Origin of the sequence: Palaeococcus ferrophilus DSM 13482 (assembly GCF_000966265.1) — an archaeon.
Classification (GTDB): Archaea; Methanobacteriota_B; Thermococci; order Thermococcales; family Thermococcaceae; genus Palaeococcus; species Palaeococcus ferrophilus.
Genome location: NZ_LANF01000007.1, coordinates 1 through 53,137, shown reverse-complemented (window position 1 = coordinate 53,137; position 53,137 = coordinate 1). Strand labels below are relative to the sequence as shown.

Annotated in this window: 61 protein-coding genes, 3 tRNA genes and 1 pseudogene (1 of these 65 cut by a window edge); 27 read left to right on the top strand and 38 right to left on the bottom strand. The window is 54.8% G+C overall.

The window, feature by feature from the left end:
- The 5 genes from PFER_RS02670 to PFER_RS02650 all read left to right on the top strand — a co-directional run.
- Positions 1-28, top strand: partial view of a lipopolysaccharide biosynthesis protein gene (locus PFER_RS02670; RefSeq protein WP_048148494.1) — the final stretch only. Its footprint begins 1,283 nt before the window's first position; 28 of the gene's 1,311 nt are visible here — the last part of the coding sequence; the start codon falls outside the window, past its left edge; its stop codon occupies positions 26-28.
- A 49-nt stretch (positions 29-77) separates the two neighbouring features.
- Positions 78-521, top strand: coding sequence for a BlaI/MecI/CopY family transcriptional regulator (locus PFER_RS02665; protein ID WP_048148492.1), 444 nt, complete (start codon positions 78-80; stop codon positions 519-521).
- 20 nt (positions 522-541) lie between these two features.
- The gene (locus PFER_RS02660; RefSeq protein ID WP_048148490.1) at positions 542-1,156 is read left to right on the top strand and encodes a hypothetical protein; all 615 of its coding nucleotides are present in this window, start codon (positions 542-544) and stop codon (positions 1,154-1,156) included.
- A complete protein-coding gene (locus tag PFER_RS02655; protein WP_084593889.1) occupies positions 1,156-1,443 on the top strand; it encodes a hypothetical protein in 288 nt (95 codons plus the stop codon). Before PFER_RS02660 ends, PFER_RS02655 begins: the two co-directional genes overlap by 1 nt.
- Before the next feature lie 89 nt (positions 1,444-1,532).
- A complete protein-coding gene (locus tag PFER_RS02650; protein ID WP_048148571.1) occupies positions 1,533-2,123 on the top strand; it encodes an ArsR/SmtB family transcription factor in 591 nt (196 codons plus the stop codon).
- On the opposite strand, the gene PFER_RS02645 is transcribed toward PFER_RS02650, so the two are convergent.
- The 4 genes from PFER_RS02645 to PFER_RS02630 form a co-directional block, all read right to left on the bottom strand.
- On the bottom strand, positions 2,120-2,323 hold the full coding sequence (locus PFER_RS02645) for a 30S ribosomal protein S17e (protein WP_048148569.1): 204 nt from the start codon (positions 2,321-2,323) through the stop codon (positions 2,120-2,122). The genes PFER_RS02650 and PFER_RS02645 overlap by 4 nt on opposite strands.
- Positions 2,324-2,411: 88 nt before the next feature.
- Positions 2,412-2,486 (bottom strand) — tRNA-Cys (locus PFER_RS02640).
- Positions 2,487-2,502: 16 nt separating this feature from the next.
- Positions 2,503-2,588: transfer RNA gene (locus PFER_RS02635), tRNA-Ser, on the bottom strand.
- Between the two features lie 254 nt (positions 2,589-2,842).
- Positions 2,843-3,685 (bottom strand): M55 family metallopeptidase, encoded by an 843-nt coding sequence (locus tag PFER_RS02630; protein ID WP_048148488.1) that lies wholly within the window; start codon positions 3,683-3,685, stop codon positions 2,843-2,845.
- A 149-nt stretch (positions 3,686-3,834) separates the two neighbouring features.
- Here PFER_RS02630 and PFER_RS02625 point away from each other — a divergent pair, with 149 nt between their 5' ends.
- Positions 3,835-4,074, top strand: coding sequence for a hypothetical protein (locus PFER_RS02625; protein WP_048148486.1), 240 nt, complete (start codon positions 3,835-3,837; stop codon positions 4,072-4,074).
- Here PFER_RS02625 and PFER_RS02620 read toward each other — a convergent pair.
- Both PFER_RS02620 and PFER_RS02615 read right to left on the bottom strand, forming a co-directional pair.
- A complete protein-coding gene (locus tag PFER_RS02620; protein ID WP_048148483.1) occupies positions 4,061-4,825 on the bottom strand; it encodes a geranylgeranylglyceryl/heptaprenylglyceryl phosphate synthase in 765 nt (254 codons plus the stop codon). The genes PFER_RS02625 and PFER_RS02620 overlap by 14 nt on opposite strands.
- A gap of 3 nt (positions 4,826-4,828) precedes the next feature.
- Positions 4,829-5,314 carry a GIY-YIG nuclease family protein gene (locus PFER_RS02615; RefSeq protein WP_048148481.1) on the bottom strand — a complete coding sequence of 162 codons (486 nt, stop codon included), beginning with the start codon at positions 5,312-5,314 and terminating at the stop codon, positions 4,829-4,831.
- A gap of 60 nt (positions 5,315-5,374) precedes the next feature.
- Between PFER_RS02615 and PFER_RS02610 the strand changes: the two genes are divergently transcribed.
- Complete coding sequence (locus PFER_RS02610) at positions 5,375-5,746, top strand: DUF2095 family protein (protein ID WP_048148479.1); 372 nt, start codon at positions 5,375-5,377, stop codon at positions 5,744-5,746.
- 316 nt (positions 5,747-6,062) lie between these two features.
- On the top strand, positions 6,063-6,323 hold the full coding sequence (locus PFER_RS02605; RefSeq protein WP_048148475.1) for a hypothetical protein: 261 nt from the start codon (positions 6,063-6,065) through the stop codon (positions 6,321-6,323).
- Positions 6,324-6,720: 397 nt separating this feature from the next.
- Here the strand turns inward: PFER_RS02605 and PFER_RS02595 are convergent, their stop codons facing one another.
- Both PFER_RS02595 and PFER_RS02590 read right to left on the bottom strand, forming a co-directional pair.
- Complete coding sequence (locus PFER_RS02595; protein WP_048148471.1) at positions 6,721-7,911, bottom strand: molybdopterin molybdotransferase MoeA; 1,191 nt, start codon at positions 7,909-7,911, stop codon at positions 6,721-6,723.
- 4 nt (positions 7,912-7,915) lie between these two features.
- Entirely contained in the window at positions 7,916-8,425 is a 510-nt protein-coding gene (locus PFER_RS02590; protein WP_048148468.1) for a MogA/MoaB family molybdenum cofactor biosynthesis protein, read from the bottom strand.
- 108 nt (positions 8,426-8,533) lie between these two features.
- Here PFER_RS02590 and PFER_RS02585 point away from each other — a divergent pair, with 108 nt between their 5' ends.
- Genes PFER_RS02585 through map form a run of 4 tightly spaced genes read left to right on the top strand, consistent with a single transcriptional unit; the run spans position 8,534 to position 13,241 of the window.
- On the top strand, positions 8,534-9,895 hold the full coding sequence (locus PFER_RS02585; protein WP_048148466.1) for an MATE family efflux transporter: 1,362 nt from the start codon (positions 8,534-8,536) through the stop codon (positions 9,893-9,895).
- A gap of 50 nt (positions 9,896-9,945) precedes the next feature.
- Entirely contained in the window at positions 9,946-10,845 is a 900-nt protein-coding gene (locus PFER_RS02580) for a hypothetical protein (protein ID WP_048148464.1), read from the top strand.
- Positions 10,846-10,894: 49 nt separating this feature from the next.
- A complete protein-coding gene (proS, locus tag PFER_RS02575; protein ID WP_048148462.1) occupies positions 10,895-12,340 on the top strand; it encodes a proline--tRNA ligase in 1,446 nt (481 codons plus the stop codon).
- A gap of 10 nt (positions 12,341-12,350) precedes the next feature.
- Positions 12,351-13,241, top strand: coding sequence for a type II methionyl aminopeptidase (map, locus tag PFER_RS02570; RefSeq protein WP_048148460.1), 891 nt, complete (start codon positions 12,351-12,353; stop codon positions 13,239-13,241).
- On the opposite strand, the gene PFER_RS02565 is transcribed toward map, so the two are convergent.
- The 10 genes from PFER_RS02565 to coaBC all read right to left on the bottom strand — a co-directional run bounded on the left by PFER_RS02565 (position 13,234) and on the right by coaBC (position 22,228).
- Positions 13,234-14,304 (bottom strand): mRNA surveillance protein pelota, encoded by a 1,071-nt coding sequence (locus PFER_RS02565; protein WP_048148459.1) that lies wholly within the window; start codon positions 14,302-14,304, stop codon positions 13,234-13,236. The genes map and PFER_RS02565 overlap by 8 nt on opposite strands.
- A 67-nt stretch (positions 14,305-14,371) precedes the next feature.
- Complete coding sequence (locus PFER_RS02560) at positions 14,372-15,499, bottom strand: sodium ion-translocating decarboxylase subunit beta (protein WP_048148457.1); 1,128 nt, start codon at positions 15,497-15,499, stop codon at positions 14,372-14,374.
- A 6-nt stretch (positions 15,500-15,505) separates the two neighbouring features.
- Positions 15,506-15,961 carry an acetyl-CoA carboxylase biotin carboxyl carrier protein subunit gene (locus PFER_RS02555; protein WP_048148455.1) on the bottom strand — a complete coding sequence of 152 codons (456 nt, stop codon included), beginning with the start codon at positions 15,959-15,961 and terminating at the stop codon, positions 15,506-15,508.
- A gap of 5 nt (positions 15,962-15,966) precedes the next feature.
- A complete protein-coding gene (locus tag PFER_RS02550) occupies positions 15,967-16,356 on the bottom strand; it encodes an OadG family protein (protein ID WP_048148453.1) in 390 nt (129 codons plus the stop codon).
- A 10-nt stretch (positions 16,357-16,366) separates the two neighbouring features.
- A complete protein-coding gene (locus tag PFER_RS02545) occupies positions 16,367-17,935 on the bottom strand; it encodes an acyl-CoA carboxylase subunit beta (protein WP_048148450.1) in 1,569 nt (522 codons plus the stop codon).
- Positions 17,936-18,040: 105 nt separating this feature from the next.
- Positions 18,041-19,042: an RNA 3'-terminal phosphate cyclase gene (rtcA, locus tag PFER_RS02540; RefSeq protein WP_048148447.1), complete on the bottom strand. Its 1,002-nt coding sequence runs from the start codon at positions 19,040-19,042 to the stop codon at positions 18,041-18,043.
- Positions 19,042-20,244 carry a hypothetical protein gene (locus tag PFER_RS02535; protein WP_048148445.1) on the bottom strand — a complete coding sequence of 401 codons (1,203 nt, stop codon included), beginning with the start codon at positions 20,242-20,244 and terminating at the stop codon, positions 19,042-19,044. The genes rtcA and PFER_RS02535 overlap by 1 nt, the downstream gene beginning before the upstream one ends.
- Before the next feature lie 54 nt (positions 20,245-20,298).
- Positions 20,299-20,811, bottom strand: a complete 513-nt coding sequence (locus PFER_RS02530) for a metallophosphoesterase (RefSeq protein ID WP_048148443.1) — start codon at positions 20,809-20,811, stop codon at positions 20,299-20,301.
- Positions 20,812-20,885: 74 nt separating this feature from the next.
- Positions 20,886-20,962 (bottom strand) — tRNA-Ala (locus PFER_RS02525).
- A gap of 54 nt (positions 20,963-21,016) precedes the next feature.
- On the bottom strand, positions 21,017-22,228 hold the full coding sequence (gene coaBC / locus PFER_RS02520; RefSeq protein ID WP_048148441.1) for a bifunctional phosphopantothenoylcysteine decarboxylase/phosphopantothenate--cysteine ligase CoaBC: 1,212 nt from the start codon (positions 22,226-22,228) through the stop codon (positions 21,017-21,019).
- Between the two features lie 125 nt (positions 22,229-22,353).
- Between coaBC and fdhF the strand changes: the two genes are divergently transcribed.
- Entirely contained in the window at positions 22,354-24,333 is a 1,980-nt protein-coding gene (fdhF, locus tag PFER_RS02515) for a formate dehydrogenase subunit alpha (protein ID WP_048148440.1), read from the top strand.
- A gap of 87 nt (positions 24,334-24,420) precedes the next feature.
- Here the strand turns inward: fdhF and pyrH are convergent, their stop codons facing one another.
- Positions 24,421-25,098 carry a UMP kinase gene (pyrH, locus tag PFER_RS02510; protein WP_048148438.1) on the bottom strand — a complete coding sequence of 226 codons (678 nt, stop codon included), beginning with the start codon at positions 25,096-25,098 and terminating at the stop codon, positions 24,421-24,423.
- Between the two features lie 48 nt (positions 25,099-25,146).
- On the bottom strand, positions 25,147-25,455 hold the full coding sequence (locus PFER_RS02505; protein WP_048148436.1) for a hypothetical protein: 309 nt from the start codon (positions 25,453-25,455) through the stop codon (positions 25,147-25,149).
- Positions 25,456-25,544: 89 nt separating this feature from the next.
- Between PFER_RS02505 and PFER_RS02500 the strand changes: the two genes are divergently transcribed.
- A complete protein-coding gene (locus PFER_RS02500; protein ID WP_048148434.1) occupies positions 25,545-25,793 on the top strand; it encodes a hypothetical protein in 249 nt (82 codons plus the stop codon).
- On the opposite strand, the gene PFER_RS02495 is transcribed toward PFER_RS02500, so the two are convergent.
- The 3 genes from PFER_RS02495 to PFER_RS02485 all read right to left on the bottom strand — a co-directional run bounded on the left by PFER_RS02495 (position 25,775) and on the right by PFER_RS02485 (position 28,885).
- A complete protein-coding gene (locus PFER_RS02495; RefSeq protein ID WP_048148432.1) occupies positions 25,775-26,821 on the bottom strand; it encodes a M42 family metallopeptidase in 1,047 nt (348 codons plus the stop codon). The two genes, PFER_RS02500 and PFER_RS02495, sit on opposite strands and share 19 nt — an antisense overlap.
- A gap of 50 nt (positions 26,822-26,871) precedes the next feature.
- Positions 26,872-28,227 (bottom strand): ATP-binding protein, encoded by a 1,356-nt coding sequence (locus PFER_RS02490; protein WP_048148431.1) that lies wholly within the window; start codon positions 28,225-28,227, stop codon positions 26,872-26,874.
- Positions 28,228-28,288: 61 nt separating this feature from the next.
- Positions 28,289-28,885: a hypothetical protein gene (locus PFER_RS02485; protein ID WP_048148429.1), complete on the bottom strand. Its 597-nt coding sequence runs from the start codon at positions 28,883-28,885 to the stop codon at positions 28,289-28,291.
- A 59-nt stretch (positions 28,886-28,944) separates the two neighbouring features.
- Between PFER_RS02485 and sfsA the strand changes: the two genes are divergently transcribed.
- Positions 28,945-29,658, top strand: a complete 714-nt coding sequence (gene sfsA, locus PFER_RS02480; protein WP_048148427.1) for a DNA/RNA nuclease SfsA — start codon at positions 28,945-28,947, stop codon at positions 29,656-29,658.
- Between the two features lie 7 nt (positions 29,659-29,665).
- On the opposite strand, the gene PFER_RS02475 is transcribed toward sfsA, so the two are convergent.
- Entirely contained in the window at positions 29,666-29,947 is a 282-nt protein-coding gene (locus PFER_RS02475; RefSeq protein WP_048148425.1) for a hypothetical protein, read from the bottom strand.
- Positions 29,931-31,433: a glycosyltransferase gene (locus tag PFER_RS02470; protein ID WP_084593888.1), complete on the bottom strand. Its 1,503-nt coding sequence runs from the start codon at positions 31,431-31,433 to the stop codon at positions 29,931-29,933. The genes PFER_RS02475 and PFER_RS02470 overlap by 17 nt, the downstream gene beginning before the upstream one ends.
- 74 nt (positions 31,434-31,507) lie before the next feature.
- On the opposite strand from PFER_RS02470, the gene PFER_RS02465 reads away from it, so the two are divergent.
- Positions 31,508-32,368 (top strand): MBL fold metallo-hydrolase, encoded by an 861-nt coding sequence (locus tag PFER_RS02465; protein ID WP_048148423.1) that lies wholly within the window; start codon positions 31,508-31,510, stop codon positions 32,366-32,368.
- Positions 32,369-32,398: 30 nt separating this feature from the next.
- Here PFER_RS02465 and PFER_RS02460 read toward each other — a convergent pair whose 3' ends face one another.
- On the bottom strand, positions 32,399-33,244 hold the full coding sequence (locus tag PFER_RS02460; RefSeq protein WP_048148421.1) for a TatD family hydrolase: 846 nt from the start codon (positions 33,242-33,244) through the stop codon (positions 32,399-32,401).
- A gap of 58 nt (positions 33,245-33,302) precedes the next feature.
- Between PFER_RS02460 and PFER_RS02455 the strand changes: the two genes are divergently transcribed.
- Complete coding sequence (locus tag PFER_RS02455) at positions 33,303-34,913, top strand: carbamoyltransferase family protein (protein ID WP_048148419.1); 1,611 nt, start codon at positions 33,303-33,305, stop codon at positions 34,911-34,913.
- A gap of 156 nt (positions 34,914-35,069) precedes the next feature.
- Entirely contained in the window at positions 35,070-36,266 is a 1,197-nt protein-coding gene (locus PFER_RS02450) for a pyridoxal phosphate-dependent aminotransferase (RefSeq protein ID WP_048148418.1), read from the top strand.
- A 17-nt stretch (positions 36,267-36,283) separates the two neighbouring features.
- On the opposite strand, the gene PFER_RS02445 is transcribed toward PFER_RS02450, so the two are convergent.
- A complete protein-coding gene (locus tag PFER_RS02445; RefSeq protein WP_048148417.1) occupies positions 36,284-37,459 on the bottom strand; it encodes a magnesium transporter in 1,176 nt (391 codons plus the stop codon).
- A gap of 134 nt (positions 37,460-37,593) precedes the next feature.
- Between PFER_RS02445 and PFER_RS02440 the strand changes: the two genes are divergently transcribed.
- Together PFER_RS02440 and PFER_RS02435 are read left to right on the top strand one after the other, a co-directional pair.
- Entirely contained in the window at positions 37,594-38,205 is a 612-nt protein-coding gene (locus tag PFER_RS02440; RefSeq protein ID WP_048148416.1) for a potassium channel family protein, read from the top strand.
- The gene (locus PFER_RS02435) at positions 38,198-38,776 is read left to right on the top strand and encodes a potassium channel family protein (protein ID WP_048148413.1); all 579 of its coding nucleotides are present in this window, start codon (positions 38,198-38,200) and stop codon (positions 38,774-38,776) included. Before PFER_RS02440 ends, PFER_RS02435 begins: the two co-directional genes overlap by 8 nt.
- A 12-nt stretch (positions 38,777-38,788) precedes the next feature.
- Here the strand turns inward: PFER_RS02435 and PFER_RS02430 are convergent, their stop codons facing one another.
- The 3 genes from PFER_RS02430 to PFER_RS02420 are packed head-to-tail and all read right to left on the bottom strand — an operon-like array spanning position 38,789 to position 40,690.
- The gene (locus PFER_RS02430) at positions 38,789-39,568 is read right to left on the bottom strand and encodes a sugar phosphate isomerase/epimerase family protein (protein WP_245612410.1); all 780 of its coding nucleotides are present in this window, start codon (positions 39,566-39,568) and stop codon (positions 38,789-38,791) included.
- Positions 39,565-40,290, bottom strand: a complete 726-nt coding sequence (locus PFER_RS02425; protein WP_048148411.1) for an endonuclease III domain-containing protein — start codon at positions 40,288-40,290, stop codon at positions 39,565-39,567. Before PFER_RS02425 ends, PFER_RS02430 begins: the two co-directional genes overlap by 4 nt.
- Positions 40,259-40,690, bottom strand: a complete 432-nt coding sequence (locus tag PFER_RS02420) for a DUF6849 domain-containing protein (protein WP_048148409.1) — start codon at positions 40,688-40,690, stop codon at positions 40,259-40,261. The genes PFER_RS02425 and PFER_RS02420 overlap by 32 nt, the downstream gene beginning before the upstream one ends.
- 94 nt (positions 40,691-40,784) lie before the next feature.
- Between PFER_RS02420 and PFER_RS02415 the strand changes: the two genes are divergently transcribed.
- The 5 genes from PFER_RS02415 (at position 40,785) to PFER_RS02395 (ending at position 45,375) form a co-directional block, all read left to right on the top strand.
- Positions 40,785-41,255 carry a PadR family transcriptional regulator gene (locus PFER_RS02415; protein ID WP_048148407.1) on the top strand — a complete coding sequence of 157 codons (471 nt, stop codon included), beginning with the start codon at positions 40,785-40,787 and terminating at the stop codon, positions 41,253-41,255.
- Positions 41,252-42,238: an ATP-binding cassette domain-containing protein gene (locus PFER_RS02410; protein ID WP_048148405.1), complete on the top strand. Its 987-nt coding sequence runs from the start codon at positions 41,252-41,254 to the stop codon at positions 42,236-42,238. Before PFER_RS02415 ends, PFER_RS02410 begins: the two co-directional genes overlap by 4 nt.
- Before the next feature lie 4 nt (positions 42,239-42,242).
- Positions 42,243-43,013, top strand: coding sequence for an ABC transporter permease (locus tag PFER_RS02405; protein WP_048148403.1), 771 nt, complete (start codon positions 42,243-42,245; stop codon positions 43,011-43,013).
- A gap of 92 nt (positions 43,014-43,105) precedes the next feature.
- Positions 43,106-44,806, top strand: coding sequence for a DUF4932 domain-containing protein (locus PFER_RS02400; RefSeq protein ID WP_048148395.1), 1,701 nt, complete (start codon positions 43,106-43,108; stop codon positions 44,804-44,806).
- Positions 44,803-45,375, top strand: a complete 573-nt coding sequence (locus PFER_RS02395) for a cyclase family protein (RefSeq protein WP_342666372.1) — start codon at positions 44,803-44,805, stop codon at positions 45,373-45,375. The genes PFER_RS02400 and PFER_RS02395 overlap by 4 nt, the downstream gene beginning before the upstream one ends.
- Here the strand turns inward: PFER_RS02395 and PFER_RS02390 are convergent.
- Positions 45,372-46,076, bottom strand: a complete 705-nt coding sequence (locus tag PFER_RS02390; RefSeq protein ID WP_048148393.1) for a nucleotidyltransferase domain-containing protein — start codon at positions 46,074-46,076, stop codon at positions 45,372-45,374. The genes PFER_RS02395 and PFER_RS02390 overlap by 4 nt on opposite strands.
- A gap of 81 nt (positions 46,077-46,157) precedes the next feature.
- On the opposite strand from PFER_RS02390, the gene PFER_RS02385 reads away from it, so the two are divergent.
- Together PFER_RS02385 and PFER_RS02380 are read left to right on the top strand one after the other, a co-directional pair.
- The gene (locus tag PFER_RS02385) at positions 46,158-46,553 is read left to right on the top strand and encodes a hypothetical protein (RefSeq protein WP_048148390.1); all 396 of its coding nucleotides are present in this window, start codon (positions 46,158-46,160) and stop codon (positions 46,551-46,553) included.
- A gap of 35 nt (positions 46,554-46,588) precedes the next feature.
- Entirely contained in the window at positions 46,589-47,290 is a 702-nt protein-coding gene (locus PFER_RS02380) for a hypothetical protein (protein ID WP_157255021.1), read from the top strand.
- A 121-nt stretch (positions 47,291-47,411) separates the two neighbouring features.
- On the opposite strand, the gene PFER_RS02375 is transcribed toward PFER_RS02380, so the two are convergent.
- The 7 genes and pseudogenes from PFER_RS02375 to PFER_RS12260 form a co-directional block, all read right to left on the bottom strand.
- Positions 47,412-47,753, bottom strand: coding sequence for a hypothetical protein (locus tag PFER_RS02375; protein ID WP_048148384.1), 342 nt, complete (start codon positions 47,751-47,753; stop codon positions 47,412-47,414).
- A gap of 44 nt (positions 47,754-47,797) precedes the next feature.
- Positions 47,798-48,277 (bottom strand): hypothetical protein, encoded by a 480-nt coding sequence (locus PFER_RS02370; protein ID WP_048148382.1) that lies wholly within the window; start codon positions 48,275-48,277, stop codon positions 47,798-47,800.
- A gap of 50 nt (positions 48,278-48,327) precedes the next feature.
- The gene (locus PFER_RS11825) at positions 48,328-49,224 is read right to left on the bottom strand and encodes a hypothetical protein (protein WP_052696168.1); all 897 of its coding nucleotides are present in this window, start codon (positions 49,222-49,224) and stop codon (positions 48,328-48,330) included.
- Between the two features lie 65 nt (positions 49,225-49,289).
- Entirely contained in the window at positions 49,290-50,240 is a 951-nt protein-coding gene (locus tag PFER_RS02360; RefSeq protein ID WP_048148380.1) for a hypothetical protein, read from the bottom strand.
- A 17-nt stretch (positions 50,241-50,257) separates the two neighbouring features.
- Positions 50,258-51,262 carry a hypothetical protein gene (locus PFER_RS02355; protein WP_048148379.1) on the bottom strand — a complete coding sequence of 335 codons (1,005 nt, stop codon included), beginning with the start codon at positions 51,260-51,262 and terminating at the stop codon, positions 50,258-50,260.
- On the bottom strand, positions 51,259-52,224 hold the full coding sequence (locus PFER_RS02350) for a hypothetical protein (RefSeq protein WP_048148376.1): 966 nt from the start codon (positions 52,222-52,224) through the stop codon (positions 51,259-51,261). The genes PFER_RS02355 and PFER_RS02350 overlap by 4 nt, the downstream gene beginning before the upstream one ends.
- Positions 52,221-53,137, bottom strand: a pseudogene (locus tag PFER_RS12260) (hypothetical protein); the annotation flags it as partial. The gene PFER_RS02350 and the pseudogene PFER_RS12260, both read right to left, overlap by 4 nt.

The following is a 53,137-nucleotide window of genomic DNA, read 5'->3' as shown; positions in this document are numbered from 1 at the left end:
GTGGCGTTCCCTACGTGGTCAGTTTTGACCACTACCCCTTTATAGCATAAAAGCTGACTTAGGTATTAGGGGAGGACATGGCGGACGAAAAAGAAATCGAGAGGCTGTCGCAGGAGGTTCAGAGTCTTCGAAAGGCCCTGAATGAGCTCAGGAAAAGCTTTGAGATAGCCTCCCAGCTGGCCAGTAACTACCTTAAGCTCGTCAACGTTTACGCCCAGTACGGAGACCTGAGCATAGACATCATGGTTCCCCAGGTGAAGCGGGACTACATCGCGAGGGAGATCATTAAGATTCTCTTCGACCTCAAGGAGGCTAACATCAGTCAGATAACGCGCGAGCTTAAGGCGCGTAGGGGCAAAGCCTCCCGCAACACAGTTAGAGAAAAGCTAAGGGAGCTCGTGGAGCTTGGTGCGGTTGTGGAGCAGGAGAATTCGAGGGAAAAGACTTACTCCCTGAGCAGGGAACTCGTCGCCAGGTGGTTAGAATTAATCGGAATCCCCATCAACTTTGAGCAACCATAGTTATACCCGAGGTGATTGGTATGGACGAAAGGGAATTTGAGGCTGAGATCAGAAAGAAGGTTATGGAGGCCATGGAGAGTAAGGCAGGGGCAAGGAAGTTCGTGGAGGAGACCATAAGGGAGCTCACAAGGGAACTCAAGGAGGCAAGAAGCGAGGAGGACATAAAGCTGATAGAGCGCAAGATTGACGCCCTCGAGGACATCCTCGATGAACTCCCAAAGGAGAAGGGAGGTAACGACACCGAGGAGCTCAAGGAGGTTCTCGAGACAGTCTCCGAGCACCTGCCGAAGATTATGGACTCAATATTCGGCCCCATCAAGGATCTCCTAAACGAAGTTTACGACCCGGACAAGGCCGAGAAGCTCGGCAGGAACGTGGCCCACTTCTACAAGGAGCTTGTGGAGGCTGGAATGGAGCCCGACAAGGCCTTCGAGCTGACGAGGGAGTACATGGACAGCGTTAACGTCATCAAAACCATAATCTCCGCGATGATGCAGAGCAAGATGGCAGACCTCCAGAAACTCGAAAAGTTAGGGAATGTAGCTGACTTTCAGAAACTCGAGAAGTTTGGAAAGGCCATGGGCGCCAAGAAGAAGCACATTGAGGTCGAGGAGGAGTTTGAGGAGGAGCTGTAATGCTGATTGGCCTTTTGAGGCTTTTTCTTTTGTTCCCCCGAACCCTGTGGGAGCTTGCCGGAATCAAAAGGACCCTCAAGAGGAGCAGGAGAGCATTTAAGAGGGCGATGATAAAGAACGGCCTCCCCAGAGAGCTCGCAGAAGAGCTCGCAAAGGAATACGCCGTCTTGGACGATGTGTTGACCCTGAGGGCGATATTAAAGTACGCTAGGGTGGGTATGAAACCAGAGAAACACGGCGATTTCAATCTTCACCCCCCGTTTTTTGTGCCCCCCGAAGAGGCCTGACCTCCGGAACCCAGCGAAAGATTTAAGTTCCCTTTTTCTTAACTTAAGGTTAGAATAGGAGGTGAGGTGGAGTGCCCTACGGTGGAGAGATGGGGAGACTTCTCGATGTGCTGGGAAATGAGACGAGGCGGAGAATCCTGCTCATGCTCACCAAAAGGCCCTATTTCGTTAGTGAGCTCTCTCAGGAGCTGGGGGTCGGTCAGAAGGCCGTTTTAGAGCACCTCCGCATACTCGAGGAGGCGGGCCTTATAGAGGGCAGGATAGAGAAAATCCCAAGGGGACGGCCCAGGAAGTATTACTCAATAAAGAAGGGCTTCCGTCTGGAGGTTTTACTCACACAGCACGCCTTTGGAACGGAGGTCTACGAGCCCAAGGTGCCCAGGGAGACCAGGGAGTACCGGCACGCCAGAGAGCTCATAAAGGCGCAGGAACCAATAGAGGTCAAGATGGTGGAGCTCTCGGAGTTCCTGGAGGAGATCGAGCGCCGCATAGATGAGTACCTGCGCATGAAGGCGGAGCTTGAGGAAGTTCGCCTGCTGATAGAGAGCTACATGAACAACCTCATGACACGCCTCGCGAAGGAGAGCGATGAAGAGTTCGAGAGGGTGCTTCGAGAACTGGAGAGCAAACTGCCGAAAGAGCTCCTGGAAGAGATAAAAAGGGTTAGAAGAGGACTTTAAAGCATCTTACCCTCTTCCTTCATCCTGACGAGCTTCGTGAGGTAACCTGCAACGCGGTTCCTTATGGTCTTGCTCGTGATGTTGGTGAGCTCCTCGACCTTCTTCTTGTTGTGCTCGAAGTCCCTGGTGAACTCGTTGGGATAGCGGTCAAAGAGCTCCCTCGCGGTTCTCTTAATGAAGCCCTGCCTTATGTTTCCCATCTTCACACCTCCAGCTTGTTTTTCAGCGATTATCATTATCACTAAGCCAATAACCTCGACCATTTTAAAGCTTTTCCCTAGAAGAGGCTGGAGCCGGGAGGGGGAGTTGAACCCCCGTAAAGCGGATCTGCAGTCCGCCGCCTCGCCACTAGGCTATCCCGGCATAAACCCAAGAAGTTTGGCGCCGCGGCGGGGATTTGAACCCCGGAGGGCCACGCCCACCGGCTTAGCAGGCCGGCGCCATACCAGGCTAGGCTACCGCGGCACGTCCAACATTCATGGCTGGTGAAGGGTATTTAAACTTTTCGCATGCGGCATAAAAGGGGGTAATAACCCGCCCAGGTTCATGGACTCCTCCCTCGGAGGTACTCCCCGGGCAGATACCACTCATCCCATAACAATTTAAACCTTTTGGAGAAGTGTACCCCCGGGGAGCGAAGCGGGTTCACGGCTCGCCTTCCGCTTGCCCGCCGCGGTTTCCCGGGGGCACTACCTTCTCTGCGGTTCTGGACTTAAGCTTTACCTCGAGACTATCGCACTCACACCCGCCGCAGCCAGGGTCAAAAGCTCAAAGACCTTGTAAGCCTCTTCGATGCTCTCCACCTGAAACTCAATCGTCTTTCCATCGAGGCGCTTCACAAAGGGCAAAAGTTCAGCGGCATCTGCACTGTGGCTTCCAAGGAAGCGGACTCTGACATGAACCGGCTCCTCCGTCATGAGCGGCTTTGCTTCTCCTTTCTTGAACCTATCCACGGCCTCCAACACACCCTCCCTGAGCATATTCAGTATCTTCCCCATTCCCGGGCTCTTGGCGGCATAGCGCGAGGGAGACTCTTTGAAGGGGACGCGGACGGCCCAGGGAGCGAAGGTTTTAACGTCTGTTTCAAGGAGCTTCCTGTCGCCTCCCACGAGGATCAGGGGGATGCCCCAGCTTCCAAGGAGATACGCGTTTAAAAGGAACTCGCTCACCTCTATCCCGTTTATCTCCAGCATGTCTATGCTCGCTCCGCTGTACGTGTGGTCAAAGGTGGCATGGCTCGTTCCCGCCTTCGCGTGGTAGCCGAGGAAGAGGGCAGCGTCGCTCTCTCTGGCAAAGGCAACCATACTCAGGGGCCGGGGGAACCCGCGAACCAGCTCGACGTACTCGGGCATCTCACGGGGCAGCACGTTGACCATGGGACCGTGACTGTCGGCCACAACTATCTCCTCAAAACCGCGCTCATGGAGCGTCTCGGCCGTGACTTTCACGACTTCAGTCGCTATCCGTCTTGCCTCCTCGTAGAGGGCCCCCTTCACGAAGAGGTGTTCCCTGCTGACGATGTAAGGCAGCCCCTCGAGGTCAAGGGATATGAAGGCACGCATCCGTATCACCAGAACAACATCGAGTCGCTGAAAGATAACCCTTACGGAAAACCCATAACCGCCGGGAATATTCTTCCCAGAAGCATATAATCCCCGCTCATGAAAAAGGTTATATATTGCCTCTTTTTTAGAATGGAGTGGTGATATCTATGGAAATTGTCGAACTCGACATAAAACTCCCCTACGAGCGCAGGGGGGAAATTTTGAGTAAAATCTGCTCGAAGGTAAAGGGGAAAATTAAGGACATCCACTTCCTCCCGCCCACCCAGAGGGGCGTAAGCGAAATAAAGATGGAGCTGAGGGTAGAAGACGCCCAGAGGCTCCTTGCAGAGCTCCGCAAAATAGTTAAGGGTGGCAAGATAAGCTTTAAAGTCTTCACCGAAGCTTAACTCCCCTGTTGAGTTCCTCCAACTTTTTCTTGGCTTCCTCGATGCTTCTTGCCTTGTCTATCGCCGTTCCCGTCACCACGATGTCGGCACCTGCCTCCACAGCCTTTCTCGCCTGCTCTCCCGTCCTTATTCCTCCACCGACTATCAGCGGGACGTCTATGACGCGCTTCACTATAGCTATCATCTCCGGGGGAACCGGCTGGGGCGCTCCACTACCCGCCTCAAGGTAAACGAGCCTCATGCCGAGGTACTGTCCGGCCAGCGCGTAAGCGGCAGCTATCTTGGGCTTGTGCCTCGGGATGGGCTTTGCATCCCCAACCCAACCGACGGTTTCGCCGGGCTCGATTATGAGGTAGGCCATTGGTATGGGCTCTACGCCGTAGCGCTTCACCGTAAAGGCCCCCAATGCCTGGGAGCCCGTGATGAAGAACGGGTTCGTTGAGTTTAGGAGGCTCATGAAGAAGATTGCATCAGCGTACTTGCTCACCGCACCGTGGGAGCCGGGGAAGAGTATGGTTGGTAAACTGGAGGACTCTTTAATGGCCTTGACAACTTCATCCAGAACCTCTCCCTCCGCGCCCGTGGAGCCCCCTATCATTATCGCATCAACACCTATCCTCTCCGCCTCCTCGGATATCTTCCCCGCCATCTCGGGGCTCACATCGTCCGGATCAAGGAGAACGAAATGAAGCTTTTCCTTCTCAAGCTTTTCATGAATGTAAGACTCAACCTTACCGAGTTCGAGTTTCACGGTTCACACCTCCGGCGTTGGGAAACAGTGTGTCTTATTTTCCCGCTCCCATTCCCGTATAACTTCTCTAATTTCCGCCACGTTTTTAACCCTTTTCCACCTCAGGCCAAGCCTATCGAGCATGCGCTCAAGAGTTCTCCAGGGCGCCTCCTCGAAGCTGTAGAGGTTCGTGCTGACACTTACATCCCCTGCCCCAAAATCGGGTACGGGCTCTCCATACTTCCCCACCTCAAGGGAAATCCTCTCTTCGAGCCTCTCCTCGCTCGGGATAAGGTACGCCCCTAGAAGCTCCGCCTCCGCGAGAAGGAAGTCTATGTGCCAGTGAAGCTTTTTGTCCTTCCGGAAGTGCCTCTCGACCCGCTTTTCCAGCGAGTTCATGGCTGAGCCCACATAGACGTAGTACCCTCCACCAAGCTCGAAGGAGCGTCCCTTTGTTTTTATGCTTCCCCCGCGGGGAAGTCTTATGACGAGGATGTACGAGCCCTTCATGTTTGCCCCCTCACCGGAAAGGTATATAAGCTCTATCAGAGACTCCCTCCAGGTGACGTTATGGACAGAAAGAAAAAACGCCCCGTGGACGAGTTCCCCTGGCAGGAATACGACAAGAAGGAGTTTGAAGAGCGTTTTCCCGCCCTATCAAAGGAGCTTGAAGGGGAGGGTGTTGTCATAGACGCTTACTCCACGGATGAGGAGGAAGAAGACCTCATTGACCTCCACGAGTACATCCCCAACGTTTTTGACTACCTCCAGCGCTGTGAGACGGACGAGCAGGCCCTCGAGATTATAAACTGGCTTGAGGATAGGGGCGAGATAACCCACGAGCTCGCTGAGAGACTGCGCCTTCAGCTCGCTGAGAGGGGTGTCAGGAGCTTTGGCCCCAAAAGGGAGTGGGGTTGGTACGAGAAGCATGGGAAGGGCTGACACCACTCCATTTAACGCCCCCTCCCGCCTGTTTTTGTGAGCTGCCATTTCGTTATATTCATGAACCATTTTAATAAAACCGTGTTTTCTTCAAGTATTGGGGGTTCTTTAACTTGTGCTGGTTTTACTACAAAAAATTTTTAAACACTAACGCTAGTTGTAAATTGAGTTTAATTACAACAGTTCCTTAATTTTCGGGATTCAGACATTTTAGTAGAAGGGGCGAGTGTGGTAGTAGCAGGAAAAGTTGGAGCAGTAACAAGCATAATAGTAGAAGCGTATAATTTACTTAAGCAGTATTTAGGGGGATGATTAGATGAGGGCGAGGACTTATGTAATAATCTTCTTTTCGATATTTCTTTTTGAGAGTGTTTTTTGGAAAACCTTGGTTGATGGACTGATTCCAGCATTTTTAAGTGTTCTTGCTATTTATCTATTAGACTCCAAAGGATGGATTAAACATTCTATCAGGATATCCAAAGAACCCTATATCCTTGGTGATTCAAAGGAAATTGAGTATCTTACAGAAGAGGAGCTGGAACAACGTCTTAGGCATGGAAAAACTGGGGAGTCATGAATTGACGATCAGGGGGAAGGCTCATTGGGCGGGAGCGTTAGTGCTGGCTCCACCAAAAGCTTTGTCCTTCAGTGGATGGGAACGGTAGTTGTTGGATATGTTGAAAGGCTATTTGGGAGGGTTTAACAATGAATAAAAAGCCGGTATCATCTCTCCTATTGTTTTTACTTTGGATTATGTCTTTTCCCTTGCTTTGGGATAGCGGTCTTAGCGGGAAGGTAATTTGTGTAGGGTTGCTATTAGGTATAATCCACTACACTATTAAAACGCCGCGGCAATACAAAGAGCCCTACATTATCGGCAGTTCGGATAAAGTCGAATACTTGACCCCCAACGAGCTGGAGAAGAGGTTGAGAAAGCGGAAATAACACAATGGGCAGCACTGAAGGAAAAAAGACTAAAGAAGCGTTATCCAGACCTCCTCGCCCTCGCGGTAGCCCTCGCTGTCCTCCGGAACCTCCAGATATGCGTTGCTCTCCACGATAGCGCTTATTATTCCGCTCCCCTTCTTCCTTATGGGCCACGCCTTCCCGTCCTCGTAGTAGACCTTGACGAACTCGTGCCTCCCGAGGGAGGACGGCACCTTGCCCATGAGCCTCGCCTTCACTTTGACGGGTTTGTAGTCCGCCCCGGCGAGCTTTGCAATGGCGTACTTGACGTAGAGGTGGAACTGCGCAAAGACGGCCGCTGGATAGCCGCTCATGACGAAGACCCTCTCCCCGTAGCCTATGGGCCTCCCCGGCTTGTTGGTGCACCCGTGGAAGAGCAGCCTAACGAAGCGGTGGGCGTAGTCCTTCTCCCCGAAGGCGGAGCCACCCGTGATGAGGACGAGGTCGCACTCCATCTTGGCGCGCTCTATGGCCTTCCCTATCGCCTCCTCGTCGTCAGGGATTACACCGTAGAATACTGGCTCCCCGAAGTGCTCCCTCACGAGGGCGGTCAGCATAACGGAGTTCGTCTCCACTATCTTGCCCGAGGCGAGGGCCTCCATCTCGGGCTCCTCTATGAGTTCATCACCTGTGACTATTATGCCCGCCCTTGGTTTTCGCTTCACCTTGACCCTCTTTATTCCAAACGCCTTGAGCATGGCCAGGTCGGCCGGCCTCAAAACCCTGCCCCTTTTGAGAACTATCTCCCCTTCCTTAACGTCCTCACCCGCGAAGGCCACGTTCTGGCCGGGAGCAACGGGCCGGAGGACGTGGATTTTGTCGCCCTCTCGCTTGACCATCTCCTGCATCACGACCGCGTTGGCCCCCTTTGGGAGCTTGTTGCCCGTCATGAGCTTTACCGCGGTGCCGTTAGTGACCTCGCTCTTACTCTCAATGCCCGCGGTTATCTCATCCACCACCGTGAGCTCCACGGGATTGTACTCCCTCGCCGGGAAGGTGTCCTCCGCCTTGAGCGCGTACCCATCCACGGCCGATCTGTCGAAGGGCGGGACGTTGTAAGTGGCCCTAACGTCCTCCGCGAGAACCCTTCCGAGGGCCTCCTCGAGGGGGACTTCCTCCACACCCGGGAGCTCCTCCAGATCCCTCAGGGCCGTTTCAAGGGCTTCCTTATAGGGCGTGAGCTTTTTGAACTCGCGCATGCTCTCACTCCCTCGCGTGCTTCAGGAGGTGGTAAGCTTCCTTCTTTATTATCCCGATGCCCGTCTTCACCGCGTTGAGGCTTCCCGGCAGGCAGAAGACCACGAGGGCCCTTCCACCGCTCCTTATCACCCCTGCGGTGGCCCTTGTGAGGACGGCGGCGCTCCCGACTTCATCAAAGCTAAGCTTTCTGAAGAGCTCCCCAAACCCGGGAATCTCCTTGTCGAAAAGGGGCGAGAGACTCTCTATGGTTACATCCCTGCTCGTTATTCCCGTCCCGCCAGTGGTTATCACAACATCCGCCCCCTTCTCGAAGGCGTCCAAGATGGCACCTATTATCGCGAGCTTCTCATCGGGGACAACTGAGTAGTGAACGAGCTCGTTCCCGCTGAGGGCCTCGATTATGAACTTCCCGCTGGCGTCTTCCTTCTCTCCCCTGCTGGCGGTGTCGCTGACGGTCACAACCCCAAACTTAAACTTTTTCGGCGCTTTTTTCCTGTGCTCCTCGGCACCCATGCTAACACCCCGGTTTAATTTTTCGTGAAAGTTTAATAACCTTAGCCCAGAAAGTCTTATAAGTTCCACTGGATTTTCACCGTGTAGATAACTATCTAAGTGATCCCCATGGACCCCATGAAAAAACGCATATGGGAGCTCGCGTGGCCGGCAATACTGGCCAACATCACGGGGACGCTCGTCAACCTAGTGGACATGATAATGGTGGGCCAGCTGGGCTCTCTCGCGATAGCGAGCGTTGGTCTGGGCGGCCAGTTCTCCTGGTTCATGATGCCCCTCATGTTTGCCGTTTCGACGGGAACGCTGGCCCTCGTCGCGAGGTTCGTTGGGGCCAGGGAGCTCGACACGGCAGAGAAGACCCTTGAGCAGAGCATATACCTCGCCTTTCTCATGAGCCTTCCCGTTCTCCTCGTGGGAGTGTTCCTTGGGGACGACGCGCTGAGGATCATGGGGGCCGAGGAGGATGTGGTACGGCTGGGCTACTCCTACATAAGGACGTTCTTCCTGTTCTACCCCATCAACTTCATGAGCTTCACGGCCTTCGCCGCCCTCCGCGGTGCCGGTGACACGAAAACCCCCATGAAGCTCAGCGTACTAACAAACGTGCTCAACGTATTCCTCAACTACGCCCTGATCTTCGGGCACTTCGGCTTTCCCCGCCTCGAGGTCGTCGGTGCGGCCCTCGCCTCTGGGATAGCTATAACCATCTCCTTCCTTGTCGGGCTCTTCCTATTCCTTGGCGGCCGCCTTGTGCTCGGCCTCCACCTCACGTTCAGGCCCGACTTCCACACAATAAAGCGCATCCTCCGCATTGGAATCCCCGCCACAATAGAGAGGGTGATATTCAGCTTCTACAACTTCATATACATCAGCATAGTCACGCGCTTTGGGACGATTGCCTTAGCGGCCCACCAGGTGGGCCTGCGCGTCGAAAGCCTCGCCTACATGCCGGCCTTCGGGTTCAACGTGGCGGCTTCGGCCCTCGTGGGGCAGAGCCTGGGGGAGAGGAACCCGGAGAAAGCGGAGAGGGTCGTTTACGAGACCCTCAAGATGGTGACGGCCTTTATGGCGGTGATGGCCGTTGTACTCATAGTCTTCCCCCGCTACCTCGTCATGCCCTTCATCACCCGGAGCGACCCCAACTACCCCGAGATAATGCGTCTGGCGGCGATATACCTCATAATCGTCGGCATAAGTGAGGTTCCCCTCGGGTGGCTCTTCGTGCTAAGCGGTGCCCTCCGCGGGGCAGGCGATACCAAGAGCCCCATGTACGTGACGGCCGTCAGCAAGCTCCTCTTCAGGCTCGTCCCCTCCTACGTCCTTGGCTTTGGGCTGACGCTGGGACCGTTGAGTATTCCCGGGATGGGGGTTATAGCCGCGTGGTTTGCGATGACGCTCGAGACCTTCACGAGTGCGGCCATGTTCTGGTGGCTCTTCAAACGTGGGAAGTGGAAGTACATCAAAGTTTAGGAGCGGTAGGGATTTAAACCACAGATCCCCTAATTCCTCGGGTGGGACGAATGGCGCCTAAAATGGAGAGACTGCTGGACGATGTTGCGTACTACTTCGGCGAGGAGGATAGGGGCAGGGTGGCGGAGATAATAAACGCGTTCCTGAAGCTCAGAGAGCACCCGCTGTCCCCAATAAACCCCGGACGGGGAAGACACGCCGTTCTCATCCTCATAAAGCGCTTTGGCAACGTTGAGCGCAGGGTGGCGGTCTCCCTTGAGGAGCTCAAAACCCTCTCGAGGTACAGCTATCCCCCGTACGCCGTGGAGATACCGTTCCATGTGGGTAGGGACACTGTTTACTCCGGCTCCATCGGGGGGAGCGAGACCGTCTTCATAGGAGAACCGCGGATGCTTGAGAGGGTTGAGCGCTTTACGGGTGAGGTGCTAAGGAACGCGCTGCTCAGACCAAGGGAAATCATCGTTTTCAGGAACCAGGCGTACCTTACGTTCCCCGGTGCGAGGTACGTATCCTTCGACTTCACGGACGGCATAGCCCTAGCCTTCTCGAACGTCTCGGAGATGGACCTGGTGGAGATATTCGACGACGCCATCCTGAGGGTTGATGAGCTCTTCAGCAGGAAGAACAAGGCCATGTACAAGCTGATTTTTCTCACCGCCCTGCAGAGGCTTGGAGCCTTCGAGCGCTTTTTCCACAGGTACGTGAGGCCCCACATGACGCCCGAGCAGGTGGATTTTCTGAACGAGATGCACTCCGAGAGGAACTTCCTAACCCTCCTTCACTCGAACCTCATTAGGGTGGGCTTTCAGACGGTGCCGGATGAGATAGGCATACTCGTGAGGAGGCGTGCCGTTCCCTACCGACCGCTTGAGATAGGCATAATTTTTGGCGAGGGTGGTATTGAGGTCTCGGGCAGGGCCTCCAACGTGCTCGTTGACTTCATGGTGTGAGGGCGAAAACGTTAAATCCCTTCCCCCTTTTTTAAGCTCAGGTGGTAGGATGAAGGTTAAGAGGGAACGCTGGCAGAGGGAGTTTAGTGAGTGGTACAACGAGCTTATAGAGACCGCGGGAATACAGGACAAGCGCTACCCGATAAAGGGGATGAACATATGGCTCCCCTACGGGCTGAGAATAATGCGCAACATCGAGGCGTTCATAAGGAATGAGATGGAGCGTACGAATCACGAGGAGGTTCTATTCCCGGCTCTAATCCCGGAGACGGAGTTCCAGAAGGAGGCGGAGCACATAGCGGGCTTTGAGGGCGAGGTTTACTGGGTCACACACGCCGGCCTCAACCCCCTCGACATTAAACTCCTCCTCAGGCCAACGAGCGAAACCGCTATGTACTCCATGTTCTCCCTGTGGATAAGGAACCACGCTGATCTGCCCTTCAAGATCTATCAAATAGTGAACGTTTACCGCTACGAGACAAAGCACACGAGGCCGCTCATCCGTGTTAGGGAGATAAGCCGCTTTTTTGAGGCCCACACAGCCCACAGGGACTTTGAGGATGCTGAGAGGCAGATAAGGGAAGACATAGAGATATTCGACAGGCTCGCAAAGTTCCTCGCGCTTCCCTACATAATCTCGAAGAGACCCGAGTGGGACAAGTTCCCGGGAGCCTATTACTCTGTTGGCGCTGAAGTTGTCATGCCCGACGGCAGGACGCTCCAGATAGGCACGATGCACAACTACAAACAGAACTTCGCGAGGGCCTACGACATCAAATACGAGACAGAAACCGGGGATCACGAGTACGTCCACCAGACGACCTTTGGAATGAGCGAGCGTCTTTTGGCGGCTCTGATAGCTGTCCACGGCGACGACAGCGGAATGGTTCTCCCGCCGACCATAGCACCTATACAGGTTGTCGTGGTGCCAATCCCCAAGAAGGACTCCCCCTACGATGTGGTGGCCTACGCGAGGGGTATAGTTGAGGAGCTGAGGAACGCGGGAATAAGGGCCCACCTCGACGACAGGGAGGGCATAAGGCCCGGAAGGAAGTTCTACGACTGGGAGCTCAAGGGAGTCCCGTTGAGGGTGGAGGCCGGCCCCAAGGACGTCGAGGCAGGAAAGGCCGTTATAGCGAGGCGCGACAAGTTCGAGAAGGTCACGGTGGAGCGCGAGAAGGTCGTTGATGAGGTCAGGAGGCTGATGGATGAGGTAATGGCCCACCTCTACGAGCGCGCGAGGGAGTTCCTCGAGGGGCACATCAAGCGCGTCGAGACGATAGAGGAGGCCAAAGAGGTGTTCGAGGACAGGCGCGGAATAGTCGAGCTCCCGTGGTGCGGCGAGGAGAGCTGCGGCCTGGAGATGGAAGAAGAGCTCGACGCCAAGATGCTTGGAATCCCCTATCCCGAGGAGACGGCGAGGATCGAGGGCAAGAAGTGCCCGCACTGCGGCAGGGAGGCCAAGTTCATAGCGAGGTTCGCCCGCACATACTGAGGTGAAGGAGATGGAAGAGGCACTGGAGAAGCTCATCAGGGCGGGCGAGATAGCGAAACGCGTAAAGGAAGAAGTCAGGCCCATGATAAAACCGGGGGCAAAGCTCTACGACATAGCGGAGTTCGTGGAGAATAGAATAGTGGAACTTGGGGGGAAGCCTGCTTTCCCCTGCAACCTCTCAATTAACGAGGTGGCGGCCCACTACACCCCCTACCGCGGCGATGAAAGCGTCCTCAGGGAGGGCGACTACCTCAAGCTCGACCTCGGGGTTCACGTTGATGGCTACATAGCCGACACAGCCCTAACGTTCCGCGTCGGCATGGACGAGGACGAGCTCATGTTGGCGGCAAAAGAAGCCCTAGAGGCGGCCATAGCAACGGCCAGGGCTGGAGTAAAGATAAGCGAGCTTGGAAAGGCCATAGAGGAGGCCATACGTAAGAGGGGCTTCAACCCCATCGTCAACCTCAGCGGGCACAAGATAGAGCGCTACAAGCTCCACGCTGGAGTAAGCGTTCCCAACATATACCGCCCCCACGACAGCTACGTCCTCCAGGAGGGCGATGTTTTCGCTATAGAGCCCTTCGCAACAACCGGTGCGGGTCAGGTCATCGAGGCCGAGCCAACGCTCATCTATATGTACCTCAGGGACAGGCCGGTCAGGATGCCCCAGGCGAGGAAGGTTCTCGCCCACATAAAGAAGGAGTACGGAACGCTCCCCTTCGCCTACCGCTGGCTTCAGGGCAAGTTCTCCGACGGCCAGATAAGGCTGGCCCTCGGTCAGCTCGTGCGCGTCGGGGCGGTCTACCCCTATCCAGTGCTCAAGGAGATAAGGGGTGGGCTGGTTGCCCAGTTCGAGCACACGATAATAGTGGAGAAGGACGGCGTTAGGGTGACTACTTGACCCTGAAGCGCAGAAGCGCTGCTATTCCGCCTATCGCCTTTAACTTTTCTCCACCCTCGTGCTCCGAGCTCACCACGACCACCTCCGCCCTCATGGCCCTCGCGTACTCCATGAGCTTCTCGATTTTCTCCTTTATCTCGCCCCTCAGGAGCTCATCCAGGACGAGAAGGGTCTCTATGGCACCGTAGTTGGCTGCCTCCTCGACCTCTTTGAGTCCGTAGGCCACCAAACCGTTTTTGCTTATCTCCGCTATCACCTTCTCCACGAGCTGGACTTCTTTCGCCACGCGGTTCTCGTGGTAAACGCGGTCAACAATGCCTCGCTTTATGACCTCGTAGATTCCAGTCCTTCCCGTGACGCTCGTGTCCTCAACGACGACCTTCTTCGCCAGCTCTGGGTAATTCTGCCCCAAAAACTTGTGGAAGTCTTCCTTAACGAACCCCGGGCCGGCAACTATAACGCGCTCGGCCTTCTCCCTCGCGAGGATTTCCTCCATCGTCTTGGCCACGTCGTGGAAGAACTTCTTCTCGTCCGCTTCCCGGTTAGTGTTGTAGCGCTTCCCCCCAAGGTTGTGTCTTATGCTCGTCACTACCTCCACACCGTACTCCCTCACGACGGCCATATCCGCCTCGCCGTCATCAATGACAACTATGACCACCTTCGCCCTCTTCGAGGCCTCCTCCGCCTCCCTGAGGCGGTCGAGCTGGTAGCCCTTCCATTTGGGCTTTTGGATGGTTATGACCGTTCCTTCCTGAACGGTTATCGTGTGGTACTTGCCGAGGGGAACCTCCTCGCTCGATGAGTGTATGATGGGGCCCGTAATCCTCAGGTTGTTGGCAAAGCGATGGAAGTCAATCTTTTCAGCTTTAACGCCCAGAAAAACGGGTATCACCTCAACCTTCTCGGCTCTCAACGAATCACTCCTCTGGGCCTTCTTTCGGAGGGTCCTGGCGTAGACGTGGTCTCCTTCCTCGACTATGTGATAGAGATGCCAGAGATCGTCCAGCGTCTCGGCCTTGACCTTAATCTCGCCCTTTTTCATGTCCCTATGAAGAATCTTCATTCCACTCCCCCCGCTGGTGTAGGGGGACACCCCTTAAAAATCTGTCCCGAAAGAAAAAGTAAAGGGCTCAGCCGAGAGCGCTGAGCAGCACACCGGCCGCGACGGCCGTTCCTATAACTCCTGCAACGTTGGGCCCCATGGCGTGCATGAGGATGAAGTTTCCGGGGTCTTCCTCGCTCGCCAGCCTCTGGACCACCCTTGCGCTCATTGGAACGGCTGAAACTCCTGCGGCTCCTATCATGGGGTTGATTTTTCCGCCGGAGAGCTTCATCATGAGCTTCCCGAGGAGCACTCCACCGGCTGTGGCTGAGGCGAACGCCACCACACCGAGGGCAAGTATCTCGATGGTCTGGAGCCTTAGGAAGGACTCCGCGTTCATGGTGGAGCCCACACCAAGGCCGAGGAATATCGTCACTATGTTCATGAGCTCCTCCCTGGCGGCCTTGCTGAGTCTCTCAACCACGCCGCTCTCCTTGAACAGGTTGCCTATCATGAGCATGCCAACGAGCGGCCTTGCTGCGGGAACGAGGAGGGTGATGATTATCGCTGCAGCTATTGGGAAGATGACCTTCTCCCTCTTTGAAACGGGTCTGAGCTGCTCCATCCTTATCCTTCTTTCCTCCGGCGTGGTGAGGGCCTTGATGACGGGAGGCTGTATGAGAGGCACGAGGCTCATGTAGGAGTACGCTGCTACCGCCGTCGCTCCAAGTATCTCTGGAGCAAGGCGCGTGGTGAGGTATATCGTCGTCGGCCCGTCGGCGCCGCCTATGATGCCTATGCTTCCCGCCTGCTGGGGCGTGAAGCCGAGCAGTATGGCGGTGAGCATGGCGATGAAAACGCCTATCTGGGCCGCCGCTCCAAGGAGGGCCGTTTTCGGGTCCGCTATCATCGGCCCGAAGTCCGTCATGGCTCCAAGGCCGAAGAATATGAGGAGCGGCACCACTTCGGTCTCTATGAGGTAGTGCTTTATGAGGTAAAAGAGGCCGTGGGGCGCTTCCGTAATCCCCGTGAGGGGGAGGTTGACTATGACGGCGCTGATGCCTATGGGCAGGAGCAGGAGCGGCTCCATCTCGTACCTTATGGCCAGATAGATGAGCGTCAGGCCCACGAGTATCATGACCAAGTTGCCGACGCTCAGGTGGAGGAGCCCCATCCCGTTGAAGAAGTCAATGACTGCCTGTTCCAGTCCCGCCATTTTCCATCACCCGAGTTCTATTAGGAGCTGGCCGGTATCAACCGTCTCCCCTTCCCTAACGTGTATTGCCTTAACGACGCCGTCCATCGGTGAGGGAATCTCGTTCTCCATCTTCATTGCCTCAAGGACGAGCAGACCCTGGCCCGTCTTGACCTCCTCGCCCTCCTTAACGAGGATTCTAAGGATTTTTCCGGGCATCGGGGCCGTTACCGCGTTTCCACCGGCGGCAGGTGCAGCGGGCTTGGGCGTCTCAATCGGCGCGGCAGGCACTGGAGCCGGGGCTGGAGTGGGCGTGGGCACGGAAGCCGGCTGGGCCGGAAGGGCAACTGGTATTCCAAGGTCCTTAGCCTTGACCTCGTAGCTCTCGCCCTCGAAGCTTACCTTAAAGCGTCCTCCACCGAGTTCCTCTATCTCAACCTCGTACTCAACACCATCAACGATGACCTTAACCTTTCCGGGCATGTTTATCACCACTTTCCGAGTTCGTAGTTAAAGTTCTCAACCTCTTCCATCTGGCTCTGAAGGCTGTAAAGGCCCCACTCCCTTGAGGGAAGCTTCTTAAAGGGGAGTGGCCTGAGCTGGGCGTTCTTCTCAGCGGTGTAGGCAAGCAGTGCGGCCGTTATTATCGCGAGTTTCTTGGGCTCTATCTTCGCCTTTGGCGCCTCTTCCGCTGGCTTCTCAACGGCCTTAGCGACTGACGGGGCCTCAACCGCTTGAGTCTCCTTCTCCACGAGTCGCCTCTCCAGCCAGCCTATACCGTACATGGCCAGGGAGAGTATTATGAGGACTCCAAAGACCACGGTAACACCTAAAATGGTAATGTAAAGGCCTTCAATGAAGGCTCCCATTGAGACCATCTCTCACACCTCACAGCGGTATGTTGCCGTGCTTCTTCGGGGGCAGCTTGACGCGCTTGCTGGCGAGGGCTTCGAGGGCCATGATGATCTTGCCCCTCGTTTCGGCCGGATCAATCACATCGTCAATGTAGCCCCTGGATGCGGCAACGTAGGGGTTAGCAAAGCGCTCGCGGTACTCTGCTATCTTCTGATGTCTTACTTCCTCCGGGTTCTCAGCTTGAGCTATCTCCTTCCTGAAGATGATGTTGGCGGCTCCCTCAGGCCCCATAACGGCTATCTCCGCGGTGGGCCATGCAAACACGAAGTCAGCACCGAGGTGCTTGCTTCCCATGGCGAGGTAAGCCCCTCCATAGGCCTTTCTCAGGATTACGGTGACCATCGGAACCGTTGCCTCGGCGTAGGCGTAGAGAACCTTCGCTCCGTGCCTTATGATTCCCCCGTACTCCTGCTGGACGCCGGGGAGGTAGCCCGGAACGTCAACGAGCGTAACTATGGGGATGTTGAATGCGTCGCAGGTTCTAACGAAGCGCGCTATCTTGTCCGAGCTGTCAATGTCGAGGACTCCTGCGAAGTGTATGGGGTTGTTGGCGACGATACCAACCGTCTGGCCGTTCATTCTCGCGAAGCCAACGACGGCGTTGGGCGCGAAGTAGGGCAGAACCTCGAGGAAGTCTGGGTTGCCGTTCTCGTCCCTGTCAACTATCTCGTAGATGACCTCCCTCACGTCGTAACCCTTGTTCGGGTCGTCCGGAACTATCTCGTAGAGCCTGTCGCTCTTCCTGAAGGGAAGGTCCTTAACCTCAACGCGCGGGGGTTTCTCCATGTTGTTGAGCGGGAGGTAGCTCACGAGCTTCCTCACGAGGGCTAAGGCTTCCTCGTCGCTTGAGGCAAGGAGGTGGGCTTGTCCCGCTTTCTGGGCGTGCACCATTCCACCGCCGAGCTGTTCGGAGGAGACCTCCACACCCGTTACCGCCTTAACGACCTGCGGGCCGGTGATGAACATAAAGGTTGAGGGGTTGTTCACCATAACTATGAAGTCGCCTATGGCGGGACTGTAAACGGCCCCACCCGCACACGGCCCCATGATGACGGTTATCTGGGGCACAACACCGCTGGCAAGTGTGTTCATCTTGAATATCTCACCGTAGCCCTTGAGCGAATCAACGCCCTCCTGTATCCTCGCTCCACCGGAATCGTTGAGGCCTATTATCGGCGCCCCCGCCTCCATGGCGAGCTCCATAACGCGCTTTATCTTGGCAGCGTGCATCTCGCCGAGGGAACCGCCCATGACTGTGAAATCCTGGGCGAAGACGAAAACCAAGCGCCCGTCTATTGTTCCGTAGCCGGTGATGACTCCATCGGCCGGGAGCTCCTTCTTGTCGAGGCCGAACTCCGTACCGCGGTGCTTGACGAACATGCCTATCTCGACGAAGCTGCCCGGGTCGAGGAGCTTCTCAATCCTTTCGCGTGCGGTGAGCTTTCCCTTGGCGTGCTGCTTTTCGACGGCTTTTTCGCCACCCATCTGGGTGATTTTCTCCTTCCTCTCATACAGTTCGTTAACCTTCTCTTCCATGCTCATGAAGACCACCTTCGGGGAATCTGTGGAGTTGTAGTTTGTAAAGTTTAAAAGGGTTTTCATGGCCGTAAAATGCTCAAAAGAACACAGGAGAGCATGAAGCGAGGTTCATACCTCCAAAGTCCGGACCATTTTCCCATCCACCTCAAAACGCCTCCCCATGAAGCGCTCCACGACCCACACGTTGGTCCTCAGGTGGTTGGTAACCTTGCTCACGCAAATCCTGCCACCGGAGAAGGCCATAAAGGGAATCACCTGATCCCCAAGGAATCTATCAACGGCACAGCCGCCTTCAAGTTCCTCCTTGAGCTCAAGGGCCGCCTCTCTTCCCACGACCTCCGCGGGTTTGCCTCTCCTCCCGAGGGCATCACCACCGAGCCTGAGCGCATCCGTCTCCGCCCACAGGACTATTCCGCTCCCGGGACCGAGGGATTTCGAGACCTCCAGCTCAATCTCCACATTATAATCCCTAAGAACCTCCTCTGCGGCCCTAGCCTGTCTCTCGGCAACGTGGGAGGGGAGGTTCGTGGCATGGCTTATCCCGCTTATGCGTTTTATCTCTGAGAAGCGTTCGGCCACGAGCGGCTTTCTTCTCTTCCACGGCTCAACGCTTCCACGCACCACTCCCCCGCCCTTTGGATAATGCCCCCTGCGCTCCACCTCGAGGTTAACCATAACCCCAATCCTCTCCAGGGCGAAGAGGGTTACGTGCTTCATGTAGTCTATCGGGGGCGACCACGCGACGTCCGTACCTCCGGAGATGCGGAATTCAACGGGTTCCGGGGAGAAGGCCATTGCCGGAAGAAGGGCCTGGAGAACGAGACTTATGCTACCCGCTGTGCCGACGTTAACCTCTATCCTCCCGCCCCTGAGCTCACCGGGATGGAACTCGAGCGTCTTTGATCCCACCCTCGCGCCCTTGACCCTCCCGTCCGTAAGCTCCTTCAGGGCCAGAACCGCGTGGAGGTGCTGGGGCCTGAGGCCAGGGTTCGGACGGTTGGCGCGTATGTTCACTATGCGAACGGATTTCCCCGTTATGGCGGAGAGTGCTACACTCGTCCTTATTATTTGGCCTCCTCCCTCTCCGTAGCTCCCGTCAATCTCAATCATCACTCCTCCCCAATCATAATGTCTATGACCTCTTTTAAAATCTGCAGCTCGTCTCTGTCTGGATGGCGTTCCTTCAGCTTCTGGTGGAGCTTCTTGATGTTCTTAAACGCCACCATAGTCCTGTATTCCGCGGGGAGTCTGCGCACTTCGGAGAGGGGAAGTTTTTCGTCGAACTCCCCTTGGAGGAGCTTTACCCAAGTATCCTCGTCAAGGCGGGGGAGGTTTATCGTGACCGGGAAGTTGAGGGTGCTGTAGCGCCCCCAGTTGGTTGTCTCAACCACCATTATGAAGTCAACGGGTATCTTGTGCTGTTTGTGTTTGAGGTAAAATTTAACGTATCCTCTCTTCTTGAGGCGCTGGAGTTTTTTAACAAGCTCCACGGGTGGCTCAAGGAGTACCAGAAATCCTCTTGTCGCCTTAAGGAATATCGGGGCGGTGTAAACGAACTCCTCCTGCTTCTTGAATTCGAACTCTTCCATTGTATCGAGGTAATAGTCCCAGAATATTACGGGGGTCTTAACGAGGACGCGGTCAACCTTCGACTGCACCTCCCTGTGGAGTTCGGGGTCAAAAATACGCACTATTATCTCATCCTCGATGCTTATCTGCCTGGGAATGAGAACCTGCCCCTTTATTATAGATGCCAGAACCTTTTCAAGGTCTATACCTGCTTCGTTTATTATGAGTGTGTCCTCCTTGAGGTTGAGCTTGCCCAGTGCAGAAACATACTTCTTGGGAACCTCCCCGGGAGGGATTGCGTTGAGGTCTATGTACGGTTCAATCTCCTTCTCCTCGACCTCCCGTGGCCTCTCCTCCACTTCCTCGCGCTTTTTCCTCTTCAGACTCTCGTAGAGCTCCTTACTTATGGCGGTTATCTGGTATACCTTCTCCAGGTCGCCCACGTAGAAAACACCGTTTGAGAAGAGTTTGAGACCCATGCGGGCCAGATACGCGGAGAGTTCCTCCTCCGTTTTGGTACTTATGATGCCCTTTTCGGAGACGTCCTCAAAGCCATGGTCAACCACGACAAAATCCGTGGGCAGAAGGCCCTGATCGTTAAAAAACTCGCTCAGAAGTTCGGTCGCACTGTCCTTACCTAGGGCGTAAACCTTGACGAACTCAATCTGCTCCTTCTCCCTTACACCTATGAGTATGAGGGAGTCTACCCTCTCCTTGGGGGCCAGAAGTTCGGTGTTCCTCATAGTCGAACCCCGTAACCTAATGGAGGTCAAGATATAAAAGAGTTTCCGGAGGTCTCAAAGACTCATGAGACCCAGTATTTCTTCCGACTCTATGTCCACTATGCGGACTTCCCTCTTCTTCGTGTCGAGGAATGCGACGCTCTTAACGCCACTCACGTAGCCGCTGACTTCGCCCGGGTTCAGGAGGAGGGTTCTCCCGTTTTCTGCTATCTCGTACCTGTGGGTGTGCCCCCTCACAACTACGTCGTATGCCTGGCTCCTTGTAAATGCCCTCACGACCCTCTCGTCCGTACCGTGGAGAACCACCACCTTAAAGCCGTCAACGGTCAGCTCCAGTATCTCGTCCTCAACCCCGAGGGCCTCCCTTAGACCCTCCCTCTCTCCATCGTTGTTGCCAAAAACCCCCTTCAGCGGGGCGTTTAACTTCGAAAGTTCCCTCTTAACGAAGGGGGCCACGTAGTCTCCGCAGTGAATGACGAGGTCAACGTTCTCCCGGTTGAAGAGCTCCACGGCCCTCCGTATGGCCGGGAGGTTGTCGTGAGTGTCACTCATTATCCCAACGAGCATACCCTCACCTCACATCTACTCCAGAAATGTCATTAATAAGCTTATTCCCAAGGGAAGGTTCGAGAAGGAATGTATGGTGGACCGGGCGGGATTTGAACCCGCGGCCTACGGCTTGCGAAGCCGTCGCTCTCCCAAGCTGAGCTACCGGCCCGCGTCCACAAGGTAGAAGAGATGGAAGGTTTTTAAGGCTTTCGGAAAATGGGGGTCAGAGGTGGACAACCACCTCATCCCAGAGCCTCTCCGCCAGCTCGCGCTTGCTCATCCTTGGGAGTTTCTTGACGTGCTCCCTGCCAACGAGCACAACCTCGTTCTCCTCGCTTCCAAAGGCCTTGAGCGTGTTGGCAACGACCAAATCGCTTCCCGCCCTCTGAATCTGCTTCCTGGCTGCCTCAACGAGCTCCTCCTCGCTCAGTCCTGTCTCTGCCTTGAAGCCCACGAGGAAAACCTCCGGCTGGAGCTCCTTCACGAGGTCTATTATCTTGGGGGTCGGCTCGAGCTCGAGCGTTATGCTCTTACCGCTCTTTATCTTCGCTCCTGCCTTCTCCTTAACGCGGAAGTCGCTTACCGCTGCTGCCAGAACGACGGCGTCGTACTTCTTGGCCTTAAGCTCGTTCTCTATCGCCTCAAGCATCTCCTCTACGGTCTCGACCTCGATCTGGTTCTCAACGAGGCTGGGCACGCTCCCCTTCGTTCTCACCAGCGTCACTTCCGCGCCGCGGAGCTCCGCCTCCTCCGCTATCGCCACCCCCATCTTCCCGCTGCTCGCGTTGGTTATGTAGCGTATTGGGTCTATGTACTCCCTCGTGGCTCCGGCTGTAACGAGGACGCGCTTCCCCTCGAGGCTCTTGGGGTGGAGCTTCCTCATGACGTGGTAGACTATTTCCTCGATCGAGGCGACTTTGGCCTTGCCCTCCTCGAACCTCGGCCCTATGAACTCAACTCCAAGTTTCTTTAGCTTCTCGATGTTCTCCTTCACGATGGGGTGGTCGTACATCGTGGAGTGCATCGCAGGGGCTATCATTATTGGGGTGTGGGCGAATGCAGTCGTCACGACGGTTGTAACTGGCGTATCATCAATCCCGCAGGCGATTTTTGAGATGGTGTTTGCGGTGGCGGGACAGACCAGAACGAGGTCGGCCTTGTTCTCGTGCTCTCCAGCGAGTTCAACGTGCTCGATGAAGCCCGTGATTTCCGTCACAACAGGGTTCCCGGTGGCGAACTCCATGGCGTATGGGTGGATTATCTTCTGGGCGTTCTCGCTCATTACGGCGTGGACTTCTGCACCGTGTCTTATAAGCTCCCTCGCGAGCTTGACGCACTCCACAGCGGCTATGCTTCCTGGAATGGCCAGAACGATTTTCTTACCAACGAGCTTCCGGCTCTTGGTGGCGTAAATAAGCCTAACGTGATGGAGCATGTTATCACCTTCACTAACTCTACCGGCCACCTCTAAAGGTTTTGGGGAGATTTTTGGCATTTAGGCGTTGAAATTCACCGAAACCTTTTAAATTTTTGACGTTTTCATATAAACAAGGTGGTAGCGTGAAGCGGGTGGTATGTCCCTACTGCGGTTTCGGATGCTCTCTCATTGTGGAAAACCTCACGGTGCGTCCCGATAAGAACTCCCCCGTGAACAGGGGACTGCTCTGTCCAAAGGGGCTGAGGGCCACGGAGTTTATCTCCCATCCCGAGAGACTTAAGAAGCCCCTGAAACGCGAGAACGGCACCTTCAGGGAGATTTCATGGGCCAAGGCAATGGAGGAAATTTCCTCGAAGCTGCTGGAGATAAGGGAGTTCTACGGGCCGGGGGCGATAGGCTTCATAGCATCCTCGAAGTGCTCCAACGAGGACAACTACCTCTTGGCCAAGCTCGCCCGTATCCTCGGGACGAACAACATAGACAACTGCGCGCGTCTCTGCCACGAGGCGAGCGTCCACGCCCTCAAGAAAGCCCTTGGTATGGGCGTCCAGACGAACCCCTACGAGGATCTGGAGCGCTTTAAGGTTCTCCTGATATGGGGCTACAACCCCGCGGACACACACCCCGTGCTCATGAGCTACCTCCACAGGGCCCGGAAGCGCGGGGCGAAGATAATAGCGGTGGACGTGAGGGAGACGCTGACGACGAGGTGGGCTGACCTGGCGCTTCTCATCCGGCCCGGGACGGACATAACCCTCGCCAACGCGATGGCCCACGTGATAATAAGGGACGAACTCTACGACGAGGCATTCATCGAGAGGAACACGCGGGACTTCATGGAGGTCGCAATGGCCACGAGGAAGTACACCCCTGAGTACGCGGAGAGAATAACGGGCGTGAAGGCCTCGCTTATAGAGCAGGTGGCAAGGGAGTTCGCCCTCGCCGGGAGCGGTGCGCTTATGTGGGGGATGGGACTTACGCAGCACGTCTCCGGTGTCGAGAACGTTCTCGCCATCATAAACCTCGCGCTCCTCACGGGCTACATCGGCGAGAAGGGCGGCCTGTACCCCGTCAGGGGCCAGAACAACGTCCAGGGGGCCGCTTACATGGGTGCGCTTAGCGAGTACCTCCCCGGCTACGTCGAGCTCACCAACGGGGAGTTCAGGGAGAGGGTCATGAGGATATGGGGGGTTGGCAGCATCCCAATGGAGCGCGGCCTTTACCTCACTGAGTTCTTCGACGCGATAGAGAACGGGGAACTGAGGGCCCTCTACATAATGGGTGAGAACCCTGTGGTGAGCGAGCCCAACAGCAACGCGGTGGTGAAGGCCCTCAAAAAGCTCGACCTCCTCGTGGTTCAGGACATCTTCCCCACGAAGACCTCCCGCTATGCTCACTACGTCCTCCCGGCGGCGGCCTTCTGCGAGAGGGAGGGAAGCTACATGAACAGCGAGAGGAGAATACAGTGGAGCCACAAAGTTTGCGAGCCTCCCGGGGAGGCGAAGCCGGACTGGGAGATTATAACAATGCTCGGCAGGGCCCTCGGGCTTCCTGGGTTCGATTACGGGAGGGTAGAGGAAGTGACGGAGGAGTACTTCAAGCTCTTCCCCGAGCTCGAGGAGAGGAGCGTTGAGGAGCTCAAGAACTCCTACGGCTTTTTCCTGCCGAGAAAGAGGCTGTACACTTGGGGGTTCCCGACGCCTGGGGGAAAAGCCTTCTTCAACGCCGTGGAGCAGATACTCCCCTGGGAGACGCCAGACAGGGAATATCCCCTCACGCTGATAACCGTAAGGGCGGGGAGCCATTACAACACGGGCGAGATGACGCTGAGAAGCCCCTCCCTCGTGAAGCTCATGGAGGAACCGGTGGCATACATAAACGGGGCCGACGCGGAGAGAATGGGAATAAAAGACGGGGACGAGGTGATAATCGAGACGCGCAGGGGGGCGGTGAGCGTGAAGGCCGTTATCGGTGGGGTTCAGGAGGGCACGGTGGTCGTTCCCTTCCACTTCGGGGCCAACGTACTTACTAACGATGCCCTCAACAAAGCGGGAACCCCCGAGCTCAAGCTCACCGCCTGCCGGCTCCGGAAATCCACGTGACCCCCCGCTCAAGGGGTTTGGTTTTTATCCTATACTCCCTATATCCTAAAATTAAACAGTATCATGAAGAAGAACAAAGGGAAAACCTCAGGGCTCCACAACCGTTCCACCGTGTTTCCCCTTCACGACATCGAAGAGGTGGTAGGCATCGCTTTTCCCGACGATGTAGGTCTTTATCCCGCCGCGCTGGATGAACTTTGCAGCCAAAGCATCCACGACCCCGCTTCCTCCGGCCTTGCTCTCGGCTTGCATGGCTATCTCGACGAGCTGATCAGTCGTTATTTTGTCGAGCTTCTTTGCATCTGGGTTCTTCCTTGGGTCGGAGTCGTAAACTCCATCAACGTTGGTGACCACAACGAGAAGGTCCGCCTGAAGGTACTCCGCGAGGAGAGCTGCAACAGCGTCCGTCGTGTGGCCCGGATGCGTTCCCCCCATTATCGGGATTTTCTTGACCTGCATGACCTCCCACGCCTTACGGAAGTCCTGAACGACGAATGGATAGGCCTTCTCCCCAAGGGCCGCTATCAGGAGCATCGCGTTTGCACGGGTTATGTGTATGCCGATGTAGTCCTTGAAGGTCTCGTTGGGCGTGAAGGTCTTGGCTGCCCTGATGTACTCCCTTGCAACCCTTCCTCCCCCGACAACGACCGCTACCTCGTGATCCTCGCTTATCTTCACGAGCTCGTAGGCGATGTGCTCAATAAAGTCAATGTCCGGCTTATCCGGGACGAGAACAGACCCTCCAATGTCGAAGACTATCCTCATGTAGCACCCTCCCGGAGTTGGGGAGGGGGGTTTATAATGTTTCCGGGGCTAAAGTTCTCCCGCCTGTTGCTTGAGCCTCACGTACTCTGCCAGGTCAAAGAGTATAGTCTCCACGAACTTCGCCCACGGGTAGTCGTACTCGAGCCACTCTTCTATGAGGTTTCCCCTCCCTCTTACGATGGCCTTAAATTCGGAGTAATAGAGGTCTGGGCTTCCCAGTATATCGTAGAGCTCAAGCTTGTTCCAGAGGTAGTCCGCCATAAACTCCACCCTGTCTTTGACCCACTCAACATCCCTCTTATCGGGCTCGATCGGTATCGGAAGCTCAAAAAATATGGCTGGGTCTATCGGCTCCATAATCCCTCGCCATATGTATTTATGTCCTCCAGGTATTTAAGCCCTGCTCCCAAAAAGTTTATAGTGCCTTCACCCCAGTGGGTGTGGGGATGGAGATGGGAGAGAGGGATCTAAGGCTCATCGAAGAAGGTATAATAACCCTCCTGATAACGTGGCTCTCATACCTGTTCTTCTACCAAAACTACCTGCTCTACAAATGGCACCGTGGCCTGCCGCTCCCATCAAAAACGCCGTTCCTTCTGGCGGGCCTGGCGGTTGGACTTATCTATGCCCTCTACGCATCAAGAAAGCTCGAAAAAGAGTTTAAAGAAGGGGAAGCTCAGAGCTTCAGCTCGTGAATCTCCTCGAGAACCTTGACGGTAAGCTTGACGGCTGCATCAACATCGCGCTCATCAACCACTTCGGTGTTTGAGTGGATGTAGCGTGCGGGGATGCTTATCCCTCCGCTCGGAACGCCGCTCTTGTTGAGGTGAATCGCTCCAGCGTCGGTTCCTCCCCCGAGGAGAATGTCCCACTGGTAGGGTATCTCGTGCTTCTTGGCAACCTCTTCCATCCAGCGGACTATGGTGGGGTGGCATATCACGGAGCGGTCCATTATCTTTATCGCAACGCCCTTTCCAAGCTGGGTGACCTGCTTGTGCTCCGGAGTTCCGGGAACGTCAGCCGCTATGGTGACATCGAGCGCAAAACCGTAGTCCGGGTCTATGCCGAAGGCCGAAACCTTCGCTCCCCTAAGGCCGACCTCCTCCTGAACCGTTGCCACGAAGTAGATATCGGCGTCGGTCTCCGCCAGCTGTCTGGCTGCCTCGACGAGTATGTAAACCGCTATCCTGTCGTCGTGGGCGAGGCTCACAAGGCGGTGCTTTCCGAGCTTCTCGAGCCTTCCGTCCCAGGTGATGACGGTGCCGATCTTAACACCCATTTCCTCTGCCTCTTCCTTGCTCTCCGCTCCAACGTCAATGAAGACCTGGTCCCAGGTCGGGGCCTTGCTCCTCTCCTCGGGCTTCTGGATGTGGGGAGGAACAGATCCACCGACACCGTAGATGTACTCGTTCGGCCCGATCCAGACCTTGAAGCGCTGGGCTATGAGCGTCCTCGGGTCAACGCCTCCAACGGGAGCAACGCGGAGGAAGCCGTTCTTCTCTATATGGGTGACCATGAGTCCTATCTGGTCCATGTGGCCCGCGAGCATGACCTTCGGACCGGTGCCCTTCTTGTGGGCTATAACGTTGCCGAGCTTGTCCACCTTTATTTCATCGACGTGGGGCTTGAACGCTTCAATTACCACATCCCTGACGCCAAGGAACTCGTAGCCGGTAACTCCCGGCGCCTCTATAATCTTCTTAAGCAGCTCGAAGTCAACCATTCCCATCACCTTCCGTTTAGATTTCCATCTGAATGTCTGGTGAAGAATATTTAAGGTTTTAGGTGGGGAAGCAGTTCCTCAACGGTCATGCAGTCATCGCACTTTCTCCCGAAGTCCCTTGCCACGAGTAGGTAGCGCCTCTCGCCCTTCCACGGAACTAGCTGGGACTTGGCGACCAGTTTTCCAATCTCTCTGGGGCCGTCAACGTTCCTGCTCCACTTGGCCTCGATGAAAGTAGCCTCTTTTTTCTCCCTGTTTATGGCAACGAGGTCTATCTCGTAGTTTCTGCCCCACTGGGGCCCTATCTCGTCAAAAGTCAGTAGATTTCCATTGAGCTCGTGGAGGATGTCCTTTAGGGTTCTCTCGAATGCCCTCCCGAGGAAGCTTTCGAGCCTTCCCTCCAGGAACCTCCTAAACGCCTCAATGTCGCCGGCTTCAATGTTCTTCCTCTGCGGCTCGATGAGGGAAAACCAGGCCTTTATGAATGGGTCGCTTATGACGTATCGGGAGCGTCTGCCGCCGAGGATAGGTTTTTCACGCTCGATGAGACCGTAGTAGTCCTGGAGAGCTTCGAGGTACTTGGAGACGCTCCCCGGCTTCATCCCCAGGGCATTTGCTATCTCGACGAGCCTGTTCTTCCCCCCTGCTATTGCCTGGAGGATTGAGAAGTATGTTCTGTAACCCTTTCCGAACTCATCCATCAGGAGTCCTTCTCCCTCGGAAACGATGAACGTGGAGTATTCAACGGCCTTCGTGAGGAGTTCTAAGGGTTCATCCTCACCGAGCAGCTCCAGGAGTTCGTAGTATTTGGGTACACCTCCGAAGAGGGAGTAAAAGGCCACCTTCCTTTCTGCATCTTCAACCCCTATATCCCCCAGCATTCTGAAAACGTGGGAGGGCTTTAGGGGCCTGAGCTCCATAAAGATTGAACTCCTCCCGTAGAGCGGCGCCTTCCGCGAGGCGAAGAGCTTCTTCATCATGCCGAGGTATGAACCCGACAGCACCATGAGGAGCGGCTTCTCCGCGTTTCTGTCTATGAACCTCTGGAGCTCGAACGCCATTGACGGGTTAATCCGGAGGACGTTCTGGAACTCGTCGAAGAAAACTGCCTCCGGGCTTATCCGCTCCAGATACTGAAGGAGATCGCGGAAAGTGGTGAATTCTGGGGAGTAGCCGAGTTTCTCCCGTATCTCCCCTGAAAAGTCCTCCATTAGGAGCCTCTCGCTTTTGACACCAACGAAAAAGTCCAGGAACTTCACCCCGTTTCTCTTAAAGAACTCTCTCACAAGCCTTGTCTTGCCCACCCTCCTCCTGCCGGTTATCACGACCACAACGAGCCTTGAGCGGGACGCTTCCAAGGCCTTCTCAAGGGAGGTCATCTCGCTTTCCCTGTCGTAGAATTTCATTATTATCCACCAATTGGATTATCCATAAACTGGATAAAAAGTTTGTGCTGGAATCCCCCACTCACGGATAAATCCTCACTCCCATCGCCCTCTCGCCGTTGTCGTAGATTTCTTTGATTTTGAAGAGGTACGCGGGCGTTCCCCTCCAGTCCCTCGGCCTCTCCGGCCTGTGGAAGACGTCATGGACGGCGTTGGTGTACTCCCACACCTCGTCACCCTTGTGCACCTCCACCTCGCATCTGACCTCGTAGGATGTGCTCGGCGGCGTGAAGAAGAGCACCGTTGCTTCCCTGCTTCCTCCAGTGACGTTCGCCCAGGTGTGCTTTTTGGCGAGTTCGAGGGACACCAGCTTTGTGAAGTCCATCTTCTTCCTCACGTATATCTCGTTGAGGAGAAAGTCGAGGGCTTCTCTGGGGTTGTAGGGCCTCTTTAGTTCTTCTCGCAGTTTTTGAAGGGTCTCCTCCAGATATTCATCCTTGTGGATGAACCCTATCCCCTTGATCGACCCATTCGGGCCGGCCCTTCCGCAGGTTATTACGGCCGGGTTGTGCCTCGTGAACCCTATCAGCGCCTCCGGCCCGAACTTTCCCTCCGCGAGCTTTCTTATTCCTTCCACCCTCTCCTCGAAGGCGTATTTGATGAACTCCTCCGGTATCATCGAACCACCGTTTAAGTTTGCCCTCAAAGTTAAAAACGTCTTTCGGTGTAGTTTATTTCATGACGAAACCCGTACTGCTGACCCTCAACGTCGTTCCGTGCAGGTTCATCGAAAGGCTCAACCGCTTTGTAGCCCTAGTTGAAGTAAACGGCGAGATTAGGAAAGCTTTGGTGACAAACACCGGCCGATTAGAGGAGTTCATGGTTAAGGGGAGGAGGGCCTTCTGCACACCGAAGAGAGGAGGGAAGACGGACTTTGTTTTAATTGCGTTCGAAGACCTGGAGGGGGAGGGCGCGATAATAGACACCAGAACCCAGGCTAAGGCCTTCGAGAGGGCCGTTGAGCTCAACCTCGTCCCATGGCTTAGAAATTGCCTCATAAAAAGGAAGGAAGTCACCGTCGGAAAGTCCCGCCTCGATTACCTCTTCGAGTGTCCAGGCGGTGAAATCTACGCCGAGATGAAGAGCGCCGTCCTCCGCGGTGGGAAAAGGGGAGAGTACGCGATGTACCCCGACTGCCCGAGCGTGAGGGGCCAGAAACACATAAGGGAGCTGATAGAGCTGTCAAAGGCTGGAAAGAGGGCTATGATATTCTTCATCGGTGCGATGCCCGGCGTTGAGAGGTTCAGGCCCTACAAGAAGGGCGATCCCGAGATAGCAGAGCTTTTGAAAGAAGCCAGGAAAGCAGGGGTGGAAATCCACGCCCTGAGCATCTCGCTCCTGCCCGACGGGAGGATCGTCCTCGAGCGGGGCGAGCTTGGGGTTAAGGTGTGAGATGCCCTCACCGCACTTCCCTGAGTCTTATGGGTTTGGCCGCGTAGTAGAAGCCCACCGCCAGGGAGAGGCCACCGAGGAGGCTCCCAAAGACCGATATAAGCGAGGTCTCCCTGAGGGACATTATGGTGGCGTTGACCAGGAGGGATATCCCGAGCCCCACCATGAGGAAGCCCCTGAACATGTTCCTCTCCTTCTCCTCAAGGGCCCTCTCCAGCATATCGAGGGCCTTCTCCCCATCCTTCGTCATCTGAAAGTATTTCTCAAGAAGTTCACTTTCGCGGCTCAACCTTAACCACCTCCTTTTCAATCGGCACCAGTCCGAGCTTGAGAGCTATCCTCTCCGCCTTTCTGGAGGAGACCACCACAACGTTGGCACCTGAGAGAATGGAGAGCACTATAGCACGGGCGTCCTCCTCGGAGAGACCCTCCTCACGGGCCAGCTTCCTTGAGAGTTCCCCCACTCGCCTGGACGCCCCGAACTTCTCCGCTTCGATAACGGGACGGAGGCCCAGGGGGAGGGTTTCCCTGTTCACACTCCGGCCGAAGAGCGGGTAGTATACGCTCCTTATCACCGCGGTTCTGACGGTCTTGTACCATCTAACCGCTCCTCTGCGGACGTTGTCGAGTCCCTTCAGCGAGACGAGGATCCACGCCTGCGAGTAGGTGTAGTACATGATAGGTGCAAGGAGTACGTAGGAAGGTCTGAGCTCTCCCTCGAGTGCAAGAGCGGCGTAGATGCTAAAGAGGTATATCCCGTAAACAACTGCCCAGAGCATCAGTGCGAACCTGTTAAGTTCTCTTCCAAGGGAGACCCCGTGGAGGAATAGGATATCCGAGGCAAGCACGGCCGCTGAGAAGAGGTAGTACGTAGTGGCCTCCACAATGACATCGGCCCTCACGAATGGGCTCCTGATGCTGTGGAGCCGCCTGAGGTACTTTCGGGCAGTGTAAACGTTTCCCGTTGCCCATCTAACCCTCTGACGGAACCACACGCCCCAGTCTTCAGGCTCGCTCTCCCATGAGGTGGCTTGGGGGTTGTAGAGTATCCGGTATCCCCTCTCCATAATCCTGAAGGAGAGCTCAAGGTCCTCTGCAAGGGCTTTTTCGTCCCACCCTCCAATCTCCTCAAGAATGGAGCGCTTTATGACGAAGTTTGTGCCGGGAATAAGGGCGTTCTTAAACAGCAAGCTCCTACCGCCCTGGCTGACGAGCTGGAAGTACATGAACTCCATTGAGATGAAGCGCGTTAGAACGTTCGTTTTCCAATTTAATGTTTTCACCTTCCCGACAACGACGGGTGTTTCCTCGCTGAGAAGGGCGATGAGCTTCTTTAGGGAGTCCTTCTCGGGCCTGTTGTCCGCATCGTAAACCGCTATGACCTCCCCGCGGGCGAACTTCATCCCGTAGTTCAGAACGTATCCCTTACCCCTTCCCCCGTTCTCCACGTTTATTACCCTGATGAAAGGATATTCCCTCTCGAACCGCCTTGCCACAACCTCCGTCTCGTCCGTGGAGCCATCGTTCAGGAGGAGAACCTCAAGACGGTCCTTGGGGTAGTCGAGTTCCATCATGGCCCTGAGCGTCTCACCAACGGTCAACCCCTCGTTCCGGGCCGGTATCATGATGGTGACCTTCGGGAGCTCATGAGGGGGCTCCCTTTCCTGGAACCCCAGATAGTAGCGTATCCCGTTCAGAGTTAGGACTAGGTAATAGAGTATTAACGGGTATATGAGTGTCGCGGAGACCACTAACACGGCCGTCTCTACCTTCATCTTTCCTCCGCATATTTTTCGGTGCCATATTTATAAACTGTCAGTTCGATGTTTATCATAACCGGGGGCGTAAGATGATATTGCGCAACATAGGCCTCGACAGCTCGACGAGGTTTGCCTTCCAGAGCCACGCCCACACCGACCACTTCGTTAGCGGGGAGGTCATCTTCGCCACGAGGGCCACAAAGTTCCTCAGCCACCTCCGCAAGGGGGGCTTTTACCGCGAGGTTCCCTTTGGGAAAACCTTTTACATAGGTGATATAAAGGCGAAGCTCTATCCCGCGGGCCACATGCTCGGCTCGGCCGGAATAAAGCTGTGGCTCGAGAACGGCACGCTCTTCTACACAGGAGATGTGAAGTGGTACAAGCTCCGGACGGCGGAGAAAAGCCGCTTCCCGCGGGCGGACTTCCTCGTGATCGAAGCCACCTTCGGTGTTCCCCACCACACCTTTCCCTCGCCGAGAGAGGCGGAGAAGAAGCTCGTGGCATTTGTGGAGGAAGCCCTTGACAGGGGGAAGAGGCCGACGCTCTACGTTAACCAGATGGGAAAGGCGCAGGAGGTCATGAAGATACTCGACGTCCACGGCTACACGGTCAGGCCGTCCAGGGAGATGCTCAAGGTGGCGAGGGTCTACTCCAAGTTCGGGGTAACCTTCGGCAACATCCTGGGGGATGGGGAGGTGGTCTTGCGCTCCTTCCGCTCCCCAAGGGTTGAGAACTCCTTCTCTCCGTGGGAGCTTACGGTTTCCGGCTTTGGAACGCTGAAGCTAAGCAACCACGCGGATTTCTGGGAGCTCATGCGGATAGTGGAGAAGGTAAACCCCGAGAAGGTGCTGACGGTCTACGGCCACGCGAGGGAGTTCGCGAGGATTTTAAATGGACTTGGCTACGAGGCGGAGCCCATAGCACCGGATGAAGAGCTCAGGCTTTTCTGAGTCCACGGTCCGAAAAGTGAAAATTTGGGGCTACTCCCCAATCTCCACCCCATAGACCTTTTCCGGGTTTTCAACGTGTATCTTGTAAACGTCCTCCTCGGTGAAGATGCCGTTCTGGAGGAAGGCCTTCGTCCTCTTTGGAACAGTTTTCGGCCCCAGAACCGCTCCCGGCCTTCTCTTATCGTCTATGTAGTCAGTCTCCATCATGAAGCGGTTCCCCTGCTCTATGGCAGCTTTGATGTTCTTCCTGCTCGCTATCACGCTCGGGAAAACGCCGACCTCTTCGGCAACCGTTACTAGCGGCGGCGAGAAGTGCTTGACAACTTTATGGGGTTTCATGCCGACCTCCCTTACGTATTTCCCGAGCTCCCTGAACTTCTCTTCGTTGAAGCTCTCGGTGTGGAGCTGGACGGCGCAGTCGGCCTCTTTTGCTAAACTCATCCCGTACTTCATCAGCTCTATGCTCGCTTTCCAAATCTCCTCTGGAACCTCGTAGTGCGGCCTGCCGATTTCACCTATGCCTATCGCCTTTCCCTCAAGGCAGAGCTTCTGGGCATACTCCAACGCCTTCATTACCTCGTTTTTCGCATATTCGAGCCCTTTCTCTCTCGCAAGGTAGTCGAACTCCGCCGGGTGGACTCCAACGACGGCGTAGGCCTTCACCGGTGTCTCGCTGTTTATCCTCTCGACCAGCTCGATGTGGAAGTCCATCGCCTTCATGAAGTCCTCCGCCTTGAGTCCCGGGAAGCCGTAGTCGTGGGCCGTCTTGTAGACCACCACGAGGTGCGTTCCCCCGGTCCTATGAAACTCCTTCACCGCCTCCAAAAACAGCCCGTGGTAAGGGTCAACGTGGAAGTGGTCGTCCCAGATTATCATAATCTCACCCCTTTAGACTGGGGCGAAGTTTTTAAAGACCTTTGCGGAAGCGGGGAACATGATACTCGGAGTCCACGATGGTCACGATGCGGGGGTAGTTCTGATAGACGGCGAGAGAATCTTCGCGGTTAACGAGGAGAGACTCAACCGCGTTAAAAAATACCGCGGCTTCCCTGAGCTGAGCGTGAGGAAAGTCCTTGAGATGGCCAACGCTTCTCCAGAGGAAGTTGAGGCCATAGCAGTTGCCGGAATATTCCGGAAGCAGAGCCGCTTAATAGCTCTTGAGGAGAACCTGAAGGCAATTTTTGGGAAAGACTTTAAGAGGAAGGTTATCTTCGTCGAGCACCACCTTGCCCACTCTGCCTCGGCCTACTACACCTCCGGCTGGAGAGATGCGATAGCTCTGAGCATAGACGCGGCTGGAGATGGGCTCAGCTCGTCCATCTACGTCGCGAGAGACGGTGAGATGATCAGGATGGCTCAGAGCACCTATCTAGATTCCCTCGGCGACTTCTACGCCTCCGTTACAGAGCTCCTCGGCTTCAAGCCGATGAGGCACGAGGGCAAGGTGATGAGTTTAGCGGCCTACGGGAGGCCGGCCTACGATTTAAGCTCTATAATCGAGTTAAACGGCCTGACCTTCGAGAACCATCTAAAGGTTGTGGGCGTTGAAGCCACTAAGAAGCTCGCGGAGCTGTTCAAGTATCCGCTGAAGCACGCGAAGGAGATAGCGATGCAGATGAAGCGCGGAAAGCTCGAGGGAAAACTTCAGAGGAAGGCGATAGGGATAGCGGCGAGCGCCCAGGCCCACCTTGAGAAGCTCGTTGAGGAGCTGGGCCTCCGGCTCAATGAGCATTCCCTCCCGGTGGCCTACGCCGGCGGTGTAGCTCAAAACGTCAAGGCCAACGCCGTCCTGAGGCACGTTTTTGGAGACGACAACCTCTGGGTGTTCCCTGCTATGGACGACGGCGGCCTCGCCTTTGGCGCTGCCATATTCATCAAAGCTCAGTTCGAGAGGCTAGATGGAAAGTGGAGGCCCTCTAAACTGGAGCACGTCTATCTGGGGCCAGAGTACTCCGAGGAGGAAATAGAGGGTATTCTCAAAGAGGAAGGCGTTGAGTACGGGGAGGTAAGCGACGTTTCGGGATTCGTCGCCGATGCCCTCGTGGAGGGGGAGCTCGTGGGCCTCTTCAACGGTCGGATGGAGTACGGGCCGAGGGCCCTTGGTAACCGCTCGATTCTGGCTGATCCCAGAGACGAGAGCGTTAAGGAGAGGCTCAACGTGGCTTTGAAGAGGGACGTCTTCCAGCCCTTCGCGCCCTCGATGCTCTGGCAGAAGGCGGGAGAATACCTCGAAGATCTGAACGGAGAGCCCAACGAGTTCATGACCATGAGCTACACCGCGAGCGAGGAGTTTAGAGAGGCAGCCCCGGCCGTTGTCCACGTTGACGGAACCACGAGGCCGCAGGCCGTGAGGAAAAAGGTTAACGAATTATACTATTCCACAATTGAAGAATTCAATAAAAAAGCGGGAATTGGGGCAGTGCTCAACACGAGCTTCAACATGCATGGAGAGCCGATAGTGTGCTCCCCTGCCGACGCGCTCGAGAGCGCGAGAAAAGCGGGGCTTGATGTGCTGATCCTTGCCCCGTTCGCGGTGTACGTTTAGGCTCAGTGGGTGTTCACGTCATCATTTCGTGAGCTCTCAGTTTGCTTGCTATTCTTCATCGCCTGTTGCGAATTCCTCCCCGGGACTTTTAAGCTTTGGCCCCACGCATGAATAAGTTTTTATGGTTGAAGTCTTAACAGTCCAGTGGTGATTGAAATGATTCATCCATCTGAAAGGGCCATGGGTGTTGAGTACGCCATAAGGGACGTCGTTCTCCCCGCAAGGGAGCTCGAAAAGAAGGGGATAAAGGTTATCCGCCTCAACATAGGCGATCCCGGGAAGTACGACTTCCAGCCGCCGGAGCACATGAAGGAAGCTTACTGCAGGGCGATAAATGAGGGCCACAACTACTACGGCCCGAGTGAAGGTATTCCGGAGCTCAGGGAGGCCATAGTGGAGCGGGAGAAGAGGAAGAACGGCGTTAATGTAAGTCCCGACGATGTTCGCGTCACAACGGCCGTCACCGAGGCCCTCCAGCTTATATTCGGCGGCATCCTCGATCCAGGGGACAACATTCTCGTTCCAAGCCCGAGCTATCCGCCTTACACAGGCCTCGTCAAGTTCTACGGTGGAATCCCCAACGAGTACACCACCCTTGAGGAGGAGGGCTGGCAGCCGGACATAGACGACATGAGGAAGCGCATAGACGAGAGGACGAAGGCCATCGCGGTCATAAACCCAAACAACCCCACCGGAGCGCTTTACGAGAAGAAGACGGTGAAGGAGATAATTGACCTCGCCGGAGAGTACGATATCCTGATCATAAGCGACGAGATATACGACCTCATGACCTACGAGGGGGAGCACGTTTCTCCAGGCTCACTCACAAAGGACGTTCCGGTTATAGTGATGAACGGCATGTCCAAGGTCTACTTCGCCACCGGATGGCGTTTGGGCTACTTCTACTACGTTGACCCGGAGAACAAGCTGGCAGAAGTGAGGGAAGCCATAGACAAGCTCGCTCGCATAAGGCTCTGCCCGAGCACTCCGGCCCAGTTCGCGGCGATAGCAGGCCTAACCGGCCCGATGGATTATCTCGGGGAGTACATGGCCAAGCTTAAGGAGAGGAGGGACTACATCTACAAGCGCCTCACTGAAATACCTGGGGTGAGCACCCAGAAGCCGCAGGGAGCCTTTTACATCTTCCCGCGGATAGAGGAGCGCTCCAAGTGGAAGAGCGATAAGGAGTTCGTCCTCGACGTCCTCAACGAGGCGCATGTTTTATTCGTCCACGGCTCCGGCTTCGGAAGGGTAGGCGACTGGCACTTCCGCATAGTCTTCCTGCCGCCGGTCCCGGTTCTTGAGGAGGCAATGGACAACTTCGAGGCATTCATGAGGAAGCGCCTCGGTTGATACTTCTCCCACTTTTTTTACATGCCCGTTGCCATCTTCGCGAGCATCACCGTGTATATGGTACCGAGTATGTCGCTGTTGTTCGCTATCAGGGGAATCGCCACGCTGTCGGGATCTATGTTCCTCTGGAAGAGGAAGTAGGAGAGCGTGTAGGCGTAGAACATCACGAAGAGCGCCATGAAGGGGTAGGTCAGTACAAGGGTGCGGAGCGGCACAACGCTCGCCCCCGTGGTGAGCCTCACCACAAGCGCCCCGAGATAACTCAGCGCCACCCCTATAACGGGCGTCGTCATGAACAGGCCGAGTATCTCGAGCATCTGCTCTCCGGAGAGGTAACCTTCAATCTCACCGAGGTGGAGCTTTGTGGAGGTTTTAGCGGCCACGACCGAGCCGTAGTTCCCGAAGCTGCTGAGGAGTGCCGGGTATATGAAACCAAGGAGGAGGGCTCTGCCTATTATTTCGCTGTAGCGGTGGAGGAGTGAGCCCGAGACCACCGAGAGGAGGGCGAGGGCCGTTATGGTTATGAAGAGCTCCTTCAGCTCAAGAACCTCCGCCCTTCTGACCCTGCCAACCCCGATGAGGAAGAGGAAGAGCACGACGAGGGCCGTGTTGGAAGTCCAGAACTGCCCCTTGGAGTGCTCCAGGAGGAGTATGAACATTATAAGGGAGGGTATGGTGAGTAAATCCCCCATAGAGGCCACAAGGGGCGCCGCGACACTGTCGGGGTCACTCCCACGGCGGAAGCTGAAGATGGTCACGAAGGCACTGAAGTACCCGAGGATGAGGGAGACCAGAATCGTGGAGCTTATCACTATTAGGAGGATTTCAAAAGCGTTCTTTCTGATGCCCTGGAGGACGCCTATCGCCCAAAGGAGGGTTATGGGGATCAGGGATAGCATAACCGCGATCACCACGTTTTTGAGCACTTTTCTGTCCCTCAGGCATGGTTCGAGTTCACCGAGGTAGAGCATCGTGGAGAAGCGCGAGGCCAGGGAACCGAAGACGTTTCCGCGGAGCCCCATTATTCCCGGCAGAATCACGAGAAGGCCTGGGTAGGAGGAACGGACCTTGTCAAAGTACTTGCCGAGAAACGTACCGCCGAATAGGCCGATTATCAATGAGAGCACGAGCGAGGGTAGCGTCGTCCTGTAGGCGGATAAAACCCTGTTTTTCAGCTCCTGAAGGGCCCCCATCCCTATCACTCTCCATCGCTGCCACCCCTGCACGTTTTGCCGAAAATAGTCTGCGAGGTACTATATAAGTTTTCCCGTCATGGCCCGAAAACTAAATAAACTTTCGCGGGCAGCCAAGGAATGGTGAGAACCTCGTGGAGGAGCTGGAGGAGTACGAGTACCGTCCGAAGAACGTCAAGGAGATTTTCATTGAGATGAAAAACACCGCCGAGCTTATGGTTGACCTGGCGTACTCATCCGTTCTCTTTAATGAGGAGGACATAGCGGAGGAAGTGCTGGAGCTGGAGGAGTACCTCGACCTTCTCAACTACCACCTGACGGTTCACGCCGTTCTCGCCGCAAGGAATCCCCGAGATGCGGAGAAGATAACCTCAATCCTCCAGATGGCACACGCCATAGACGACGTCTCGAACGCCGCAGCTGACCTTGCCAAGATGGTTCTCGAGGGCGTTGAGCTACATCCCGTCATAAGGGAGGCCATCATGGAGAGCGAGGAGGTCATAGGGCGCTTCATCGTTGCCCCGCACTCCGTCCTCGTGGGGAAGACGCTGGAGGAGCTCGACCTCGCGAGCAACACGGGGGTGTGGCTCATAGCCGTCAGGAGGGGCAAGCGCTGGATTTTTGCCCCCGACGGAGACTTCAAGATACTGGCGAACGACGTTCTCATAGGTAGGGGAACGCAGACGTCGATAGACTACCTCAAGGAGCTCGCAAGGGGCATAATGAAGGTGGTGGGCAATGAGTGAGCTCAAGGAGATTAAAAACTGCCTCGTGGAGATGAAGGACCTTTCATCCCTCATGGTTGACCTCGCCTTCTCCTCCGTCATGTACAACAGCGAGGACATCGCCGAGGAGGTTTACCTGCTGGAGGAGCGCATGGACGACCTCACCCTCAAGGTCAAGAAGCTCGCCCTCAAGGCGGCCAAAAAGGAGGAGAAGCCCACGAAGCTCCTTAGTGTGATAGAGGTCGCCACCATAAACGAGCAGATGAGCGACGCCGCCTACAAGATATCGGAGATAGTGCTCCGCGATGTTGAGCCTCACCCGATAATCAGGAAGATTATGGAGGACACCGAGGAGGAGCTTGGGAGGGTGACAGTGAGGCCGGGCTCGATCCTCCACGGAAAGACCCTGGCCCAGCTCAAGCTCCCCAGCAAGATAGGCACGAGGATTCTGGCGATAAAGCGCGGAACGAGGTACGTCTACAACCCGGGAAAGGACGACACGCTGGAGGAGGGGGACGTTCTCATAGCCGTCGGTTCCGACCTCGACAAGCTCAGAAAGCTGGCCGGAGAGGAAGTGGAAGAGGAGGAGTGAAGCCCTTTCTTTTCATTCCCCAAACCGCTTTATGAGCCCCAGACTTTTCTCCGCGTCTTCGAGGGTCAGAACTTCCAGGGCCCACGTCACGGGTGGAAGCGCTTTTAGAACCCTCTCCCACGGAATCGTCCCGCTACCCAGGGCGCGGTGTTCGTCGCTTTCCCCGGAGTTGTCGTGGAGGTGCACGTGAACGATTCTCTCCCCCAGTCTCGCGATAAAGCGCTCAAAGGCCCCCGTTGTGGTGTTTAAATGCCCCACGTCGAAGGTCACCCCAATGTTCAATCCCGTGAGTATCTCCTCCAGCCTGTCGCACCCTTGACCATCGAGGATTGGAAAGTGGGGCATGTTCTCGACGCCGATTTTGACCCCGTACTCCTCACCGAGGTTTCCGAGCCTCTCCAGGGAGGCCCTGTGTATCTCAAGGTAATCCCTCTGCCTCTCGCGGCTTATTGGCGAGCAGTGGCCCGGGTGGAGCGTAACGACCTCCGCCCCAAGGCGCGAAGCCGCGTCGAGAGACTCCTCTATAATCCTGAGCGAGGTCTCCCGTATGACCGCGTTGAATGAGGCTATGTTGATGTCAATGAAGGGCGCGTGCAGGGTAACGCCGAGGTTCGTGCTCTCAATGGCATCGGCCCACTCCCGCCAGTTCTCGGGCGTTATGTAGTGCGGCCACTCGCTCACGAGCTCAACGAAGTCGAAGCCAAGCCCTTCAACCCTGGCCGTCCATCCAGCAAATTCCCCTGGGCTCTCCCCTCTAAAAGCGGTCATCGAGAGGCCCACCCTTCGCCTCATGCCTTCCTCCCCCTGAGATGCTCCTCCGTGACGAGCCCCTTTGCGTAGGGGCAGAGCTCCCTTAGGGGGCATTCGTCGCACTTCGGGTTTATCGGCCTGCAGATGCTCTTCCCGTGGTCAACCATCGCGTGGTTGACGTATATCCACTTGTCCTTTGGAATCAGCTCCATGAGGTACTCCTCTACCTTTTCAGGAGCCACCCTCGGGGGAGCCAGACCGAGGCGTTTGCTTATCCTGTTTACGTGAGTATCCACTGGGATAGCTTGCCTCCCAAAGCCGTATGCTAAGACAATGTTGGCGCACTTCCTCCCTATACCTGGCAGCTTCGTGAGCTCCTCCATGTTATCGGGCACCCTGCCGCCGTACTTCTCAAGGATTATCCGCGAAGCCTTCACTATCCACTCACCCTTCGTCTTCCAGAGACCGACGCCCCGCTCCCTCAGAAACGCCTTCATCTCCTCAATTGGGGTGTTCGCTATCGTCTCGATGTCGCGGTACTTTTCAAAGAGTTCCCCCCACACTCTGTAGGTAACCTCGTCCCTCATTCGCTGGGAGATTATGCAGTGGATTAGAGTCCTGTAGGGGTCGCCTATAAGGAGCTTCTCCCTCGGGTGGGTTTTCATGAGGATTTCCACTATCTTCTTCGCCCTCTCCCTTTTTTCCTCGGGGGTTTCGCTGAATGTGAACCCCTTACTCCAGTCCAATGACCGTGAGCCCGCCATCGTGCACCACCGCCACAGCCTTTTTGGTTGCCCTAACGTATTTAAGTCCTTCGAAAGTTCTCTCGAAGAGCCTGTGCCCTTTCCCATCCACCGCGATAACCCTGTTCTCAAGCACCACCACAAAGCCTTCCTCGAAGGGCACAACGTCCCTGATATCCCCCTCGAGCTCAAGAGTTACACTCGATATCTCCTCCCTCGTTATCTCAATCACCGTTCCCCTTCCCACCCTAAGGGGCGAGGGTTCGGCGTGGATTACCCTGAAGGGGAGGCGCTTTCCCAGAAGTTCAATCTCAACGGTTTCACCCTCCTCCACCTCCCTCCCGCTGAGCTTTTCCCGCAGAACCTCGATGAACTCCGGGGGAAGGGGCGCGTCAAAGAGGGGCCTCATCACGAGCCGCATATCACCACCATTCTACCTACCCGCCACGGTATTTTATGACTTTCTACCCAAACGTTTTTAAGATGATATATCGTTCGATATATTGGTGACATGTATGGAGAGGCCCAGGTACAAGGGACACCTGAAACTCCTCGTCCTCAAGATGCTCTCCGAGAAGCCGATGCACGGCTACGGCATAATGGCGGAGCTGGAAAGGAGGTACGGCATGCCCCACCCCAGCCCCGGAACCATCTATCCAATCCTCGCTTCCCTCAAGCGAGCCGGCCTGATAGAGACCATTGGTGAGGGCAAACGCGACAAGAGGCTCTACAGGGCCACGGAGAAGGGGAGGGAGTACCTCGAGGAGCACGGGGAGGAGCTGGCGGAGGTAACCCGTATGGCCGCCAGATTCAGAGAGTTCGCGAGACTCGGAGGCCGGGAGCTGGCGGAGGTTATGAGAGACGCCTTCAATTCCCTCGAAGACCTCACGGAGGAGCAGAAGAGGGCTCTCGCGAGGGAGTTCACAGGCTTCACGAAGCGGGTCAGGCTCATCCTCCTCGGTGAGATACCGGAGGGGAGAGAATGAGCGAGGCAATTCTCGTTGAAAACCTCGTCAAGAAGTACGGGGACTTTGCGGCCGTCAAAGGGGTCTCCTTCAGGGTCAGGAGGGGGGAGATATTCGCCTTCCTCGGGCCGAATGGAGCCGGAAAGACGACAACGGTGCACGTCCTCACGACGCTTTTGAGGCCTACTTCCGGAAGGGCGATAGTCGCTGACCACGACGTGGTTAAGGAGCCAATGGAGGTCAGGAAAAGAATAGGAATAGTCTTCCAGGACCCGAGCCTCGACAGGGAACTCACCGCCTGGGAGAACATGTACATCCACGGGAGGATTTACGGGCTGAAGGGGAACGAGTTGAAGGAGAAGATTGAGAGGCTCCTCACGTTCGTTGAGCTCTGGGAGTTTAAGGACAGACCAGTCAAGACCTTCAGCGGCGGGATGCAGCGCAGGCTTGAGATAGCGCGCTCCCTCCTCCATGAGCCTGAGGTTCTCTTCCTTGACGAGCCGACGATAGGCCTCGACCCCCAGACGAGGGCGCACATCTGGGACTACATAAGGGCGATGAAGGAGGAGCACAGCATGACGATTTTCCTCACAACGCACTACATGGATGAGGCGGAGGGATTAGCGGACAGGATAGCCATCATAGACCACGGGAAGATAATAGCGGAGGGCACCGCCGAGGAGCTGAAGAGGCTCGTAGGAAACGACGTGATTTATCTTAAACTCGACGCTCCCGAGGAGCTGAAGTGCCTCGAAAGTGACTTCATCAGGGGCTGTAGGGTTCTCCCCGACGGTAGGGTGGCGCTTGAGGTGGAAAATGCAGCGGAGGCACTCCCGGGGCTCTTCGAGCTCGCGAGTGAGAAAGGGATCAAGATCCTGGAGGTCACTTACCACCGCCCGACGCTCAACGACGTCTTCCTCCACCTGACGGGCAGGGAGATAAGGGACGAGGGGCCGGAGAATCCCATTGTTTCATTCGTGAGAATGAGGATGAGGGGGAGGTGAGGGGATGGAGGCATTGACGACAATGGCCTACAGGCAGCTCAAGAGGTTCAGCAGGGCGAGGTCGAGGGTAATCGGGATGATAATCAACCCGCTCATCTGGCTCGTCTTTTTCGGCCTCGGCTGGAGCAAGGTCTTCAACAATCCGATGGCGAGGGCGATCTTCGGAGGGGTTGACTACCTCACCTTCCTCGCGCCGGGTATCTTCGCCATGACGGTCTTCAACATGAGCTTCATAGCAGGGGTAAGCGTCATCTGGGACAAGCAGTTCGGCTTCCTCAAGGAAATGCTCGTGGCTCCCGCATCGAGGAAGGAGGGTATCCTCGGGAGGATAATCGGCGATTCACTCGTGACGCTGGCTCAGGGTGCGATAATCCTCACCCTCACCTACCCGCTCGCGGAGAGCCTCAAGCTGAGCGGCTTCCTTCCTGCTCTCGGCATCGGCTTCCTGCTCTCGATGGCCTTCTCTGGCTTTGGCGTCAGCCTGGCTTTGAAGATGGAGAGCATGGAGGGCTTCCAGATGGTTATGATGGTCCTCATGCTCCCGCTGACATTCCTGAGCGGCGCGATATACCCGATAGACACGATGCCGGGCTGGATGAAGGCTCTGGCCTACCTCAACCCCCTTACCTACGCCGTTGACGGGGCGAGGCACTTCCTCGTGGGGGCGAGTGTAGCGAAGTTCTCGCTCGGCGTTGATCTGGGCGTTCTAACCGTCCTGGCGGCCCTCTTAGTGGGTCTGGCCATGCTCGAGTTCGAGAGGGCGACGATAGGGTGAGGAGGGTCTCCCCTCACATTTTTGCTTTTTGGGTGGAGCGTTATCAAAACGTTTAAGTATTCATTTTCACAAATCCAACTTGGGTGTGGAAAGTGAGAAAGTATGTCGCGCTTCTGCTTGTCCTTCTTATACTTGCCTCCGGCTGCATCGGCGAGAGGAAAAAGCCCGCGATGATAGAGGTGAGCATTCCCAGGAACTTCGAACTCTTTGGTTCCGCCTACATCGTGGCATTTCATAAGGCGGACAACTTTGTAATAGCCCCCGCCTCCTACTACCAGATGCTCAGGGCCTATTTTGTTGACTACGAGGAGCATGAGGTGTTTGACCTCATACGCGAGCAGTTCAGCCGCGAGCTCCCTCCGCAGGTGAGGGCGGAGAGGTTGGAGAACACCATGAAGGTTCTCGCCAACACCACCTACCTTGAAGATGCCAGCGATGCCGAGATAGAGGAGAGTCTGAACTCCTTCAGCCTGTCCCGGGACGAGAGGGAGCGTATAAAAACACTTCTCTTTGCCCTCCGCGACTTTGGAAGGGCCGTGAAGTTCTCGAAGTTCTATGACGAACACTACAACGACTTCTACCTCACCGTCATAACCAAGTTCAGGCAGGCATTCAGTGAGGAAGACCTCAGGGAGATAGAGCACCGCTTTGGGGTTGTTTATGAGCGCTTCAATGTGGTCATCTCCTACTCCCTCTACGTGCCCCCCTACAGCGTGCCGCGGGGGAACACGCTCTACATGGTGATTCCCTACAAGTCGAAGCTCAACGAGTTCGGGGTTGATGCCGTCTACCTATCCTCCATGTACCGTGACCCCATAATGCGGAGTTCCCTCGAGTACTTCTACAAGATGAGCGACTACTACGACTTCCTCGGGCCCTACCGCTTCAGGCTCCAGGACTTCAGGGCCGAGCTGCTCTACAGGTTCGCCATGGTTTCCCTCCGCCCCCTGATCGGGAAGAACGTGGGGAAGTTTGAGGAGGTTTCCTACTACTACGACTTCGCCTCCTCACGCCTTGCCTACATGAACCTCTCGCTCCCGGAGTACTTCGCAGACCAGATTGCCAAGGCCTATTCGCTCCACGTTCTGGCGCGGGACTTCCCGGAGGACGCGGAGAGAAAGGAGCTCTACCACATGGGCCGCGGCGACTACCTCGTGCCGGCCCTTAGAAGGGAGTTCGAGGCGATGGGAAACGTGAGCCTCGAGGACTACCTCCCAACGCTCGTGGAGCACATGAAGGCCTGGGCCAGCGCCGAAAATGTGAGCGAATTTTTCATCGAGAACACCCTCCCCTCAACGTTTCTCCAGTTTGACTCCGCCCTGAAGGAGAGGAAGCTAACCGCGGTTGGCGCCCCGGAGGAGTTCGTTCGCAAGGTAAAGAACCCCGCCGTGTGGATGGGGGACTACCGGGGAGTCACCCCGCCGGAGGTGGAGGTGGCGGAGGACTTCAAGGGCCTTAAGGGAAACGTCGTGGTTATAGGCACTCCGGAGCTCCTGAGGGAGCTTGACCTGCCCGTAACCTTTGAGGATACTTTTAGGGCGCAAAGCCCAGGGATAATGGCCTACCGCTACGACCACGGCCTCATGGTACCCTCGGAGCCCCTGAAGGACGAGTACGATGTGGTAATCGAAACGGTGCGCAACCCCTGGGATAAAACGCATTACATAACCTTCATCGTCGGCCCCGTGGAGGAGGTCAGGAACGTGATCATTAGCTACTCGCTCCGCTCCGCCGAAAGCTATAAGGCCATATCCTACAGAAAGTTCGAGGTGGGATTCTTCACGGGGGGATGAGCGTGATAGTTGACCTGAGCGTTGCGATAGAGGACGGCATGTCAGTCTATCCCGGCGACCCGGAGGTGAAAATCCGGGAATGGGCCTCGATAGGGAGGGACGGCTACTTCATGAACACCATTTCCATGGGGGAGCACACGGGGACGCACGTGGATGCCCCGGCTCACTTCGTAGAGGGCGGTAAAACGGTTGATGAGCTCCCCCTCGAGCGCTTCACCGGTCCCGGAAAGGTGGTGCGCGTGGAGGGCCCCATAACCGCGGAGCACGTTAGAGAAGCAGGCACCCTTGAGGGGTTCATCGTGCTCTTTCTCACCAATGGAAGGGGATTCCTCACGAAGGAAGCTGCCGTAGAGCTCGTTAGAATGAACGTCAGGGCCGTTGGGATAGATACGCCAAGCATTGACCGCGATGGGAGCGCGCACAGGGTTCTGCTCTCAAACGACATTCCGATATTCGAGAACCTCACCAACCTTGATGCCCTCCTCGGGAGGGAGTTCACCTTTATAGCCTTTCCCCTGAGGATTAAAGGCGGCTCGGGAAGTCCCGTGAGGGCCGTGGCGGTTCTCTAAATCCCCCCCGCTTCCCTCACCTTTCTCCTAACGTTCGGGTCTCTGTCGGCGATGACCTTCAGGGCCTCCTCGAAGGCCATCCAGTCCGGCACTTCCTCGTCTACGTATATCCCCGTCCGCCCTATTCTGTCGCGCCTCGTGAGCACGTGGACGCGCTCCATAACTATATCGACGCTCACTCCAAGGATTCTGGCGACTTCAGGCTCCCTCCCAACGACCTCCCTCTCGATGTGCCCTCTCTCCGTCGGGATTATGAGGATGAGCTTTTTGTTCACCCCCGGGACGCGCTCCCTTCTCTTGAGACCCTCCATGTCGAGCGCACCCCCCCACCGGTAGAACTCGAGCTCCCTGTCCGTTGGGTTCACGAGGGGGAACGTCACCGTGGTTTCCTCATCCACCTCTATGACCCCTTTGATGAGGTGCCAGGGTGTGGCCATAACTATTTTTCTCCTCCTCACGAGGCCCTCGAGGGCGAGCTCCACCAGGTAGGCGGGCACGCGGTAGGGTACGAAAATATCAACGTCGCTGTCCCTCCTCACGTCGCCGCGCGCGACGCTTCCGTAAACGTGGGGATCGAACTCCCCCAGGCGCTCCATTATTACTAGGGCCTTCTCCCTTTTGGCGCGGAGCGTGGCCCACCTCTCCCTCGAATAGACCACCTCGCGCTCGTCCCAAATCCTCACCACCTTCTCCCTCGGCATGTGAGTGTCTCCAACGGTGGGACTAATTAGCCTTCCGGAACCCTTTTTACCTCAAAGGTTGTGCCTTCTCCGGTGTGAACCATGGGTGCGTTAAAGAAGGGCCTCTCAATCCTCGCGATCATCCTCATGATGGCATCAATAATAGGCTACACGGGTCTTTCGTTCCTCTCACCCGGCACGTACTCCTACAGGGGGACTCAGACCCTTGGGGCGAGAAGCGCCCTCTACATCCCCCTTCACTCCTCCTCCCACCTCTCGGGCACTTTAAGCGCCCCTTCCCCCATCAATGTTTACCTGCTCGACGGGGATTCGTTCGATGCAATGAAGCGCGGTGCGCCCTTCAACAGCCTCGGTGAGTGGGAGGGGACGAGCATTGAGGTTGATGTGGACGTTCCGGCGGGGAGGCACTACCTGGTGATACTCAACCCGGGGGGAGAGACGTCCGTTGAGCTCAACCTCATCGAGGAGCTCGACTGAAGAAACGTTTTATATACCAACATCCAAATCGGGACGTGGGGCCCATGGAGGAGTTCGACTTCATAAAGCGCATGGATTTTTCGGAGGTCGAGGTGGAGAGGGACGTCCGGGAGAGCCTTGAGAAGGTTGATGATGCAATCAGAACGCTCGAGTTCTCCCTGAAGCTCACGGAAGGTTATCCTCCAATTTTCACGGGCACCGCGGCCCTTCTTACGGGGTTCCTGCTTAAAAACGGCTCCCTCTGGTGGACGGCTATCGCGCTGGCACTCCCCCTCACGACTCCGGAGTGGGCGCGCCGCTATTCCCTCCGCGCCTCGACGATGTTCCTGTCGTTTGTAATCGCGGCTGACATCATGGCCCTCCTTAACGGGAACGGGGAGGCCCTCTACTTCCTCCTCACCCACACCGCTCTCCTTGGCCTCACGGCGTGGGCCGTAGTGAAGGAACGCGGCTGGCGTATCCTCCCCCTCCTGCCCGCTGCCGGGGCGGTACCATCGCTTCTCTCGACGTTTGTCCCCCGCTATGGAGCAGCACTGCTCCCCTTTGTGCTCCTCTACCCCTCGCTCCTCTCGTGGGAGAGCCGGAGGGCCGTTAGGGAGGAGCTCCTCCGCACGATGGAAGAGATACTGAGGAGCAGGAGGGCGCTCAGGGAGGGCAACCTCGAACGGTACGATCCATCCGTTCCGGAGGTCTTTGAGAGGAAGTTCATGGGCTTCGGGGTGCTCCTTCTCGAATAGCGTGGAAGAGATTCATATCCCCGTTCAGCGGCGGAAAGGGTCTGACCTCCTCTCCCCAAATGACGGGGCGTTCAAAGAAGAAATTAATGGTGTATTGGGCATTTCCCCTTGAATTGCACCCTCATGATGTAATGCATGTTTCCATGTACCTGAGGGTCTCCGTGGCTCCATTGAAGTGTATCGTCGTTTTCTCAACCACTGGGCACTCTAAAGTGGACTCTTCAAGGCGCTTCACTGGAAAGGGGTTTACCGTGATTCCAGAGGCGTTTATGAGAATTTCCTGGGCACTGCAGGGGATCGTGAGGTTCTCAGGGATTTCTGTCACGTTGATTACTGGGCCGCTGGGGGTTTCCACTCTGCCTGAGGCGTTCCATGTTGGGTATAATGCCAGAAGCGTGGTATTCTCCTGATTTCCGAGGGCCAAGAACCATGTGGAGTACGCGCACTTTGAGGTTGAGGGCATACGAGGTAGCCCCCGACGAGCGGGTTGCTGTCTACAGAAGGCTCTCATTCCCTGTCCGCGAAGATGAACCTAACGCCGTTGAATTTTTTGAGAAGATCCGCGAAATCCCAAGTTTGGTCAAAGATTTCCGGGATTTCCTCCCCTTCGAGGGCCCTGACTTTCCCGTTGACATTCAAGATCATTGCCGTTTCGTATCCATTCTGGGTAGGGATATCGTTCACAGTGAAAGAAACTGGACTGTAGTCGAGCCCCGTTTTTACCACCTTTTTCTCAACGGTTATCCTCTTCACAACGGGGCTTCGTTTTAGTGTGGCCTTTATCTCGGAGAGGGTGCCGTTCTCGTAAGTTATGACTCTCCATTCTCCGTATCCGCGATACACTACTACTAATCCCCTCTCCGCCCCTATACGGTGGAGCACGCAGGATGCTGAACTGAAGCAGGTTTCCTCTCGGTAGTCGTGGGCCAAAAGTGAAAGGAGGAGGATTGTCATGAGTGCTAGAACTCCGAGGGATTTTCTGTTCATACATAACCCCCTTATCTCTGTTTTTGATACACTACCCATCCAACATAGCGTTACCCTACCGCTTTTTCATAGCAGACCGGCCCGTCCACTTTACCTGTGTTTATATCCACAAGGACGTGGCAAACTTTATCTCCCCCCAACTTCCACACGGTTTCGAGTACTGGCTTCTCGTCTTTAACATGGACCCATAAGATGACAAGCTTAGCAATGCTTAGCTCTTTGAATTCATTGGGAGCATACGAAAGTGCCTTTTGAAAGGTTGAACCATTGAAAATATTTTTGGGAACCTCGTACACTCCAGTTATGTCTGACTCAAGAGTTATCCCGGGATAGAATACCTGGACGGTTTTTCCCAGGTGAGACTCACATTCGTGAACTGCTATCCAAGTAAGTGCCTTGGTTGTGCCTCTGTTGTTCAAGGTCGGAAGGGTTAGAACCCCTTTGACTCCTGAAAGCCATGAAATAATGCTCGAACCTTCTTCCCCAGCTCCAATATTTAGCCGGCTTGTAGTTGTACCGATAGCGATGAAGTACATATCCTCAGCTTTAAATTTGGGGGATATTGGATAATAAATTTCTCCATCGTACTTCCATCCGAGGGTTTTGAAGAGGAGTGCCCTCTCGTGGGGTTTGTAATCCTTTAAAGCCTCCAAGTTCAGTATTACCTGAGAGTAATTCACAAGGGCTCTCGCGCTTTCAACTCTCCTGCTCCTCAACCAGAGGGGGGATGACTGGCTAACAGTGTAAAGCTTGAGCATACTAGTCTTCTCATTGTAAGTAGCAAACTGCCAGAAGTTACCCTCGTGGTAAACAGCGATCAACTGCTCGTTCTCTGGAATCCTCGCCATTTTGTAAGCCCTAACTGCTGGAGGAAGGGAGTTGAGGTAAGCTAAGTACCCGATGAAGAGGAGGGAAAGAATGAAGACAGCAAAGAGCTTTCTCCTCATCTTAGGTTATCCTCCTTTTGGTTGTTTTGATACCGAGGTCTTCTTAGTCCTCATTTCTTACCCTCTCAGTTGATTGAACAGTGACTTATGTAAACCCTCATGAAGTGTATTCTCCTGAGAGGGAGGGGGTCTTTTCCAATTTTCAAGTAAGCGTAAGTGCGTTCTTCTGGGATTATCCATTCAATCCACGCTGTGTCAGGATCCCATATAAAAACTTTGAACCTCCACGCTTTCTCTGAGTACTCTCCAAACTCTTTGATCCCCCTTATAAGATCCTGAAGCTCAGGGTTTTCAGCCGTCCATAGTGTACTGTTATTGACATCTAGTTGATAAATGGAATGGAGCGTTACATTCTTGGGATAATGTATGGCTACTCTGGGTTTATCGTCCAAATAAATGGTTATCCATGTGGCTTTCTCAACGTCTTTTCCCCAGCCTGGTAGGATAAGTGCTCCGGGGTATCCCTCGAAGCCTATGTCTCGAATAGTATCGCCCGAATACATGCTAACTGCCCCAATGGAAATTTCCTGGCTTTTTATTCCAGTAACCTTCCAGTACTTTAAGTCAGGTCTCAGAAGTTCATTTAATCTCGGCTGAAGATTTTCAATTTCTCCATTCCTGTAAACCTTATCCCTGTAGAGGAGTTCTCTGCAGTTGTTGCAGTTTGTGAACTCTTTTAGTTTTTCTGGGCTTGTTGCGAGAATAGAGTAGTTAAAGGGTGTTTTACATGTTATTTTGGTCTTTCTTGTTGTCGGCCAGATTTTTAGGAGTTTGTAAGTTTTGAAAGTGTAAATGCTGAGTGTTTTGTTTTCTGGATCGTACAAAGCGAACTGGTACTCTCTAAAACCATCAAAACCTGTTTGGGAGTAATAGTAAGCGGCAACAAGTTGCGAGTTTTCCCTAACTTGAGCTGGAATCCGATGATAGAGGTTGCTCATGCTCTCTGAAGGGAGGTAAAAGTAGCCAAAGAAGAAGAGAAAAACCAAAAAAGCAAGGGCAAGCAACTTTCCCTTCATCCCCGGATCGCCTCCAGTTAGGGTAGTTTCTTTAGGCTATCTGTCTCAAGCCATTGGCAGGAATACTCCCAGGATATGCTGAATTCTGTGCGCTTGATTTTTCCTTGGGGGTATATTCTCCAAATCTCCTCGACGCCTTTCGCAGGATTCACCCAGGCTGTCCACGCTTCAATTCTCCCGTCTTCTCTCGTGATCGAGAACTCAAAGCGGATAGAGCCCTTAATATTGCTCACAAGCTCCTCCGACTTTAATTTTTGAACAATATCCTTCAAGGGAACTTCCTCCAACGTCCACGTTTTGTTACCTGGAGCTTTGACTTTCGCCGTTGTTGAGAGCGTAACATTTCCCGGGTAATGAGCAATCACCCTAATCGTGCCGTTCTCTCCAGCTATGAACTCCAGTATTACACTCCTCTCAGGAACGCTCATGGATGAAGGCAAGTGAAGCAAACCCCTGTACCCAAAACGGCCAAGTATAATCCCCATGTCCCCTACTCTTTCTTTTATCCCGCCTGTTGATATTTCGCTGTCCTTGACGAGTACAAGGTTCACGTAAGTAGTGTTTTCCTTGCCCTCGATTACTTCTTTAATTGACGGATAAATGCTCTCAATCTCCTCATTCCTGTAAACCCTACTCTTATACAGAAGTTCCCTGCAATTATCGCAGTTTTTGAAATCCTTCAACTTTTCTTGACTTGTTGCTAGGACTGAATAATTAAAGGGAGTCTTGCAAGTGATTTTGCTTTTCTTCATCCTCGGCCAGATTTTTAGGAGTTTGTAAGTTTTGAAAGTGTAAATGCTGAGTGTTTTGTTTTCCGGATCGTACAAAGCGAACTGGTACTCTCTAAAACCATCAAAACCTGTTTGGGAGTAATAGTAAGCGGCAACAAGTTGCGAGTTTTCCCTAACTTGAGCTGGAATCCGATGATAGAGGTTGCTCATGCTCTCTGAAGGGAGGTAAAAGTAGCTGAAAAGCAGGAGGGAAAGTAAAAGGAGGCTGAGGACTGTTAAAGCTCTCTTCATCCCCAGGTCACCCCTTGAGGAGTGATGCCTCCCCCTGTGACTACCCCTCCACTATTGGAGTCCACAACCAAGACCCACATAAGTTCTGAGTTATTGCATGGTCTGAAAAGGCCAATTCCAGCATGAATGGCATTGAATTTTCTGATGTACTCTATGACTTTTGGCATTTGGTTTGTTAGATTTCCGTCCAATCTAAATTTACATGGATAAGGAGTTCTACCCACTTGCAATTCTTCAATCTTTGTACCGTCGGGATAAAGTAGAGTGAACCTGGAGACATTGCCGCTTTGCTCTTCCAGTCTCCATACTGTAGGGTTATAACTTTTAGGCAAATCTGGCAGTACAAGAAAATCCCCAAGATTTACGTCGGATATGTAGAAGAAATTCGTAGCTTTTCCTTCGTTTGAAAGAAGGGGTACGATAGCCTTTCCGGGGGAGAATTCGCCAAATGATGCATCTGCTGATGCTTTGATTTCAACCTCGCCAATCCAGAGATCGTTTTTTGAGTAGAACGCGTATATTGAATTGTATTCTTGAATTTTGTTGAATTCTGGATTGTTGACAGGGAAATCCTCTAAGGTGTACCACCGCCCATTAAAGAGGAGTGCCGGTATCTTCTTGGGCCACGCTATGATCTGTTGGTAATTTGTTGAAACTCTGGAGTAATTATACGGGGTAGTTACAGTTTTTGAGACAACCCTGATATGAGGGTAAGGGAATTTTAGGGCACTTAGTGTTGTGACTTTGAGTGTGCTGTTTCTCGAGTTGTAACTAGCTATTTCCCAGATGGGGTCTATCGAATTTCCTTTGACATAAACTGCAATAATATCTCCGTTCTCATCATTGATAATTTTGAGAACTTCTTTTGGGTTCGATAATGTTTTGTAGACGTTATACGCTTGAATGCTCCAGAGGAACAACACTAAAAAAACAAAAATGAATGAGAGGAGTTTACGGCTCATCCCCAGATCACCTCCATGAAGTAACCGACGCTGGTATAGGGACCAGTGTTCGGAACGAAATCTAATGTTACTGGGGAAGTTTGAATACCTGCCTTTTGATATAAAATACTCCTTAGAGTTGACCAACAATCCTTGTGCCCTAATTTTCCCCACTGGTACGTCATGTGTTTTTCCCATTTGTCCCCGAATTTTTCTTTAAGTTTTGCTTTGAATCGTTCGTAATCCTTGGGAGTGCTCAGCTCGCTCCAGGACCATTCGTGCTTCATGACCGAGTCAGGAGCAGCGTAGTACACTTCCCTATCATAATGGCACACAAAATCATGGCCGAAAGTATCGCACTCCATATAATCCCAATAGTAAGATTTCCAATGCCAGTCCATGTACTCATCTCCAAGCCAGAAGACGTAGTGGCCGAGCTCATGTCCTAATGCCTTTGCCCATCTTACATCGCCTATTTCGGCAGTCCCCTCAGGAGGAGTAAGTCTCAGGAATTTGGAGGGCATCACGAGTCTTCCCCCCGTCCAGTAGCCCCCAACAGCGGCGTGTGGCCACTTCTTATTATCTCCCAGGAATTTAACTTCCAAAAATGTCTTGTTAACCCAAATATTAGCTTCTTCCCAGTGTCTTTTCCCGTCCCATATTCTCACGCTGGTTATCATTGCGTACCCGTCGGTGTAGTCGTGAACAAAATCACTAGCCTTTCTAATACTGTAAACCAGGTTTTTCCTGTCTTCCTCGCTCAAAGCCCACTCTGTGGAGACAGTGAGGCTAATCCCGAGAATGTCCCTCTTTGCCGGATCCTTGCCAATCATCAGCTCGACGAGGTTTGGAACACCGTCACCGTCGGCATCGTCACTCTCTCCCGTTTTGTCGGGTGTTAATTCTTCGAGTTTTGCTTTCCACGCTGGAGGCA

What these genes read in the sequence shown, in the direction of transcription:
- PFER_RS11825 (WP_052696168.1), bottom strand. Translation starts at nt 49,224, where the DNA reads ATGAGGAGAAAGCTCTTTGCTGTCTTCATTCTTTCCCTCCTCTTCATC.
- PFER_RS02665 (WP_048148492.1), top strand. Translation starts at nt 78, where the DNA reads ATGGCGGACGAAAAAGAAATCGAGAGGCTGTCGCAGGAGGTTCAGAGT.
- PFER_RS02605 (WP_048148475.1), top strand. Translation starts at nt 6,063, where the DNA reads ATGAGGGCGAGGACTTATGTAATAATCTTCTTTTCGATATTTCTTTTT.
- PFER_RS02550 (WP_048148453.1), bottom strand. Translation starts at nt 16,356, where the DNA reads ATGGTCTCAATGGGAGCCTTCATTGAAGGCCTTTACATTACCATTTTA.
- PFER_RS02350 (WP_048148376.1), bottom strand. Translation starts at nt 52,224, where the DNA reads ATGAGCCGTAAACTCCTCTCATTCATTTTTGTTTTTTTAGTGTTGTTC.
- PFER_RS02495 (WP_048148432.1), bottom strand. Translation starts at nt 26,821, where the DNA reads ATGGTTGACTTCGAGCTGCTTAAGAAGATTATAGAGGCGCCGGGAGTT.
- PFER_RS02405 (WP_048148403.1), top strand. Translation starts at nt 42,243, where the DNA reads ATGGAGGCATTGACGACAATGGCCTACAGGCAGCTCAAGAGGTTCAGC.
- PFER_RS02410 (WP_048148405.1), top strand. Translation starts at nt 41,252, where the DNA reads ATGAGCGAGGCAATTCTCGTTGAAAACCTCGTCAAGAAGTACGGGGAC.
- PFER_RS02370 (WP_048148382.1), bottom strand. Translation starts at nt 48,277, where the DNA reads ATGAACAGAAAATCCCTCGGAGTTCTAGCACTCATGACAATCCTCCTC.
- PFER_RS02490 (WP_048148431.1), bottom strand. Translation starts at nt 28,227, where the DNA reads ATGAAATTCTACGACAGGGAAAGCGAGATGACCTCCCTTGAGAAGGCC.
- PFER_RS02595 (WP_048148471.1), bottom strand. Translation starts at nt 7,911, where the DNA reads ATGCGCGAGTTCAAAAAGCTCACGCCCTATAAGGAAGCCCTTGAAACG.
- PFER_RS02395 (WP_342666372.1), top strand. Translation starts at nt 44,803, where the DNA reads ATGAGCGTGATAGTTGACCTGAGCGTTGCGATAGAGGACGGCATGTCA.
- PFER_RS02555 (WP_048148455.1), bottom strand. Translation starts at nt 15,961, where the DNA reads ATGCCCGGAAAGGTTAAGGTCATCGTTGATGGTGTTGAGTACGAGGTT.
- PFER_RS02355 (WP_048148379.1), bottom strand. Translation starts at nt 51,262, where the DNA reads ATGAAGAGAGCTTTAACAGTCCTCAGCCTCCTTTTACTTTCCCTCCTG.
- PFER_RS02385 (WP_048148390.1), top strand. Translation starts at nt 46,158, where the DNA reads ATGGGTGCGTTAAAGAAGGGCCTCTCAATCCTCGCGATCATCCTCATG.
- PFER_RS02645 (WP_048148569.1), bottom strand. Translation starts at nt 2,323, where the DNA reads ATGGGAAACATAAGGCAGGGCTTCATTAAGAGAACCGCGAGGGAGCTC.
- PFER_RS02465 (WP_048148423.1), top strand. Translation starts at nt 31,508, where the DNA reads ATGATATTGCGCAACATAGGCCTCGACAGCTCGACGAGGTTTGCCTTC.
- PFER_RS02455 (WP_048148419.1), top strand. Translation starts at nt 33,303, where the DNA reads ATGATACTCGGAGTCCACGATGGTCACGATGCGGGGGTAGTTCTGATA.
- PFER_RS02530 (WP_048148443.1), bottom strand. Translation starts at nt 20,811, where the DNA reads ATGCTCGTTGGGATAATGAGTGACACTCACGACAACCTCCCGGCCATA.
- pyrH (WP_048148438.1), bottom strand. Translation starts at nt 25,098, where the DNA reads ATGAGGATAGTCTTCGACATTGGAGGGTCTGTTCTCGTCCCGGATAAG.
- PFER_RS02445 (WP_048148417.1), bottom strand. Translation starts at nt 37,459, where the DNA reads ATGGGGGCCCTTCAGGAGCTGAAAAACAGGGTTTTATCCGCCTACAGG.
- PFER_RS02625 (WP_048148486.1), top strand. Translation starts at nt 3,835, where the DNA reads ATGGAAATTGTCGAACTCGACATAAAACTCCCCTACGAGCGCAGGGGG.
- PFER_RS02545 (WP_048148450.1), bottom strand. Translation starts at nt 17,935, where the DNA reads ATGAGCATGGAAGAGAAGGTTAACGAACTGTATGAGAGGAAGGAGAAA.
- rtcA (WP_048148447.1), bottom strand. Translation starts at nt 19,042, where the DNA reads ATGATTGAGATTGACGGGAGCTACGGAGAGGGAGGAGGCCAAATAATA.
- PFER_RS02650 (WP_048148571.1), top strand. Translation starts at nt 1,533, where the DNA reads ATGGGGAGACTTCTCGATGTGCTGGGAAATGAGACGAGGCGGAGAATC.
- PFER_RS02415 (WP_048148407.1), top strand. Translation starts at nt 40,785, where the DNA reads ATGGAGAGGCCCAGGTACAAGGGACACCTGAAACTCCTCGTCCTCAAG.
- PFER_RS02655 (WP_084593889.1), top strand. Translation starts at nt 1,156, where the DNA reads ATGCTGATTGGCCTTTTGAGGCTTTTTCTTTTGTTCCCCCGAACCCTG.
- PFER_RS02360 (WP_048148380.1), bottom strand. Translation starts at nt 50,240, where the DNA reads ATGAAGGGAAAGTTGCTTGCCCTTGCTTTTTTGGTTTTTCTCTTCTTC.
- PFER_RS02585 (WP_048148466.1), top strand. Translation starts at nt 8,534, where the DNA reads ATGGACCCCATGAAAAAACGCATATGGGAGCTCGCGTGGCCGGCAATA.
- PFER_RS02420 (WP_048148409.1), bottom strand. Translation starts at nt 40,690, where the DNA reads ATGCGGCTCGTGATGAGGCCCCTCTTTGACGCGCCCCTTCCCCCGGAG.
- PFER_RS02460 (WP_048148421.1), bottom strand. Translation starts at nt 33,244, where the DNA reads ATGATAATCTGGGACGACCACTTCCACGTTGACCCTTACCACGGGCTG.
- PFER_RS02470 (WP_084593888.1), bottom strand. Translation starts at nt 31,433, where the DNA reads ATGAAGGTAGAGACGGCCGTGTTAGTGGTCTCCGCGACACTCATATAC.
- PFER_RS02630 (WP_048148488.1), bottom strand. Translation starts at nt 3,685, where the DNA reads ATGCGTGCCTTCATATCCCTTGACCTCGAGGGGCTGCCTTACATCGTC.
- PFER_RS02435 (WP_048148413.1), top strand. Translation starts at nt 38,198, where the DNA reads ATGAGTGAGCTCAAGGAGATTAAAAACTGCCTCGTGGAGATGAAGGAC.
- PFER_RS02500 (WP_048148434.1), top strand. Translation starts at nt 25,545, where the DNA reads ATGGAGATGGGAGAGAGGGATCTAAGGCTCATCGAAGAAGGTATAATA.
- PFER_RS02610 (WP_048148479.1), top strand. Translation starts at nt 5,375, where the DNA reads ATGGACAGAAAGAAAAAACGCCCCGTGGACGAGTTCCCCTGGCAGGAA.
- PFER_RS02375 (WP_048148384.1), bottom strand. Translation starts at nt 47,753, where the DNA reads ATGCCCTCAACCTCAAAGTGCGCGTACTCCACATGGTTCTTGGCCCTC.
- PFER_RS02660 (WP_048148490.1), top strand. Translation starts at nt 542, where the DNA reads ATGGACGAAAGGGAATTTGAGGCTGAGATCAGAAAGAAGGTTATGGAG.
- sfsA (WP_048148427.1), top strand. Translation starts at nt 28,945, where the DNA reads ATGACGAAACCCGTACTGCTGACCCTCAACGTCGTTCCGTGCAGGTTC.
- PFER_RS02580 (WP_048148464.1), top strand. Translation starts at nt 9,946, where the DNA reads ATGGCGCCTAAAATGGAGAGACTGCTGGACGATGTTGCGTACTACTTC.
- PFER_RS02560 (WP_048148457.1), bottom strand. Translation starts at nt 15,499, where the DNA reads ATGGCGGGACTGGAACAGGCAGTCATTGACTTCTTCAACGGGATGGGG.
- PFER_RS02425 (WP_048148411.1), bottom strand. Translation starts at nt 40,290, where the DNA reads ATGGCGGGCTCACGGTCATTGGACTGGAGTAAGGGGTTCACATTCAGC.
- map (WP_048148460.1), top strand. Translation starts at nt 12,351, where the DNA reads ATGGAAGAGGCACTGGAGAAGCTCATCAGGGCGGGCGAGATAGCGAAA.
- PFER_RS02535 (WP_048148445.1), bottom strand. Translation starts at nt 20,244, where the DNA reads ATGAGGAACACCGAACTTCTGGCCCCCAAGGAGAGGGTAGACTCCCTC.
- PFER_RS02505 (WP_048148436.1), bottom strand. Translation starts at nt 25,455, where the DNA reads ATGGAGCCGATAGACCCAGCCATATTTTTTGAGCTTCCGATACCGATC.
- coaBC (WP_048148441.1), bottom strand. Translation starts at nt 22,228, where the DNA reads ATGCTCCATCACGTTAGGCTTATTTACGCCACCAAGAGCCGGAAGCTC.
- PFER_RS02450 (WP_048148418.1), top strand. Translation starts at nt 35,070, where the DNA reads ATGATTCATCCATCTGAAAGGGCCATGGGTGTTGAGTACGCCATAAGG.
- PFER_RS02485 (WP_048148429.1), bottom strand. Translation starts at nt 28,885, where the DNA reads ATGATACCGGAGGAGTTCATCAAATACGCCTTCGAGGAGAGGGTGGAA.
- PFER_RS02565 (WP_048148459.1), bottom strand. Translation starts at nt 14,304, where the DNA reads ATGAAGATTCTTCATAGGGACATGAAAAAGGGCGAGATTAAGGTCAAG.
- PFER_RS02615 (WP_048148481.1), bottom strand. Translation starts at nt 5,314, where the DNA reads ATGAAGGGCTCGTACATCCTCGTCATAAGACTTCCCCGCGGGGGAAGC.
- PFER_RS02430 (WP_245612410.1), bottom strand. Translation starts at nt 39,568, where the DNA reads ATGAGGCGAAGGGTGGGCCTCTCGATGACCGCTTTTAGAGGGGAGAGC.
- PFER_RS02390 (WP_048148393.1), bottom strand. Translation starts at nt 46,076, where the DNA reads ATGCCGAGGGAGAAGGTGGTGAGGATTTGGGACGAGCGCGAGGTGGTC.
- PFER_RS02590 (WP_048148468.1), bottom strand. Translation starts at nt 8,425, where the DNA reads ATGGGTGCCGAGGAGCACAGGAAAAAAGCGCCGAAAAAGTTTAAGTTT.
- proS (WP_048148462.1), top strand. Translation starts at nt 10,895, where the DNA reads ATGAAGGTTAAGAGGGAACGCTGGCAGAGGGAGTTTAGTGAGTGGTAC.